Here is a 56652-nt window from a genome sequence, read left to right as displayed (position 1 = left end):
CCCGCTGGCGGCACCCTATGATGGTTCCTTCTTCGATGCGCTGGCGTTGGGACCGCAGAGCTTTCTCGTTTACGGCCTGCAGGGCAACATCCTGCGCACCGATGATGCCGGCCAGACCTGGACCGCCATCGACAGCGGCACCACGGCGGGCCTGATGGGTGGCGCCGTGCTGGCCGATGGTTCGGTCGTGCTGGTGGGCGCCCAGGGCACTGTGCTGACCAGCAAGGATGGCGGCCGCACCTTCTCCGGCATCCAGCGCCCCGACCGTGTCGGTCTGGCGGATGTCATTCAGGCCGCCGGTGGCCAGGTCATCCTGCTTGGGGAAGCGGGCCCGCTCACGGCCAATCCCTGATCCCGCCCGACCCGATCCCTTGATGCCCAAGGCGAAGCGATATGTCCCAATCCCCGTCCTTCCTGTTCCGGCTTGAAAAATGGACCTTCCGGTACCGGCTTCTGGTACTGGTCGTGTTCGCGATCCTGACCGCCTTCATGGGCTGGCAGGGCGCCAAGCTGCGCGTCGATGCCGGGTTCGAGAAGACCCTGCCGCTCGATCATCCCTATATGCAGACCTTCACCAAGCACATGAAGGAATTCGGGGGCGCCAACCGCGTGCTGGTGGCCCTGTCGGTGAAGGAAGGGGATATCTACACGCCGGAATTCATGGCCCGGCTGAAACAGGTCACGGACGAGGTGTTTTTCGTTCCCGGCGTTGACCGGGCCAGCGTGACCAGCATCTTCACGCCCAATGTCCGTTTCATCGAGATCGTGGAGGACGGGTTCGCGGGCGGCAACGTCATTCCCGCCGAGTTCCAGCCGACGCCGGAATGGCTGCCCATCGTGCGTGAGAATGTCCTGAAATCGGGACAGGTCGGGCGTCTGGTGGCGGAGGATTTCACGGCGGCCCTGGTCAGTGTGCAGTTGGTGGAAACCGACCCGCGCACAGGCGAGAAGCTGGATTACATGGCGGTCGCCAAGCAACTGGAGGATATCCGCCAGAAGTACGAGGATGACCGGATCCAGGTCCATATCATCGGCTTTGCCAAGGCCATGGGCGACATCGCAGATGGCGCCGCGAGCGTGGTGATGTTCTTCGGCATCGCCTTCGTCATCACGGCCGTTCTGGTTTACGGCTATGGCAAAAGCTGGATGCTGACCTTTGCCATGCTGGGCATCTCGCTCTGCACCGTGATCTGGCAGTTCGGGCTGCTGGTCATATTGGGATATGGCATCGACCCTCTGTCCATCCTGGTTCCCTTCCTGGTGTTCGCCATCGCCATTTCGCACGGCGTGCAGAATGTCGGCACCATCTCGCAGGAAATGGGCAAGGGGGCGGACGCCTATACGGCGGCGCGGACCAGCTTCGAACGGCTTCTGGTGCCCGGCGCCTCGGCCCTGTTCACCGATGCCCTGGCCTTCCTGACCATCGCGATCATCCAGATCCGCATGATCCAGGAACTGGCCGTCGCGGCGTCGGTGGGCATGATCATCATCATCATCACCCATCTGTGGGTGCTGCCCGTGGTTCTGTCCTATCTGCCGCTGGGGACGAAGTATCAGTCGCGTGTGGCGGGGCAGGTGGACCGGTTCGACCGTGTCTGGGGCTGGCTCGCCGCCTTCGCGCGGCCCAAGGGCGCTTCGATCATGGTGCTGATCGGCCTGGCCATTTTCGGCTTCTCCGCTTGGGAACAGCGGCATATGACGGTGGGCGATACCGAGGCGGGCGTGCCCGAACTTTGGCCCGACAGCCGTTACAATCAGGATGCGCAACTGATCGTCGATCGATTCGCCATCGGTGTGGACGTCATCCAGGTCATCGCGGAAACCAAGGATGATGGTTGCATCGATTACGACATCATCAAGCAGATCGACGATTTCACCTGGGCCATCTCCAATGTGGAGGGGGTGCAGTCCGCCATGTCCATGGCCACGGCCATGAAGGTGGTGAATGCGGGCTGGAACGAGGGCAACCTGAATTGGCGCGTGCTGCCCCGCAATTCCCAGGTGCTGGTGCGGTCCGTGACGCCCATCGAGACATCCACCGGGCTGCTGAATTCCAACTGTTCCGTCATGCCCGTCATGATCTTCACCAAGGATCACATGGCCGGCACCATCCAGCGCATCGTTGATGCCGTCGAACAGTACAAGAAGGACAACCCGTCGGAGACGGTGGCGTTCAACCTGGCCACCGGCAATGTCGGCGTGATGGCCGCCACCAACCAGGCCGTGATGTCGGCGGAAAAGCCGATGCTGCTGCTGGTCTATGTCACTGTCATCACGTTCTGCCTGATCACTTTCCGGTCGGTCGTCGGCTCGCTGGCTGCGGTGCTGCCGCTGATCGTCGTGTCGATCCTGTGCAACGCGATGATGACATGGCTTGGTATCGGGCTGAAGATTTCCACCCTGCCGGCGGCAGCGCTGGGCGTTGGCATCGGCGTGGATTACGGGCTCTATATCTTCAATCGCCTGCAAAGCTATCTGAAGCACGGGCTGAATTTCGCGGAGGCCTATTACCGCACCTTGCAGGAGACCGGCAGTTCGGTGCTGTTCACGGGCCTGACGCTGGCCGTGGCCACGGCGACCTGGATTTTCTCCGACCTGAAGTTCCAGGCCGATATGGGCGTGCTGCTGACCTTCATCTTCCTGGCCAACATGATCGGCGCCATCGTGCTGCTGCCGGCCGTGGCGGCGCTGCTCTACAAGATTTTCCCGAAACTATATGAGGCGGAGGTGCGTCGCGCGTCCAAGCGGACCTACGCGGCGCACTGATCCTCGATCCTGGTCCCGGATCGTCGGCAGGTGGGGTGCCGACGGTTATCGGGTTGGGGGGATTGGCCCTGGCGATCCGGCACTGCCGTCGCCAGGGTTTTTTTTGAGCTTTGTCCGTTGCCCACCCTCCCCGAGCCCCCACCCTTCCCGAACCGTGATCAGCACCGCAGGGAAGGAAACGGCAGGGCGGGAACCGGCCATGAAAAAAGGGCCGCGACGGTTGCCCGCCGCGGCCCCTGGCTATCTGAGCCTGTCGCCTGTCCCTCAGAAGCCGATCTTGAGATGCGCCGACAGCGCATGGTCCCTGCGGTCGCCACCGGCCGCGAAGCGCCCGACATAGCCCAGCGAGACCGCGACATTGTCCGCCGTCTCATGGACCAGTCCGGCCCCGATGGCCAGATGCCCGCGCTTGCCGGCACCCGGATCGGTGCCGACCAGTTCACCATTGGCGAAGTGGCCCGTGATGGCCCGCGTGTCGCCCTTCATTTCATATTCGTAAGCCAGCCGGACCTGCGGGATGAAGCTGGTGCCCACGCCGCTGATCTGGCCGCCGATGCTGCCCACCAGGCTCTCGGCATCGAAATCATCCCAGCGCAGGGCCAGCGGGCCGCCGCCGGTCTCGCTGAACCCTTCCACCCGAGTCTTGGCGTAGCGCAGGCCGACAACGGGACCCATGGCGAAGCTGCCGGCCACGGGCGTATAGCCGACCGTGCCGGATACGGCATAGGTATTGCCCTTGAAGTCGCTGTGGGCGGTGGGATAGGGGCTGAACCGCGTGATGCGGTCGGACTTGTAATCATCGAAGCTGTAGGACAGGGCCGCATCGACCCACATCGCGTCCATGGCGGCCGTGACATAGGTGGTCAGGTTGACGGCCTTGGCGTCCAGGCTGGAATAATTGCCGTCCGTATCCAGGTTGATCTTGCCATAGCTGACGGCCACGCCGGCGATGACATGCTGGTCGACCTGATAGTCGATGCCCAGGCCGGCATTGAAGCCGTCATAATCATAGCCGAGCTGGCCGCGCACGGGCTTGCGGTCACCGGTCAGATAGCTGCCGAAGCTGAAAAGGCCGAACCGGCCATCCTGTCCGGCCTGCGCGCCGACGACATTGACGGAGGCCTGACCCGTGCGGGCACCGGCCATTCGGGCCGACAGCCCGTCATTGGCCAGATCCATCAGGCGCTGGGCGGCTTCCGTGCTGGTGGCCAGGGCGGCCGGTGCCTCGAACGCACTGGACAGGGTGCCGTCTGCGAACTGTGCCACCACATTATGGGCGGCCGTGGTCGGGTGCAGCGCGTCGAAGAAGACGGAGCCCGCGGCCCCCGCCGCCGTGGCGCAGGCACCCGTGGGCACCAGCGAGCCCCCCGGCCCCAGCGGGGCATAGCAGGGAACGGTGATATTGTTGAAGCCATAGGTGGACGGGTTGGCCAGCATGTCCTGGAACAGGGCCTTGGCATCGACCACGGTCACCGTGGCCCCCTGCTGGCGCAGGGCCCCGGCGGCGGCGCGGATGGCTTCGGCATGCAGGTCGGCCACCGTATTGGCGGCGGCCTTGTCGCTGGCCGACAGGCCGCTGGTCAGCGGGATGGAGCCCAGCGGCGGCAGGTTGACCAGCACGAACTGACGCGCGCCGGCGCTGTAGAGGCGGCCGGCCTGCGTCGTGATGGCGCCCGCCGTGGCGGCGATGGCGGCCTGCGCGGCGGCGGTCGGGTTCGATTGCGGCTGGGTCAGCACGGCGATGTAGTCATTGCCGCCGATCCAGATGCCAACCATGCTGTTGGCGGAAATGGTGCGCCCGCCGGCCAGATAGGCGCTCACCTGCGCCGTCAGGTCGATGGGGGTGTTGCGGGTGGCCCGCGCACCGCCATAGGCACGGCCGTCCAGGGTCCAGCCCCGCGTGGCGGAAAGCGTCTCGGCCCAGACGGGACCGTTGGAGAACCGGCCGTTCACATAAGGCGCGCCCGGCCGGCTGGCAGGGTCCAGGTTCTTCAGGTTGTCCGTGTCGCTCAGGCTGTCGCCGAAGACGATCATGGAATTGACATCGGCCAGTTGCGCCTGGGCAACGGTCGTGGCGCCGGCAAAGGCGGACAGGGACAGGATGGCGGCCACAGCGGTGCCGCCGAGAAGACGGTTGGTCATCAAATCATTCCTCCCACAGTCCGGGCTGCGTTCATGTGCGCCCGTTTCTGCACGCACCAACGGTATCCAAAGCCCACGGACAGTGAAAGGGGGTGACGTTAGGGAAGCAGGGCCCGCGCGCGCATTATTCCGGTGATTGCGGCCTTCTTGACACAACCCGAACGGCGACAGGCGGCATTCGCATGTGAATGCCGCCTTTCCGGGCTGACTCTGGAGAGGTAATACCCAGTTGCGGTGAGTGGAGCTCATCGCAACCCGGTTGGCGCCCCGGTTGGCGCGCTGAGCGCCCGCGCGCCCATGCGCGTGAGCCAGCGTGAGCCAAGTGGCCGGATGGCGGCGCCCGATGCATGAGGGCCGCATTGATCAGGACCACAGGGTCTTGATCAATGCAGATACGTATAACCCTCCATGCGCAAGGGAAGGCCGGAAGGAGGGAGATCAGACGTTGAAGCGGAAATGGAAGATGTCGCCGTCCTGCACGAGATATTCCTTGCCTTCCATGCGCATCTTGCCGGCTTCCTTGCACCCGACCTCGCCCCCCAGCGTGACATAGCTGTTGTAGTCGATGGTCTCGGCCTTGATGAAGCCGCGCTCGAAATCGGTATGGATGACGCCGGCGGCTTCCGGTGCCTTGGCGCCCTTGCGCACGGTCCAGGCGCGTGCCTCCTTCGGGCCGACCGTGAAGAAGGTCAGCAGGCCCAGCAGGGAATAGCCGGCGCGGATCAGCCGGTTCAGTCCCGGCTCCTCCAGACCCAGGGACTGGAGGTAATCCAGCTTGTCTTCGGCCGAAAGCTGGGACAGTTCGGCTTCGATCGCGGCGGAGATGACGACGCTGCCCGCGCCCTGGCCGGCGGCCATCGCGGCCACCCGCTCGGAAAGCGCATTGCCCGTGCCGGCCTTCTCTTCCTCCACGTTGCAGACATAAAGGACGGGCTTGCCGGTCAGCAGCGCCATCTGCTTGAAGGCGTCGCGCTCCTCGTTGGCCACCTCGACGGTGCGGGCGGGCTTGCCGTCGCGCAGGACGGCCAGCACGCGCTCCATCAGGTCGGACAGGGCCTTGGCCTCCTTGTCCCCGCCCTTGGCCTTCTTCTGGAGCGGCGGCAGGCGCTTCTCCAGGCTTTCCATGTCGGCCAGCATGAGCTCCGTCTCCACCGTCTCGGCGTCCCGGACGGGGTCGATGGAGCCTTCGACATGGGTGATGTCCCCATCCTCGAAGCAGCGCAGCACATGGACGATGGCATCGACCTCGCGGATATTGGCCAGAAACTGGTTGCCCAGCCCCTCGCCCTTGGACGCTCCACGCACCAGGCCGGCAATGTCCACGAACTCAAGCTGGGTGGGGATGATCTTCTGCGACTTGGCGATCTCCGCCAGCTTGTCCAGCCGCGGATCGGGCACGCCGACCCGGCCGACATTCGGCTCGATGGTGCAGAAGGGATAGTTCGCGGCCTCGGCCGCCGCCGTGCTGGTCAGCGCGTTGAACAGGGTGGACTTGCCGACATTGGGCAGGCCGACGATACCGCAATTGAATCCCATGGGATGATGCTTCGCTGGAAGGTTCCGATCTGGTCCCGGTTATGGGCGATCCCGGCCCGGAATGCAAATGACGGGGGCGCATTGCATCCCGTCACCGGCCGTCACCGGCCGGTATGGCATCCCGTCACCGGCCGTCACCGGCCGGTATGGCATCCCGTCCCAAGCCGGCACTGGCCGGGAACGCCATGTGCCGGCCCGCCCGCCGCCACGCTTCCGCCATTTTGCCGGGCCAAATGATCAGCGGGGCGCGGGTTCGCCCTTGCCTAGGTCCCCCGGGGTTTGGCACTAGAGAGCCATCTCGAGGACGGATCCTACAGCGGGTTGGAACATGAAGCGGCACCTGGGAACGATTTGCCTGATGCTGATACTGGCCGGATGTCAGACGAAGCCGCCGCCGGCCCCCCCGGCGCCCGTGGTGGAGGCGCCGGCCCCGCCGCCCAAGCCGACCAGCATCGTGATGGAGGACAGCGATCTTGCCGGCTTCCAGGGCGCGCTGCGTGAATTGGGCGGCAAGCCCGTTGATGTTCCCGTGGGCTGGGCCAACCCGCTGACGGGCAAGCGCGGTTCCGTGAAGGTGCTGCGCGACGGTTATGACGGACAGAACCGCCCGTGCCGGGAGTTCCATTCCGTCGTCATCCTGGAGGAGATGTACCAGCACGCCACCGGCTTCTTCTGCCGGCAGCCCGACGGGGTCTGGGAGGTGGTGCAGGCGCGGGACTATCCTCTGTATCGCCACGGCTCCTGACGGGGCACAGCCGACGGAGGCCCCATGCGCCGCCCCTACCTGATCGCCGCCGCCCTGTTCGCCACCACGGCCCTGGCCGCCGTCCTGTGGCTGGGCGCTCGGGACACGGGGCCGGGGACGGATGATCCGGCCGGCATCCTGCTGCCGGAGAAAGCGGTCGGGCCCCTGGTCGACCTGCCGCTGCCCTCCGGCTCGGGCACTGTCCTGCCCATGGGGGATCCCGATCAGGCCTTTTCCGCCGACGGGCTGAAATCCATCCGCGATTTTGCGACGGCCAGCAACAGCAAGGCATTGCTGGTCTGGCACGCCGGCGCCCTGCAGCTTGAGATCTATGCCCCCGGCGTCCAGGCTGGCGACATGCTGGACGGTACGGGCCTGGTGCCGGGCCTTATGACGCTGCTGACCGGCCTTGCCCAGCGCGACGGCGTGGTGCCGGGGCTGGAAACCGGCATCGCCGCCTGGCTGCCGGAATGGGCCGGTGACGACCGCGGCCGCGTGACCCTGCGCCAGTTGCTGGAAGGCACCAGCGGCCTGGACGCGCCGGAGGCGCCGCCGGGCCCCGATGCCATCGCCTGGACCCTGTCGGCCCGCCTGGTGGCGGAACCGGGAAGCCGGTTCGAACCGCACGGCGTGGAAATGCAGGTGCTGGGCATCGTGCTGGCCCGCGCGGCCGGCGTGCCCGTGGCCGATTATCTGTCGGAGCGGCTGTGGCGGCCCCTTGGGGCACGGCCGGGCCTGCTGGCGGCAGGTTCGGGGGACGGGGCGGCCTATCTGCAATGCTGCGTGCGGGCCACGGCGCGGGACTGGCTGCGCCCCGGCCTGCTGTTGCTGGAAGGCGGGATGGCGGGGAATACGGCCCTGGTGCCGGCCCCCTGGCTGGACCAGATGCAACGGCCCATCCCCCATTCGCGCCATGACGGGCTGCGCACCCGGATGGCCTGGCCGTTCGAGGCGAAGAATGGCAACGGTGCCAGGAAACCCTTCACCGATGGTGACACGATCTTCTGGTCGGGGGAGGACGGGGCCCGGCTTTATGTGTCCAGGGGGCGGGAACTGGTGATCCTGCGGCTGGGGCCGGCTGCGGCGGACTGGGACGAATCGGCCCTGCCCAACCTGGTGTCAAAGGCCCTCATCACCCCGCCGGCGGAGTTCCGGTCGGTGAACGGGCTCAGCGTCCGCCGGGCAAGGGACCTGAACGGCAAGATCGACATGCCCCCCATCGTCAAGCCGCCTGCCGTTCCGAAGGTCACGGTGGAACCCCTGGCACCCCTGGAGGGGGAGGCCGCCGCATCTCCGCCACCTTGAGGCGAGGCGGGACGTCGGTCGACGTCCGGCCCTGATGTCCCGATCACTTCGATTTGAAGGCGCGCAGTTGCTTGTTGAATTCAGCGGCGAGGCGCTCCATCCGGCTGGAAGCGTCGTTGTAGCGGCGTGTCCAGTCGCCACCCGACCGGCCACGGCCTTCGAATTCCAGGCAGGAAAGGAATTCCTGCGTTTCCGCGACATAGGCCTTCACGGCCTGCTGTGCCGCGACCATCTCCGCTTCCTGCGCCGTGGCGCCGTCCGGCAGCACCGGCGGGTCGTTCAGCACGCATTCCGCCTGCGCGGCTCCCGCCAGGACCAGGAGCGCCACAGCCGACACAGGCACCATGAGTTTGTTCATCATCTAAGCCCCTATCTTTTCGTTGCCGCCTGATTGCAAGCAAGTTTCCGACTTCGTTTTTGGCTTTTGCAGCGGACGATGACAATCCGCCGGCGCCCCTCCCCGGGCTTACTTCTCACTATTCTATAAACATTCCCTTAACCATCCGCGGGCATTCCCCAGTTGAAAGGGTTGACGCCCCCGTTCGGTCGGATCAGCTTCTGATCGCTTGCGACTTCGGTCGTAGATACGCCTACAATTTCGTTACAAGCTCGGTTATACCTATGCGAAAGTATGCCGGCTGGGCAAGGGGCAATCCCCACCGGACGGGCCGGGTGGGCGTTTTAATAAAATGCAATACAAACGGACGTTTGCCTGGAAGCGGTAAGTTTTGAGAGGTCTTTCGCCGGGTTCCGCAATGCACAATGGGAATGAATTGGTTTTCGCCCATGCGGTAGCCCGGACGAAGTATCTGGTTATGCTTGCGGAGTTAAGGACAGGAGAGGTTCAGCCAGATGAGCAACATCAATCGGACTATGCGACCGGCCGGGGCCGGGGCTCCCGCCAAGGGGGCGGCCGGGGGGCGTGGCACGCTTTTCGGCAACTGGTCCATCAGCCGCAAGATTGCCTTTTCCATTGCCGTGCCGGTCATCATCGGCCTCGGGGCGGTGATCGGGCTCAGCGCCGCGTCGATGAGCAGCGCCATGCTGGAACTGTCGAAGCGCTCGGAAAGCCAGGTGACCGAGATGCTGGCCGCCCAGATGTCGGCTGCCGTCCGGTTCAAGAATGCCGATGCCATCGCCGATGCCTATGCCGATCTGGCCAATGCCCCCGGCACCAGCCTGTCGGCTGTGAAGGTCGTGGACGCCGATGGCGACGTGCTGATCGAGTATCCGACCAAGGACAAGCCGCTGCCGGACGGCGTGCCCGGGTTCGATTTCTCCTCGGCCAAACTGCCCAACGCGGTGCCGGAACTGAAGGTTCTGGACATGGGGAATTTCCTGGTGGCGCAGGCCCCCGTGCGGGCCGGTGCCAACCGTGACCAGGTGGGCACCCTGACCGTGGCCTGGAGCCGGTCCAATGTGCAGTCGGCGATCTCGTCGGCCGCCATGGGCAATTCGATCATCGCCATCATCGTGCTGGCCGTGTTGATCGGCATCCTGGTCCTGATGCTGCACAAGATCGTGGGCAGCCCGCTGAAGGAGATGCAGGGCGCGATGTCGAAGCTGGCCGGCGGCGACCTGAGCGTTCAGGTCCCCGGCATCCATCGCGGTGACGAGATCGGCGCCATGGCGCAGTCGGTGCAGGTCTTCAAGGACAATGCCCTTGAGGTGGACAACCTGCGCCGCCGCCAGGAGGAGGCCGAGCGTCAGGCCGCTGTGGAGAAGAAGGCCGCCATGGAGAAGCTGGCGTCCGACTTCGAAAGCTCCGTCAAGGGTGTCGTGGCCGAACTGTCGGGCGCTTCCAGCCAAGTGCAGTCCACGGCCGAGGGCCTGTCCGCCTCGGCGGAGGAAAGCCGCGCCCAGACCAGTGCCGTCGCCGCCGCCACGCAGCAGGCCAGCGCCAATGTGCAGTCGGTGGCCAGCGCCACGGAGGAACTGGCCGGTTCGCTGGCCGAGATTTCCAACCAGGTCAACACCTCCGCCCGCATCGCCCGCGATGCCGCCAAGACAGCCGAGAAGACCAACGGCACCGTCCAGTCGCTGGCCCAGCGCGCCCAGTCCATCGGCGACGTGGTGAAGCTGATCTCCGACATTGCCAGCCAGACCAACCTGCTGGCCCTGAACGCGACCATCGAGGCGGCCCGCGCCGGTGAAGCCGGCAAGGGCTTCGCGGTCGTGGCTTCGGAGGTCAAGAGCCTGGCCAACCAGACGGCCAAGGCCACCGAGGAGATCGCCAGCCAGATCACCACGATGCAGGACGCCACCAAGGAGGCGGTCGACGCCATCGTCACCATCAGCCGCACCATCGCGGAGATCAACGACATCTCCGAGATGGTCGCCGGCGCGGTGGAGGAACAGGACGCCGCCACCAAGGAGATCGCCCGCAACGTGCAGCAGGCCTCCATGGGCACGATGGAAGTGACCCGCAACATCGAAAGCCTGGAACAGGTGGCGCACCAGACCGGTTCGTCGGCCACGGACATGCTGGCCGCGGCCCGGAACATGGCCCGGCAGTCCGGCATGCTGGGTCAGACCGTGGATCGGTTCCTGGCCCAGGTGCGCAGCGCCTGATCCATCCGCATCATTGCTGAACCTTTCCGAACAGGCCCCTATCCACCCGGATGGGGGCCTTTTCGTTGCGGTGGCAGCCGGTCGATGCTGCTATGATCATGGTTAATGCCAGATCCCGGTGAGTGGAACTCATCGCAAGCTGGTACGGCGGCGACTGCCGTCACACGCCACTTGGCGGGCGCCGGCGCCCGCGGATGTGGTCGCGGGCGCTTGAGGTGCCGAAAACCTTGACCATCGGTCAGGATTTTGGCCGCTGTATAATGCCTTGCGACGGTCACGTCGGCGAAGGCCAGGTGTACGTCGGCAAAGGAGCGGAGATGCGCTTCATCGGTCTGGTGGCGATGTCGGTCCTGACCTTGGCGGTGGCCTGCCACCGCGGCTCCGCCCAGGCCCCGGGCGATCCTGTCAGCCTGTCGGACCAGCGGCCCCGGATCGAGGGGCTGTTGCGGGATCTGGCGGCCGTGCTGCTGGCCGACCCCATCCTGCTGGACGGGGTACGCAGCGCCAGTGCCGGCAATGATGATTGGCCGCCGGCCCTGATCGCCGAGCGCGACAACCAGTGGCGCCTGCAGGCCAAAAGGGGTGTGGGCCCCCTTCTGGATCAGGTGCTGGGCGGGCCGCTCTCACGGCAACTGGTTCTGCTGCGGTTGCCGCTGGCCGGTCTGCTGGCCGACCTGGCCTTGATGGATGATCGCGGCCTGCTGATCGCCGCCACCCGGCTGACCAGCGATTATGACCAGTCCGATGAGCCGAAATTCATGGAAACCCTGCCGGCCGGGCCGGGGGCGATACTGGTGGAACCCCCCGCTTACGACGAATCGGCCGATGATTACGTCATCGCGGCCAGCATCACGCTGACCGACCCGTGGACGGGCCGGCCCATCGGGGTGCTGACCGCCAATATCGCCCTGGACACGCTGGACCGCTGACGCTGCCCCTGCCGGACCCGGATCAGGCCTTTTCCGTGCCGCCATTGCCGGCCGACCAGGCCTCCGGCGCGTGCAGGAACTTTTCCACCTCCGACAGGGTGTGACTGTCGAAGTAATTGCCCTCGCGGGCCACGCGCAGCACATCCCACCAGGTGGCCAGGGCGTGCAGCTTCACGCCCATGTCGGCCATGGTCTGTTCGGACTGCGGGAAGATGCCGTAATGGAACACGACCCAGATATGCTCCACGATGGCGCCGGCATCGCGCAGCGCCTTGACAAAATTGATCTTCGATCCGCCCTCGCTGGCCAGATCCTCCACCAGAAGCACACGCTGGCCCTCCAGCAGCTGCCCTTCGATCTGGGCGTTGCGGCCAAAGCCCTTGGGCTTCTTGCGCACATAGAGCATGGGCAGGTCCATGGCGTCGGAGATGAAGGCGGCATAGGGGATGCCGGCCGTCTCGCCGCCCGCCACGGCGTCGAACGCCTCGAACCCCGCCTCGCGGCAAAGCTGATCCTTGGCCGCATTGATCAGGAAGCGCCGGGCGCGCGGAAAGCTGATCAGCTTGCGGCAATCGATATAGACGGGGCTGGCGCGGCCGGACGTGAAGATGAACGGCTTTTCCGCGTTGAACAGGACCGACTTGGTCTCGATCAGGATGCGGGCTGTCTGGGTGGCGGCGGTGGCGGCGTCGATCATGGCATGTTCCTGCGGACGGGTGGGGGCGGGTTGAACCGGGGCCGGGAGATCTTGACCCCGGTATCCGCGCCGACGGGCACGGCTATTAGACGAGGCGCCAGTCCAGACGCTCGCCCGAACGGAAGGGCAGCACGGCGTTGCGGCCGTCGACATCCAGGATGTCGGGCACGGTCAGGCCGCTTCTCTCCAGCGTGATGGTGTCTGCGTTGGGGGCCAGCCCATAGAAGGCGGGGCCGTTCAGGCTGGCGAAAGCCTCCAGCCGGTCCAGCGACCCTTCCTCGTCGAAGACCTGGGCATAGAGTTCGATGGCGGTGGCGGCGGTATAGATGCCGGCACAGCCGCAGGCCGTTTCCTTGGCGCCGACCGGGTGCGGCGCGCTGTCGGTGCCCAGGAAGAACCAGGGTTCCCCCGAGGTCGCCGCCTCGCGCAGGGCGAGCCGGTGGGTTTCCCGCTTGGCAATGGGCAGGCAGTAGAGATGCGGGCGGATGCCGCCCGCGAAGATGCTGGACCGGTTGATCATCAGGTGATGCGCCGTGATGGTGGCAGCCAGCCGGCCGGCTGGTCCGTGCCTGCGCACCACCGCCACACCTTCGGCCGTGGTGATATGTTCCAGTACGATCTTCAGGTCGGGGTGCCGGTCCATGATCCGGGGCAGGACACTATCGATGAACACCGCCTCGCGGTCGAAAATGTCGATCTTCTGGTCCGTCACCTCGCCATGCACCAGCAACGGCAGGCCGACCCTGGCCATGCGGTCCAGTGCCGGCGCCACCTTGTCCAGGTCGGTGACCCCATGGGCGGAATTGGTGGTGGCATGGGCCGGATACATCTTCACGGCGGTGAATATCCCGGCCTTGTGCCCGGCTTCCAGGTCATCGGGATCGGTGCCGTCGGTCAGGTACGCCGTCATCAGCGGCCGGAAGCCGCTGCCGGCCGGCAGGGCATCCATGATCTCCGCCCGATAGGCATCGGCCTGGGCGGCGGTGACGACGGGGGGCACCAGGTTGGGCATGACGATGGCACGGCCAAGCTGTGCTGCGGAATGCGGCAGCACGGCGCGCAGCATGGCGCCGGTGCGCAGATGCAGGTGCCAATCGTCCGGGCGATGGATGGTCAGGCGCTGCGGGCCTGGCTGTGCGGGCGCGGTCATGTCGTTCGATCCCCTGGCAGTTGCCGGATTGTCTAGGGCCAAAGCCCCTGCCACTCAAGCGTTGCGGTGGAAGGCCGGGCCTGCGCCGGGGACGGGCGGCCCCGCAAGAGGGGTGGTGATGCGCGGCTGGGTTGTTGACCGCCGGCCGGGAACTTCATAGGCTTGCAATCCGTCGGCCGGGCTTCGGACCTGTCCGGCCATCTGCGGGCCCCGCCATTTCCCACCACCCTTCATGGCAGGTGTCGTTGATGCGTGTCCCCGGCCGCCCATGGCGGTTCCTTCCGGCCGTCCTGCTGGCGGCGATCCTGTTGCAGCCGGCCACCGTTGCCGGGGCGCCGGATGGGGCCGGCCCGCAGCCTGTGACCGAAGGGCCTGCCGTCGAAATCGTGTGCGGCCCCTTGCCCTTCGTGTCGGACGGGCCGGCATGCGAGCGGGGGATCGGGGCCGAACTGGCCCGTGCGGCCTGCGGGGATGCCGGCCTTCAGTGCCGGTTCCAGCAATATCCCTGGCCGCGCGCCCAGAAGGAAGTGGAGATGGCGGCGGCCGATATCCTGATCGGCCCCTATTACACGCCGGAACGGTCGACCTGGCTGGTGTTCAGCCAGGAATATTTCTATGTCGATCAGATGTGGCTGTTCCGGTCGGTGCCGCCGGGCGACGCCCCCCTGCCATCACAGGAACCACGGCTGATCGGCGTCCCGCTGGGCTGGGCTGTGGGGGGCGACCTGGAACGCCGGCCGGGCACGGTGCTGGAGATCGTGCGGACCGTTGACCTGGCGTTGAACCTGCTTCTGATGGGGCGGCTGGATGCGGTGGCGGCCCATGCCCGGGCCGTGGCCCGGTTCCAGGCCGAGCGCCCGGGCAGCCGCCTGCTGCCGGCGGGTCAGCCGCTCTCCGCCCAGCGTTCCTACATGGGCTTTTCCCGCCCCTTCGCCGCGTCGCTGGAACGGCGGATGTTCGAAGCGGCCTATGAACGGGTGCTGGCCGGTCCCGCCTATGCGGATATCCTGGCCCGCAACAAGCCGTTGCCCGACATGCGGACCGAGGTGGCGGCGCGCGGGCACCGTTTCCGCCCCTGATGCGGCCGGCACCGTCCTGGCCTGCACAATTGCCCCCGCACGCCGGGGCCGGCGGGCGTTACCATGCCGGCGCGGCGCCACCACCGCCATCCTGCGGACGGGCGCGCCCTGAACCAAGGGGAAGGGGTCCTGCATGTCCGGCAAGGAACATCACTACGCCGTCACCGTCACCTGGACCGGCAATCAGGGGACGGGGACCAGCGGCTATCGCGCCTATAGCCGTGCCCACCGGATCGAGGCGGGGGCCAAGCCCGCCATCCAGGGTTCTTCCGATCCTGGCTTCCGCGGCGACGCGGCCTGCTGGAACCCGGAGGATCTGCTGGTCGCCTCGCTGTCGGCCTGTCACAAGCTCTGGTATCTGGGCCTGTGTGCGGGGGCCGGTATCGTCGTCACGGCCTATGAGGATCGGGCGGAAGGCTGGATGAGCGAACTGCCGGGCGGGGAGGGGCAGTTCACGCGCGTCCTGCTGCGCCCGCGCGTGACCCTGGCGCCCGGCAGCGATGTGGAAAAGGCCCGCCACCTGCACCATACCGCGCATGAGAAATGCTTCATCGCGCGGTCGGTGAATTTCCCCGTGGAAGCCCTGCCGGAATTCCATACGGGCTGACAGGGCTTATGCCAACTAGCGATGAGTAGAACTCATCGCTAGTTGGTGCGGCGGCGACCGCCGCCGCACCGCTCGTGCGGCGGAGCCAAGCCAACGAATGTTGGCGCCGGCGCATGCCCACGAATGTGGGCGCCGGCGATTGAGGGTGGTGATCAGAACCTATAGGTTCTGATCACCACAAAATAGTATTATACCAATCTCCCTAATGATTGACCGTTGCCCATTGCCTTGAAGCGATTTGTCGAATTTTCCCTGTTTGTGCGATGAGGCTGTTCCATGCGTTGCAGCAGGCATCAACGATATCGTTGTAATCATTGAATATTCTGTTTCCGAGGAAATTCTGGCGCAGGTACTGCCAGATATTTTCGACGGGATTGAGTTCGGGGCAATAGGGTGGCAGATGAAGGATGCTGATAGTATCGGGGACCTTCAGTCTTCCGCCTGTCTGGTGCCATCCGGCCCCGTCGAGAATGAGAACGGCGTGGCTTCCCGGCTGGACCTGAGTGGCGATTTCAGCCAGATGCTTGTTCATTGCTTCTGCGTTGGCACGGGGCAGGACCAGGGCGGCACCGACATCGCGTGCCGGGCAGACAGCGCCGAAGATATAGGCCCAGCTATAGCGGGTGTCCTTCAACTGGCGGGGCCGGCTGCCCTTGTCGGCCCAGGCGTAGGTGAGCGTTCCCTGTTGCCCGACGCGGGCCTCGTCCTGCCACCACAATTCCAGAGGCTTGCCGCTTGCGTGCTCCGGGATCACCGCGGCGACCAGCGCGGTGAAGTTTTTTTATGCGTCTCAAGGGCTTGCGTGTCCTGACCCGGGTGACGCGGTCGGGCTGAGATGTGGCTGAAGCCCAGGCGGTGCAGGATCTTGCCCACCCCTCCTTCGGCGATTGCCACGTGAAAGCGATCAGAAATCCGTATCGCCAGATCACTCAAACGCCAGCGAACGATGCCATCCTTCTCCGGGTCGGGGCCCTGGCGCACCCAACTGGCAAGCTCTTCCAGTTGTTCTGCGGACAAAATCCCAGGCCGGCCCTTTGATCGACGATCCGCCAGGCCGGCTATCCCCTCCGCGTTATAGCGGTGCACCCAATCCCGTAACGTCTGGCGATCCATGCCGGCAGCCGCAGCCGCTTCCTCCCGCGTCTTGCCTTCCGCAATCAGGGCAAGCGCCAAAAGGCGGCGGGCCACATTCGCATCCCGGCTCCCCACCGCCTCCCGACGTAGCGTCGCCGCATCCGAACCTTCACGGATAATCTTGATTGCCCCTGACATCGCCACCCCCAACGCTCAAAATGCGCGATAAGGGAATCACAGCCACGCTGTCAGGGGAATCTCCCATATCACAACGAGAGTCACTTCATCGGCGGGTTGGTATTACTTCTTCAACCCGATCTCCCGCAGGCGCTGATCCAGGAACGCACCCGCCGTCAGGTCGGCCGACAGGCGGACATCGGGCCGCGGGTGCAGGAACATGGGCATGGAATAGCGCGACACATTATGCTCGGGCGGCGGGTTCACGACGCGGTGGGGCGTGGCCGGGATGTAGTTGTTGGACGCCAGTTTCAGCATGTCGCCGCCATTCACGGCGATCATCCCGGCATCGCATGGCACGTCATGCCAGTTGCCCGCCGTGTCCTGCGCCTGCAGCCCCGGTTCGCTGCCCGTGACCAGCAGGGTGATCAGGTTGATATCCTCGTGCGCGGCGGCGCGCACGGCCCCCGGCTCATACCCCTCGCCGATGGGCGGATAGTGCAGGATGCGGAAAAGCGTGCTGGTGGAGCCCTGCATCATGCCGGGCAGCGGCTCGAAGAAGGCGTCACGCACCGCGGCCGGCACATTGGCCTGTATCCAGCCCAGCAGGGTGTCGCCCAGGGTCCGCAGGTCGGCATACATGCGGTCCGTCGCCCCCTTCACTGGCGGCGGCAGCCGGCGGTTCGGATAGACATGGTAGAATTCCTTCAGGTCCTTGACGGCGCTGTCCTTGGCGTTTTCCGATTTGAAGGGGAAATAGCCGTCCTGGATTTCCGGATCGAACCGGTAGTCGAACTTGTCGTCACCGGCGAAGAAGCCGGCCCAGACCTTGTACAGTTCCCCGATCAGGGCGGTGTCGATCGGATGGTTGCGCAGCACGGCGAAGCCCGTCTCATGCATGGAACGGGTGAACTGCCCGGCGGCGTCGGGGGCCTGGAAATCCACGGTGGCGATGTTGAACATGGGGGATGTGCCCTGGTGTTGGCGGTTCTTGGTGCATGGTTGCCCCCCTATCATCACGCAGCCCCGCCGGGCGTCAATAGCGTGCGGCCATCCCGGCCGGGTTATCTCCCGGTGCGATAACCTGCCACCGATGCCAGGGGAGCCTTGCCATCCATCCGCCTTCCAGGCCAAAATGTTGCGAATGATTTGCGATTGGCGGCGGGCGGGATGAACGAGCCGAAGGAAAAAAGCCGCTGGCGGCCCCTTTACATGGCGCTTGGCTATGTCTGCGTGGCGCTGGCCATGGCTGGCGCGGTGCTGCCGGTATTGCCGACGACGCCCTTCCTGCTGGTGGCCTTGTGGGCCTATTTCCGGTCCCATCCGGAAAAGGCGCAAAAGCTGCTGGATCATCCGCGCTTCGGCCCGCCGTTGCGCGACTGGCGCGAACAGGGCGCCATCCCGACCCGGGCCAAGATCGCGGCCGTGGCCGTCATGTCCCTGTCCTGGCTGATCGTGTTCCTGACGGCGACCAACCCCTGGGTGCCGGTCGTGGTGGGCGGCATCCTGTGTTGCACGGCGACCTTCGTCGCCACGCGCCCCGCCCCGAAAAGGAAAAAGGGGCAACCCGTCGCCGGGCCGCCCCTTTCCTGAACGCCGCCGGGTATCAGCCCGCCAGCAGCCCGCGCAACTGTCGTCCGGCCACGGCCAGCATGGCGATGTCCAGATGCGCCACCGTGCGCAGTTCGGCCAGCAGCGACTGGATGCGGTCCAGCGGCCCCTGCCGCTGGCCGGCCCAGCTTTCAAACCGGTCGCCCTGGTCCTGCGGCTGGGCCAGCACACGGGCCGTCAGCCGGGCCTGCAGGTTGAACAGATCGTCCAGTGCGGCGGCGACCGCCTGGCGTTGCCAGTGGTTCTCCGTCTTCACCTCCGCCGTGCGCTCGCGCAGATATTCCAGGCCCAGGCGGTCGCCCAGATCGAAATAAAGGCTGGCGACATCGGCGGCATCGCTGCCCACCTCCACCGCGATTTCCGCGATATCGGTCGCGGCCGCCAGCAGGGGCAGGGCCGCGACGCGGCGCGTAAGGTCGCCCGGCACGCCGTCCTTGGACCAGTTGCCCGCCGTTTCCGCCAGCCATTTCAGGGCCGTCGGCGACAGCACGTCGGGCAGGTGCCCCGTCAGTTCGCCGACCACGGGGGACAGGCGCTCGCATTCCGCGGCGATGTCCAGCGGATAGGCGCCGTGGGCCAGCACCCAGGGCACGGCCCGGCGCATCAGCCGGCCCGTGAACAGCATCATGGCGGTCTGCGCCGATGCCGGCACCTTGGTGTCCAGCCCCTCCACGGCTTCCCACAATCCGCGCAGGCCGAAGGCGTCGCGGACGATCAGATAGGCGCGGGCGACATCGCCCTCGCTGCGGCCCGTCTGTTCCACCATTTCCCAGGTGAAGGTGGGGCCGACGCGGTTCACCATGCCATTGGTGACGGAGCTGCAGATGATTTCCCGCCGCAACTGGTGGCGGCAGATGGCGTCGCCGAACCTTTCGCGCAGCGCGTCGGGGAAATAACGCATCAGGTCGCGTTCCAGCACCGGGTCGTCGGGCAGGTCGGAGGCCAGCAGCCGATCGTACAGGTCGATCTTGGCATAGGCCAGCAGCACGGCCATTTCCGGCCGGGTCAGACCGCGCCGGGCATTGGCGCGGGCGGCCACCTCCTCGTCATCGGGCAGGAACTCGATCGCGCGGGACAGTTTGCCGCCCTTCTCCATCCACCGCGCGAAGCGGGCCTGGTCCTCCAGCGTCTCCACGGCCACGGCCTGGGCGATGGTCAGGGCCTGGGTCTGCTTGTAATTGTCGGCCAGGACCAGGGCGGCCACATCGTCCGTCATGCCCGCCAGCAGCACGTCGCGCTGTTCGCGCGTCATGCCACCCTTGTCCATCACGTCGCGCAGCAGGATCTTGATGTTCACCTCGTGGTCGGAGGTGTCGACGCCGGCCGAATTGTCGATGGCATCGGTGTTGATCGCGATGCCGGTCAGCGCCGCCTCGATGCGGCCGCGCTGGGTGAAGCCCAGGTTGGCCCCTTCGCCCACGACCTGGACGCGCAGCTCGCGGCCATTGATGCGGATGGGGTCATTGGCCTTGTCGCCGGCGTCGGCGTTGGTCTCCTCGCTGCATTTGACATAGGTGCCGATGCCGCCCAGCCACAGCAGCTCCGCCTTGGCTTTCAGCACGGCACGCATCAGTTCGGCCGGGGTCACGCGCTCGGCCTGGATGTCCAGGGCGGCCCGGATCTCCGCCGACAGCGGCAGCGACTTGGCATTGCGGTCGAAAATGCTGCCGCCCGGCGACAATTTCGTCGTGTCGTAATCGGCCCAGGAGGAACGCGGCAGGTCGAACAGCCGCTTGCGCTCCGCCCAGCCGGTCGCGGCATCGGGGGTGGGATCGATGAAGATGTGGCGATGGTCGAAGGCGGCGACCAGGCGGATATGGCGGGACAGCAGCATGCCGTTGCCGAACACGTCGCCCGACATGTCGCCCACGCCGACCACTGTGAATTCCTCGTTCTGGATGTCCTTGCCCCGTTCGCGGAAATGCCGCTTCACCGCCTCCCAGGCGCCGCGGGCCGTGATGCCCATGCCCTTGTGGTCATAGCCGGCCGACCCGCCCGAGGCGAAGGCATCGTCCAGCCAGAAGCCATATTCGCGGGATACGGAATTGGCGATGTCGGAGAAGGTGGCCGTACCCTTGTCGGCGGCGACCACCAGATAAGGATCGTCGCTGTCCAGCCGCACCACGTCATGCGGCGGCACGACCGCGCCGTTGCGCAGGTTGTCGGTGATGTCCAGCAGGCCGCGCATCATGGTCTTGTAGCATTCGACCACTTCGGCCATCAGCACGTCGCGCCCGGCGCTGGCCGGCGGCGGGTTCTTCACGACGAAGCCGCCCTTGCTGCCCACGGGCACGATGACCGCGTTCTTGACGATCTGTGCCTTGATCAGGCCCAGGATCTCGGTACGGAAATCCTCCCGCCGGTCGGACCAGCGGATGCCGCCGCGCGCCACCTTGCCGCCGCGCAGGTGGATCGCTTCCACCCGCGGGCTGTAGACCCAGATTTCCCGCCAGGGGCGGGGAAGCGGCAGGTCATCGATGGAACCGCTGTCCAGCTTGAAGCTGATATAGGATTTCGGTTTGCCGTCGCCGGCCTTCTGGAAGAAATTGGTGCGCAGCGTGGCGCGGATGATGTTCAGCATCCGGCGCAGGATGCGATCCTCGTCCAGGTTCGACACATCGTCCAGCGCGTGGTCGATCTCCAGGATCAGGCCCTTGCGCCGGGTGTCCACCTCGTCACGGCCCAGCCGGGTCAGCAGTGCCGGATCATGGCTCATGCGGAACAGGTCCAGCAACAGCCGGGCGATGCCGGCATGGGCCGCCAGCGTGTTTTCGATATATTCCTGGCTGAAGTCGAACTTGGCCTGTTTCAAATACTTGGCATAGGCGCGCAGGGCCGTGACCTCCCGCCAGTCCATGCCGGCCAGCAGCACCAGGCGGTTGAAACCGTCGGATTGCGCCTGGCCCGTCCAGACGCGCAGGAACGCCTCCTCGAACGCGGCCTTCACACGGTCCAGTTCGACGGCACTGCCGTCGGCTGTGCGCATGTCGAAATCCTGCATGAAGATGTTGGGCGTGTCGCCGGCCAGCTCCACCTCGAACGGCCCGCCCTCGGCCAGGATGCGCAGGCCCAGATGCTCCAGCATGGGCAGCACCTTGGACAGTTCCACGGGCGTGCCTGCCTGATAGACCTTGAAGAACAACTGATCGGCGTCGGCTTCCACCGGCCGGTACAGGTTCATCGCGATGCCGCCCCTGGACAGGATCTGCTCCACCCGCGCGATGTCCACCACGGCGTCATCGGGGGTATAGGCTTCCTGGTAGGAGGCGGGCAGGCTGCCGGCATATTTGCGGGCCAGCGCCAGGCCGGTGGCCTCGCCCCTTTCCTCCACCAGCGCCTGGGTCAGCCGGTCGCGCCAGCCGCGGGCCGTTTCGATCAACTGGTTTTCAAGCTCGACCACATCCACGTCGGGCAGCTTGCCGGGTGTGGTCTGGATGATCAGGTGGACCCGTGCCAGCACGCTTTCCGCCAGGGCGACATTCACCTGGGTGCTGGTGCCGTCATAGGCCCTTTCGATCAGAGCCTGCAGGCGCCGGCGCAGATCGGTATCGTAACGTTCGCGGGGAACATAGATCAATGCGGAAACGAAACGTTCAAACGGGTCCTTGCGCACGAACAGGGCGATGCGCTGGCGTTCCTGGAGATGCAGGACGCCATTGGCGATGTCGCTCAATTCGTCATCACCGATCTGGAACAGTTCCTCCCGCGGGTAGGTCTCCAGGATATGGACCAGCGCCTTGCCGTCATGGCCCCTCGGATCGAAGCCGGAACGGGCCAGCACGCGGTTCACCTTCTGGCGCAGGAACGGGATGTCGCGGGCCGAACGGTTATAGGCGGTGCTGGTGAACAGGCCGACGAACAGGCGCTCGCCGATCTCCTCCCCGCTGGTGTTGAACAGCTTGACCATGATGGCGTCCAGCGGCGCGCGGCGATGGACCGTGCTGTCCTTGTTGGACTTGGTCACCATCATGAAGCGCGGCTGGCGCACGAAGGCCCGGACCTCCGGCGGCAGGGCGGAGAAATGGCGCAGCCCGTCGAAGACGCTGACATCGTCGTCGCGCAGCAGGCCCAGCCCCTCACCGCCCAGGATGTCCAGCGTCTCCTCATCCTTGTCGCGGCCCAGCCGGTATTCGCGCACGCCCAGGAAGATGAAATGGTCCTCGTCCATCCAGCGCAGGAAGGACAGGCCCTCCTTCACTTCTTCGGAGGAAAGGGGCAGGGGGGATTGCTCGCTTGCGGCCAGCGTGTCGGCCAGGCGCGCGCGCATGGCCTGGAAATCGGCCACGGCGGCGCGCACATCGGCCAGCACGGTGGCGACCCCGGCCCGGATGGCCTCGATCTCGGCCGGATCGGTGCGTTGGTCCACCTCGATATGCATCACCGATTCCAGCAATGCCGCGGCGGGTGCGTCCTCGGCGGTGTAGATGGCTGTCAGGCGGCCATTGGCATCGCGGGTGGCGCGTATGACAGGGTGGACGACCAGATGTACGGTCAGGCCGCGGCGGTTCATTTCCGCCGACACGCTGTCGACCAGGAAGGGCATGTCGTCGTTGACGATCTCCACCACCGTGTGGTGGGCATGCCAGCCATCGCTGTCCATGCGCGGGTTCACGACCCGCACCAGCGCTTCGCCGGGCCGCCGGATGCAGGCGAACTGCATGATGGCAATCGCCGCACCGTACAGTTCATCGGCCGTGGACCGCAGCATGTCGTCGGGCGACACGTTGCGGTAGAAAGCCCTGACAAACGCCTCGGCCAGACCGGCCTTTTCCTTCGACAGGCGGGAACGCAACCTCGCGACCACCTGCTCCAACAGCTCGGACTTACGCTGTTCGAGCTTGAACGCCATGACTGATCTCCCACTATGGCACCGTATCTTGTCGGAGCCCATGGATCGGCCCCGGCACGGTTTGCCGGGGCACCTTGCGCCATTTATGTGTCCGCAGAAAGGCCTTGGCGGTGATGTTCGGAGAACCGAAACGCAAATGCCGCCGATGGGCTGGTATACGGCATTCCATTGCTTTACAAGCGACTGCGGCTTTGTTTTCGAATCCGCTGCCAAGCGCGGCACCGCAGGAGAGGGGGAAAGGCACCCGTGCCCATGGCCGACTCGACCGTCCTGGGTCTGACCGCCGTCATCGTCGCGGTGACGGACGAGGTGCCGCGTGTGCTGGTGGTGCGGCGCATGACGCACAATCTGGCCACCCCCGAACAGCGCGATGCCACCGAAGGGCTGGACGCGCTGCCCTTCGGCCCGTTCGCGGCCGAGCGCGACCGCACGCTGGAACAGGGCCTGCGCCGCTGGGTGGAGGCACAGACCGGCCTGCCGCTACGCTATGTCGAGCAGCTCTATACCTTCGGGGACAAGTACCGTGACCCGCGCGAGCTGGAAGGGGGGCCGCGTGTAGTTTCCGTGGGCTATATGGCGCTGGCGCGCGAGGCGCCGCTGTCGGGCAGCGGGGCCGCGGAATGGCACGACTGGTACGATTACTTCCCCTGGGAGGATTGGCGCGATGGCAAGCCGGACATCCTGACCCGGACCATTGCGCCCGCCCTGTCGCGCTGGATCGCCGCCGCGCCGGACACCGCCATCGCCGCGGCCCGGGCCGAGCGTGTCTCCACCACCTTCGCGGAGGAGGAATTGTGGGACACCGAGCGCGTGCTGGAGCGCTACGAGCTTCTATACAGCGCCGGGCTGGTGGAGGAGGCGCGGCGCGACCGTGCCATCCGCCAGCGCCTGGGGCTGGTCCTGGACAATGGCCATCTGGATGAACCCGGTCTGGCCGCCCGCATGGGGTCGCCCATGGCGCAGGACAACCGGCGCATCCTGGCGGTGGCGCTGGGCCGCCTGCGGGGCAAGCTGAAATACCGGCCGCTGGTCTTCGATCTGCTGCCGCCGCAATTCACCCTGTTCCGCCTGCAGCGCACCGTGGAGGCCCTGTCGGGCGTGCAGTTGCACAAGCAGAATTTCCGCCGACTGGTGCTGGCCGGCGGGCTGGTGGAGGCTACCGGCACGCAGGAGGCCCGAACGGGCGGGCGGCCGGCCGAGCTGCACCGGTTCCGCCGCGACGTGCTGCGGGAACGGGTGGCGGCCGGCATCGGCCTGCCGCAGGTCCGCATGGTGGATTGAGGCCGGTGGGGATGATCGAAACCGACCGTCTGATCCTTCGCCCCTGGCGGGACGGGGACCTGGAGGCCCTGGCCGCCATCAATGCCGATCCCGCCGTCAGTCGCTGGCTGGGTGGGCCCATCACACGCGACATGACGGCTGCTGCCATCGCGCGGCAGCAGGAGTATCAGCAGCGGCTGGGCTTCTGCTATTGGGCGGCGTGCCTGCGGGACGGGGGCGGTCTGGTCGGCATGATCGGGTTGCAGCCCACACGGTTCGACGCGCATTTCACCCCCGCCATCGATATCGGCTGGCGTCTGGGCGCGGCATGGCAGGGGCGCGGCCTGGCGACGGAGGGGGCCCGCGCGGCGCTTGATTTCGGCCGGCGGCAGGCAGGCCTGTCCGATATCGTGGCCATCACCGCTGTCGGCAACCATGCCAGCCGGGCCGTGATGGAGCGGATCGGTCTGATCCGTGACGCTGATGGCGATTTCGACCATCCGTCGCTGGCGACGGACCATCCGCTGTGCCGGCACGTGCTGTATCGGTCGCCGGCCGCCTAAGCAGGTTCCTCCAGATCGGGCCACACATGGCCTGGCCTGGCCTGGAGGAACCTGCCGACTCCATGGTTTGCAGATTTTCCGAGCCCGCCCATCTGTGGGCGGCGTTCGGAAAATCTGCTTATACCAACTTGCGATGAGTAGAACTCATCGCAAGTTGGTCCGGCGGCGACGGCCGCCGCGCCGCTCGTGCGGTGCAGCCAAGCCAACGAATGTTGGCGCCGGCAATTGAGGGCGGTGACCAGAACCAATAGGTTCTGGTCACCGCAAAATAGTATTAGAGCCGTATTGCCGGTGATCGGCACCCGGGCCGAAAAAAACGGCGCCGGTGGCAGGAAACCTGCCAGCCGACGCCGCCACCCGGGTCGGGCCCCACCACGGACCCAATTCCACACCATGCTGCCCGCCTGTCGCCAGCCGGTGGAGAGCCCAATATCTCCGCCGCATGTGCGGGTAACCGGATTGCGAATCGCGTGCCAAGTGTGGTGCCGGTTGCCCGGCCTTCAGGATCAGGCACTTGGACGGCCGGACCGGGATGGTGGCGGCATGAACCTTGCCCAAAAGGGCGGCACTGGCGCGTAAATGGGCGGACCCTGCAAAAAAAGGAGGGCGGCCGGGGATGACCCCGACCGCCCACAAGGTCGACCGCCGTGAAATGACCGGACAACGGCGGTCGTAGAGGACCCTGATGGCCGGTACGGCCCCGCTGGGGCGCGGTACCGGGCGTGTGAAAAGTCATCCCGCCGGACGCAGGGCCGCGGCCTGGCGGGCCAGTTCGGTGATCGCCGCCCAGTTGCCATCCTTCACCAGCCTGGCCGGCGTCACCCAGGACCCGCCCACGCACATGACATTGGGCAGGGCCAGGAAATCGGGGGCTGTGGAGGCGGTGATGCCACCGGTCGGGCAGAAGCGGATCTTCGACAGGGGCGAGGCCACGGCCTTCAGCATGTCGATGCCGCCCACCACCGTGGCGGGGAACAGTTTCTGGTGATGGATGCCGCGCGACAGCAGATACATCATCTCTGCCGGGGTGGCGACGCCGGGCAGATAGGGGATGGTGCTGTCCAGCACCGCATCCACCAGGTCGGGATAGGCGCCGGGGCTGACGATGAACCTGGCGCCCGCGTCGGCCACATCCTTCACCTGCGCCTTGTCGATCACGGTGCCGGCCCCGACGACCGCGCCCGGCACCTTGGCCATGATGGCCATGGCATCCAGGGCCGCGGGCGAGCGCAGCGTCACCTCCAGCACGGGAAGGCCGCCGGCCACCAGGGCCTTGGCCAGCGGCTCGGCATCCTCCAGCCGGTCGATGATGATGACCGGGATCACCGGGGCAAGGCTGGCAATGTGGTCGATATCCATGCGCATCGGGGTCAGGTCCGGTCAGGCGGTGGTTGCGGGTGCGGCGAAGCAGGAGGCTCCCTGCTCCGCGCCGGTGGCAGCGGCGCGGAAGGCGCCGAACAGGTTGCGGCCCATGCCCCATTCATTGCCCGACAGGTCGGGCATGGTCACGGTGCGGGCGGCGAATTCGGCGGCATCGACCAGCACGTTCAATTCCCCGGTTTCGGCGTCCAGACGGATGATGTCGCCGTCGCGCACCTTGGCCAGCGGGCCGCCGCCCAGGCATTCGGGGGTGATGTGGATGGCGGCCGGCACCTTGCCGCTGGCCCCCGACATGCGGCCGTCGGTGACCAGGGCCACCTTGAACCCCTTGTCCTGCAGCACGCCCAGGCCGGGGGTCAGCTTGTGCAGTTCCGGCATGCCATTGGCGCGCGGCCCCTGGAACCGAACCACGGCCACCACATCACGGTTCAGCGCGCCGGCCTTGAAGGCGGCCTGCAGGTCGTCCTGGCTGTCGAACACGGCGGCAGGCGCCTCGATCATCCGGTGTTCGGGCTTCACGGCCGACACCTTGATGACGCCGCGGCCCAGATTGCCGGACAGAAGCCGCATGCCGCCCGTGCTGTCGAACGGGTCGGCGACGGGGCGCAGCACCTTGGTGTCGGCGCTCTGCCGGACGCCCAGGCGCCAGGTGGCGACCCCGTGATTGTCCAGGAAGGCGTCCTGGCGATAGGCATCCAGCCCATCACCGGCCACCGTCTTCACATCGCCATGCAGCAGGCCGTTGTCCAGCAGTTCGGAGATGACGAACTGCATGCCGCCGGCCGCGTGGAAATGGTTCACATCGGCCACGCCGTTGGGATAGACGCGGGCCAGCAGCGGGACGGCGGACGACAGGTCGCTGAAATCCTGCCAGTCGATCAGGATGCCGGCAGCGGCGGCCATGGCGACCAGATGCATGGCATGGTTGGTGGACCCGCCCGTCGCCATCAGGCCGATGACGGCGTTGACGATGGCCTTCTCGTCGATCACGTCGCAGATGGGGGTATATTCGTCACCCAGCGCCGTGATCCTCGCCGCCCGTTCGGCGGCGGCCACCGTCAGCGCGTCGCGCAGCGGCGTGTTGGGGTTGATGAAGCTGGAGCCGGGCAGGTGCAGGCCCATGATCTCCATCATCATCTGGTTGGAATTGGCGGTGCCGTAGAAAGTGCAGGTGCCCGGCCCGTGATAGCTCTGCGACTCCGCTTCCAGCAGGGCGTCGCGCCCCAGCTTGCCTTCGGCATAGAGCTGGCGGACCTTGGCCTTTTCCGGGTTGGACAGGCCGGACGTCATGGGGCCGGCCGGCACGAAGACCGCCGGCAGATGGCCGAAGGACAGCGCGCCGATGAACAGGCCCGGCACGATCTTGTCGCACACACCCAGATACAGGCCCGCATCGAACATGTTGTGCGACAGCGCGATAGCGGTCGACATGGCGATGACATCGCGGGAGAACAGGGACAGTTCCATGCCGGGCTGCCCCTGGGTGACGCCGTCGCACATGGCGGGCACGCCGCCCGCGAACTGCGCCACGGCCCCCACCTTGCGCACGGCGTCCTTGATCAGGGCCGGATAGCGCTCCAGCGGCTGATGCGCCGACAGCATGTCGTTGTAGGACGACACGATGGCGATGTTCGGCTCCATCCCGGATTTCAGCTTGGCCTTGTCATCGGGCGCACAGGCGGCGAAGCCATGGGCCAGGTTGCCACAGGCCAGCGTGCCGCGGCGCGGACCCTTGCCGGCGGCGGCGCGGGTTTGCTCCAGATATCTGGATCGGGTAGCGACGCTGCGCCCGACGATCCTGTCCGTGACGCGGCGGATGGCGTCCTGTGTCATCTCGAACTTCCTCCTTCAGGGGCGCCCGGTCATGGACGGGGGTTACGGCGCCCACCAGATGGAAACGGGAACCTGTTCCTGGTGCAGGACGGCGCGGACGGGGGCCGCCTCCATGGGGCCGGGTTGCAGCGCCATTTCCAGGACCTCCTTCTTGCGGGGCCCCGTTATCAGCAGGATCACCTGCTGTGTGCGCAGCAATTCCGGCCGGGTCAGGGTGATGCGGGCCGGCACGCCCCCGACCGGGGCCACGGCCGCCACCGCCAGGCCCAGCGACCCGGTCAACGCCTCTTCCAGGCCGGCGGCACCGGGGAAGAAGCTGGCCGTGTGGCTGTCCTCCCCCATGCCCAGCAGCACAAGGTCGTAGGGGCGTGGCATGGTGGCCAGCCGGCTGCTGGTGCGGGGCAGGCCGTCGGCCGGCGTGGTACCGACGCTTTTCAGCCCGACGACGGTTGCCCCCCCGGCCACGGCCGTGGCCAGGGTGCGGCGGACCATCGCCTCGTTGCTGGCCGGATCGTCCAGATCGACCCAGCGCTCATCCGACAGGGTCAGATAGACCTTGTCCCAAGGCAGGTCGATGCGATCCAGCCGCACGAACAGGTCGGCCGGCGTGGAGCCGCCGGACAGGACCAGCGAGGCCCAGCCATGATCGGCGACGGCTGCCACGATCGTCGCGGCGACATGGTCGGCCAGCGCCGCCACCAATACCGGCTTGTCGGCGAATGCCTTGAACTCATTGATATTCGGCATCGTTCCACCGCCGATCGTCGCGGGCCAGCAGCAGGGCGGCCGACAGCGGCCCCCAGCTTCCGGCCGGATAGGGTTCGGTCGCCTGGTCGGCATCCTTCCAGCCCTTCAGGATCGTGTCGATCCAGGCCCAGGCGGCATCCACCTCGTCCCGGCGCATGAACAGGGACGGGTTGCCCCGCACCGTATCCATCAGCAGCCGTTCATAGGCATCGGGATAACGATCCTTGAACGTTTCGGCATAGGAAAGGTTCAACGGCACGGAACGCAGGCGCAACCCGCCGGGGCCCGGCACCTTGGTCATGATGGACAGGTTCACGCCCTCGTCGGGCTGCAGGCGGATGACCAGCCGGTTGGCGGTCAGTTCGCCGGCACCACGATCGAACACCGAATGGGGTACGGCCTTGAACTGCACGACGATTTCCGAATAGCGGGTCGCCATGCGCTTGCCGGTGCGCAGATAGAACGGCACCCCGCCCCACCGCCAATTGTCGATTTCCGCCTTGATGGCGACGAAGGTTTCAGTGTTCGAGCTGCTGCCCAGTTCGTCGGGATATCCGGGGACGGACTTGCCCTCGATCGCGCCGGGCCGGTACTGGCCGCGCACGGTCTTGGCCTTCACATCCTGCACCGTGATGGGGCGCAGGGCGCGGAGCACCTTGATCTTCTCGTTGCGGATCATGTCCTCCGTCAGCGACGAAGGCGGCTCCATGGCCACCAGGCACAGCAACTGGAGGAAATGGTTCTGCACCATGTCGCGCAGTGCGCCGGCCTTGTCGTAATACTCGGCCCGCCCCTCCACGCCCACCTTCTCGGCCACGGTGATCTGCACATGGTCGATATAGCCGGCATTCCACAACGGCTCGAACAGGGCGTTGCCGAAACGCAGGACCATCAGGTTCTGCACCGACTCCTTGCCCAGGTAATGGTCGATGCGGAAGATCTGCTCTTCCTTGAAGATGGCGCCGACCTCGTCATTTACGGCGTTGGCCGATGCCCGGTCCTTGCCGATCGGCTTTTCCAGCACGACGCGCGTCTTCGGACAGATCAGGCCGGCTTGGCGGATGTTGCGGCAGATGGCGCCGAACAGCGCCGGGGAGGTGGCCAGATAGAAGACGCGGGCCTTCTCGCCCCCGTCCTTCAACGCCTCGGCCAGTTGCGGCCAGTGGCCGTCCGGCTTGGTCGCATCCAGCGCCACATAGGCGATGCGGCCCAGGAACCGGTCCAGCACGGCGGGGTCGATATCGTCGGCCGGCACGAACTGTTCCAGCGCCGCGGCAATCTGCTGGCGGAACTGCGCGGTGCCCTGGTCGGTGCGCGACACGCCCACGATGCGGCTGTCGTCCGTCAACTGATGGTCGCGCTCCCGATAGTAGAGCGCGGGCATCAGCTTGCGCAGGGCGAGATCGCCCGTACCGCCGAACACCACGTAATCGAAGGGGTTCACCTGCATCACATCAGCCATGGCACCCGGCCCGCCCGTTTCTTCGTCTTTCCAGCCGTTCTCCGGCCGCGACCGCGCGGAACCCCGCGCGGCCCTCTGCCTGTGAATGTAGCAGAATTACAGTCCGGGGCAAGCGGGCATTACGTGCAAGTATAGCGATTCCGGCTAAGGTGCGCATGTTTCGTCCCGCCACGCTGCGCTGCGGCGTAACTTTACTACGTTCCATGCCCTCTGAAAGGCATTTTGCACGCGCAATGATCAAAGCGGGGGAAACAACCGTGCCCCGCCATTACCGCCGATATGCCGGCCTTGCCAAATCCCGATGGATTTCGTGTAATTCCCTTACATCGCCGCATCGCCCGCGGCCCTTTCGGATTTGAAGGTTTGGGGAGCGCGACCGTGCTTGAACGTATCCGCGGCATGCAGGCCGGTCTCCGGCGGTCGGAACAGAAGATCGCCGAAGTGGTGCTGAAGCGCCCGCATTCGGTGGTCAACGCCTCTGTGGCGGAGGTGGCGCGCGAGGCGCAGGTCAGCCAGCCCACCGTCGTGCGCTTCTGCCGGTCCATCGGCTGTGCCGGTTTCCAGGATTTCAAGCTGCGCCTGGCCCAGGACCTGGCCACGGGCACCCCTTATGTGCATGAGGAGGTGCGGCCCGATGATCCCGTGGTTGATGTGGCGGCCAAGGTGCTGAACCGGTCCATCGCGTCCCTGACCCGTGTGCGCAACCACACCAATCCCGAGGCGCTGGAACAGGCGGTCAGCATCCTGACCGCGGCGCAGCGCATGGAATTCTACGGCTTCGGCGCATCGGGCGTGGTGGCCATGGATGCGCAGAACAAGTTCTTCCGGCTGGGCATCCCCTGCGTCGCCTATACCGACTTCCATGTGCAGGCCATGTCGGCCACCCTGTTGGGGCCGAACGCGGCGGCCCTGGTCATCTCCCATACCGGCCGCACGCGGGAATTGCTGCGGTCGGTCGATCTGGCGCTGGACAGCGGGGCCAAGGTCGTGGCCCTGACCAGCGGCGGGTCCCCGCTGGCGGAGAAGGCCACCGTGTCGCTGCTGGTGGATGTGGTGGAGGATACCAGCATGTACACGCCCATGGTCAGCCGTCTGGCGCATCTGGCCATGCTGGACGTGCTGCAGGTGGCTGTCGCCCTGCGCAAGGGCGTGAACCTGGCGGAAAGCCTTGCCCGGTCCAAGCGGCCGATCCGCGAGCGCCGGCTGACCCAGCGGGGCTGACGGGCGGGACGGGAGCGGGTGGCGGCGGTTGTCGATCCCATCTCCCTTGCCCCGGAAATATGGTAAACAGACCGACCCCTTCCCTGTCCAGGCCCGCCAATGTCCCTTGCCCTTTCCGCCGCCGAGATCGCCGCCATCACCGGTGCCAGCCATGGTGACATCTTCGCGGTGCTGGGACCGCACCGGTTCCATGACGGGTCGGACCGGGTCGCGCTGCGGGTGTTGCGCCCCGACGCGGACCGCGTGACCGTGATCGGCCCCGACGGGGCCGTCCGGCTGGAACTGGCCCGCATCGACCCGGCTGGCCTGTTCGACGGCACGCTGACGCTGGAACAGGCGACCGGCTATCGGCTGCGGTTGCACCGTGGCGACGCCGTGTGGGAGATCGACGACCCCTACCGGTTCCCGCCCCTGCTGGGGGAAATGGACCAGCACCTGCTGGGGGAGGGGCGGCATTGGCGCGCCTATGAGAAGCTGGGCGCGCATCTGGATGTGATCGATGGTGTGTCCGGCGTGCGCTTCGCCGTCTGGGCGCCCAATGCGCGGCGCGTTTCGGTGGTGGGGGATTTCAACGGCTGGGATGGCCGCATCCATCCGATGCGCCTGCGCCTGGGCGCCGGCATCTGGGAACTGTTCGTTCCCGGCGTGGCGGAGGGGGCGCATTACAAATATGAATTGCTGGACGCGGCGGGCCATCTGCTGCCGCTGAAGGCGGACCCCTATGCGCAGGCTGCCGAATTCCGGCCCGCCACCGCGTCCATCGTGACGCGGATCGACCGGCATGAATGGCGGGACGGGCAATGGCTGTCGGCCCGGGCCGCCCGCAATGCCCGCAATGCTCCGCTTTCGATCTACGAGGTGCATCCCGGTTCGTGGCGGCGCCCGGATGGCGGTTCCTATCTGAACTGGCGCGACCTGGCGGCGCTGCTGGTGCCCTATGTGCGCGACATGGGCTTCACCCATATCGAGGTGATGCCCGTGCATGAGCATCCGTTTGACGGGTCGTGGGGATATCAGGCCCTCGGCCTGTTCGCGCCCACCGCGCGGTTCGGCACGCCGGCCGATTTCCAGGCCTTCGTGGATGCCTGCCATCAGGCGGATATCGGTCTGATCATCGATTGGGTGCCGGGCCATTTCCCCACCGACGCCCATGGGCTCTACCGGTTCGACGGTTCCCACCTTTACGAGCATGCCGACCCGCGCCAGGGCTATCACCCGGACTGGAACACGGCCATCTACAATTTCGGCCGGAACGAGGTGACGAATTTCCTGACCGCCAACGCCCTGTTCTGGTTGCGTCATTATCACGTGGACGGGCTGCGGGTGGATGCCGTGGCATCCATGCTGTACCTGGATTACAGCCGCAAGGAAGGGGAATGGGTGCCCAACCGCCATGGCGGGCGGGAAAACCTGGAAGCCATCGATTTCATGCGCGCCATGAACGCCCTGGTCTATGGCACCGATGAGGGGCAGGGCGGCGGGGCCATCACCATTGCGGAAGAATCGACCGCCTGGCCCGGCGTATCGCAGCCCGCCCATGCCGGCGGCCTGGGTTTCGGGTATAAATGGAACATGGGCTGGATGCATGACACGCTGAAATACATGCAGCGCGACCCCATCCACCGCCGCCACCATCATCACGACCTGACCTTCGGCCTGCTCTACGCCTTTTCGGAGAATTTCATCCTGCCGCTCAGCCATGACGAGGTTGTGCATGGCAAGGGTTCGCTGCTGGCCCGCATGCCCGGCGACGACTGGCAGCGATTCGCCAACCTGCGCGCCTATTTCAGCTTCATGTGGACCCATCCGGGCAAGAAGCTGCTGTTCATGGGCGGGGAGTTCGCGCAGGCCCGAGAATGGAACCATGACAGCCAGTTGGACTGGCATCTGCTGGACGATCCGTTCGGCGGCCACTGGCATCGCGGCGTGCGCGACCTTGTCCGCGACCTGAACCGGATCTACCGGGACATCCCCGCCCTGCACGAGCGCGATTGCGAGGCGGAGGGGTTCCGTTGGATCAAGGGCGGGGCCGCGGATGAAAGCCTGCTGGCCTACAGCCGGCATGGCATGGCCGGGGATGCCGTGGCCGTCACGGTCTTGAACTTCACGCCTGTCCCGCGCGAACGCTACCGCGTCGGCCTGCCCCGTCCGGGGCGCTGGCAGGAGGTGCTGAACAGCGATGCCGCGGCCTATGGCGGCAGCGGCATCGGCAATGGCGGCAGCGTGATGGCACAGTCCCTGCCCTGGGACGGCCAGCCCTGCTCCGCTGAAATTACCGTGCCGCCGCTGGCCGCATTGGTCTTCGTGCCGGGCTGACCGGCTGGCGGCGTGGCTTTCCAGGCGAAGGAAAGCCGTACAACTACCTGATCACGGGCACCCGTGCTTCGGACTGCCAGAAGGACCAGCGCAGGCCGGCGCCAACGCTGACATTGGTCTTCTCGCGGAACAGGGGGCTGTCCTCGTTCGCGCTGCCACCGTAATAGCCGACCTGGGCCGCGCCGAACACCAGCAGCCGTTCGGTGACCGGATAGGCCAGGCCCAGCGTCGTCTTGGTGCCGATATAGCCGTTCTGTGCGCGGTAGGCGGGGCGATCCGGCGTCGCATAGACCGGGTCCACCTGATAGAAATAATCATTCACGCCGTCGAAGCCAAAAATGGGACCGATGGAGGCATAGCCCCGCATCTTCGTGCCGCCCAGCGACCGCTCGAACCAGCTCAATTCGGGGTTCAGGGTGATCCCCTCGTAATCGAAGCCGATGAAGCGCGTGGCGATGACGGCGCGCAGTTCGACGCCCAGGTCGATCTGCCGGCTGGCATCCCCAGGCAGGAAGTGCCAGGTCAGCTTCGGTCCCGCCTCGATCAGCAGGTCCAGGTCCGGCATGCCGCTGCGGGCCTTGTTGTCCTTGCTGTCGACATCGAAGGACCCGTCCAGCCCGATATCCAGTTCCAGCCGCCCCCCCGCCATTTCCTGGCGGGCGCGGATGAAGCCATCATCGCCGATGCGCAGATGGTCGCCGCGATAGATCAGGAAGGGAATGGGCAGGGCCTTGAACTGGCCCTCCGATGCGGCCGGGTAGTGGGCGATGTAACCGCCGGCCGCCAGCAGGCTGGCTTCCCACAGGGGGGCCGTGTCGTTCGTCGTCTCCATCCCGAATAGGGCGGATTGGGCGGCGGCACTGCCGGACAGGGCCAGCAGGGCGGTGCTCAGGGCGAGAAGGCGGCGCATCATCGGGGCACGGACGGACCGGTTTGTTGCAGGGGCGGCATAGCTCTATCGCATTGCCGTCCCCGCCGCCACTACCCCGAACGGATCAGCGCTTGCCGCGCGTCATGAAGGACTGGAACGCCGCCATGGCCTCCGGCGACCGCAGGCAGGCACCGAAAATGCCGGCCTCCTTGCGCATCGTGTCCAGGATCAGCGCCTGATCGGGCCGCATCAGCGCCTTGGTCTGGCGCAGCGCGCCGGCCGGCTTGGCTGCCAGGGCCGCGGCCTTGGCCCGAGCGTGCGCAGACAGATCGGCCGTGGGCACGATGCCGGACAGGATGCCGGTGGCCAGCGCCTCCTCCGCGCCGATCGGCTCGCCCAGCATCAGCATGCGGGCCGCCTGGGCATGCCCCATCGTGCGTGGCATGAGCAGCGAACTGGCCGCCTCCGGCACCAGCCCCAGATCGACGAAGGGCACATGCAGCCGCGCATCCGGGGCGGCATAGACGAGATCGCAATGCAGCAGCATCGTGGTGCCGATGCCCACCGCCATGCCTTCCACCGCAGCCACCAGGGCCAGCGGCGTCGTCGCCAGTTGGGCCAGGAAACGGAAGACGGGCGCATCCTCGCTGGATGGCGGGTTGGCCAGGAAGTCGCCGATATCGTTGCCGCCCGTGAAGAAGCCGCCCGCACCTTCGAACAGGATGACGCGCATGCCGGCATCCGGCGCAGTGCGCACGGCCTCGGCCATGGTGGCATACATGGCGGCCGTCAACGCATTGCGCTTGTCGGCGCGGTTCAGCGTGATGGTGCGGACCGCATCGGCGTCGCTCACCAATACATGGTCGGTCATGGCGTTATCCCTCCGGGCTCGGCTTTGGTTGGCATCAGGACGCCCGAAGCCGCCAGCCACGTCAAGACGAAACGCACGACCGTGCGGAAAGGGGCCGGCAGCGCAATTTCCCAGCGGCCGCCAGCCGGTCCGGATGGCGGTTTCGTTCTACCGGTCGTCGTGAAGTCGATGCTCCGGGGCGGTGCGGGCAAGCCCGGCCGGCCGTTACTTCTTGCGGAAAGCATCCAGTGCCACGACCGTGCCCGTGGGCTTGGGCTGATCGGACTGGTCATCGTCGGCAGGGGGCTCGTCGGTGGCGACAGGGGGTTCCGCCTCCGTCTCCTCTTCCACCAGAACGTCGGGTGCGTCGTCCGGCTGGAACTGCAGGACGAAGTTCACCGACGGATCGGCGAAGGTGATGATGGTGGACAGCGGAATCACCAGACGGCGCAGCACCCCGCCGAAGCTCAACGTCACGCCGAACCGGTCATTCTCCACCATCAGGTCGTAGAACTGATACTGCAGGACGATGGTCATCTCCGTCGGGTACTTGGCGCGGAGATAGTCCGGCAGTTCCACCCCTTCGGCATCGGTGCGGAAGGTGACGTAGAAATGATGCTCACCCGGCAACTGCCCGCCACGGCTCAGCACCTCGCGCAGGGCCTGTCTGACCACGCCACGCTTGGCGGCTTCGACCATGCGGTCATAGCGGAGCATTTCCTGCGACATCTGTAACCTGAACCCCTGGTAACGAACGCGACGGCAGATTGCCGTCCCCCACGGAACCAGACAAGCCTATTACGGGCGGATAATCAAGCCTCGGGCGCAAAAGGCGGGTATGGCCTGCACAGCCATGCGGTAAAGCACGGGCACGACGGGGGCATGCGCATGTGCAGACACACATGCATATGTGCAGATGCATCTGCAAAGATGGAAGGTGGGGGGATTCTGTTGCCCAGCTCCCCCCGGGCTGCGACTTAAGCAAACTGACTAACGCCCTTTAGGGGGAATTAGGCAGCCATGCGAAGGTCAGACGCCGAGTTATCGTTGGCATCTATGAGGTTTGACCCGATAACGGCGGTATCATGCCGAGAGAAGACTGTGCCTTTATTACGCGCGTCGATCCTGTTTCGCCCCCATGAACCGGCGGCCCTTGGCCCGATCAGGGGCCGGCCGACGGTGAATGGTGGAGGCGCCGGGTACCGCCCCCGGGTCCGCAACGTCTATTCCACACCGCGTTTATCTCCATAGTCGGGCGAACCCGACAAGACCTATATAGTCGGTCCGCCCGCCGGATTAAAGGGGGATCTTGAGCCCGGCCGGGTTCTCGCCCGGCGCCTTCAGGGCCGCATCGATCAGAACGACAGGTCCTGATCGATGCAGATGGGTACGCCGTCAGATCCGCAGCATGATCTTGCCGATATGGGTGGAGCTTTCCATCAGCCTGTGGGCGTCGGCGGCCTGTTCCAGTGCGAAGGTGGCGGCGATGACGGGGCGGACCTTGCCGGCCGTGACCAGGGGCCAGACATGGGTCCGCACGGCCGTGGCCAGTGCCACCTTCTGCACCGTCGTCCGGGCGCGCAGGGTGGAGCCGGTCAGGGTCAGGCGTTTCAGCATGATGGGGGTCAGGTTCAGCGCCACCTTGGGGCCGCGCAGGAAGGCGATGGTGACATGGCGGCCATCCATGGCCAGGCAATCGATATTGCGGGGCAGATAGTCGCCGCCCACCATGTCCAGCACCACGTCGACGCCGCGCCCCTGCGTCGCGTCCTTCACCAGGGCGACGAAATCCTGGCTGCGATAGTCGATGGCATGATCCGCGCCCAGCGTCGTGCAGGCGGCCACCTTCTCCGGCCCGCCGGCCGTGGCGAAGACGGTGGCACCCATCGCCTTGGCAAGCTGGATGGCGATGGTGCCGATCCCGCTGGTTCCGCCATGGACCAGCACGCTCTCGCCCGACACCAGCCCCGCCCGTTCGAACAGGTTGGTCCAGACGGTGAAGACCGTTTCGGGCAGGGCGGCGGCCTGCACCATGTCCAGCCCGTCGGGCAGGGGCAGGCACTGCCCGGCCGGCGCCGTGGCATATTCGGCATAGCCGCCGCCGCCCAGCAGGGCGCAGACCGTGTCGCCGATCTGCCAGCCCGTCGTTTCCGGCCCCACCGCCGCGATGGTGCCCGCCACCTCCAGCCCCGGCAGGTCGCTGGCGCCCGGCGGCGGCGGATACTGGCCCAGGCGCTGGATCACATCAGGGCGGTTGACCCCGGCGAACGCCACCTTGATCAGCACCTCGCCGGCGGCCGGCACGGGCAGGGGGCGGGTGGCGGGGACCAGCACTTCCGGTCCGCCGGGCTCCCGGATTTCCACGGCGCGCATGGTCTGGGGCAGGGTCATGGGGTTCTCCTGGCTTTGGCGGATGATTGCGATCCATGGTCTGATACCGCACAATGGCAGCAAGGCAAAGGCACCGGGACAGGGGGAACGACGATGGCTTTCGACCTGGATGAACTGCTTCCCGCCAGGAAGCCGTCCAAACCCGTCGACTTGGCGGGCCTGTCCATCGGTGACCTGAACGACTATATCGCCGCCCTGGAAGCGGAGATCGTGCGTGTCCGCACCGCGATCAAGGACAAGCAGGATGTCCAGACCGCGGCGCAGGCCTTCTTCAAGCGATAGGGCCGGGGTCTGGCGCGGCGGTCTTTCTGAATGCGGCCAGCACATGCACGCGCAGCGCGCTGGACAGGTTGCCCGTGCGCGTTGCGTCCACCCGTTCGATCAGCAGGTTCACGGCGATGCCCTCCGCGGCGGCCAGTTCCTTCAAGGCCTCCCAGAACGGTTCCTCCAGCGTCACGCTGGTCGGATGGCCGGCGATCATCACGGAGCGTTTGCGCACTTCGGTCACGGCGTCGCTCCCTTCGGGCCCGGTCAGGTCAGGTGCGGGCGGGCCAGGTAATCCTCAGCCTGCATTTCCATCATGCGGCTGACGGTGCGCTGGAACTCGAACGCATGTGTCCCCTCGGCATAAATGCGCTCGGGGGCCACCTCGGCCGCGATGATGGTGTTGACCTTGTGCTCATACAGCGCATCGATCAGGGTCATGAAGCGCTTGGCCTCGTTGCGCTGCGCTTCCGCCAGGCGCGGCACCATGTCGATCAGCACCGTGTGGAAATGTGTGGCGATGGCCAGGTAATCGCCGGCTCCCAGCGGGCGGGCGCATAATTCGTCGAAGGTGAACCAGGCCGCGCCCTTGGCACTGCGCGGCACTTCCACGGTGCGGCCCTGAACTGTCAGATGCGTGGCCTGCGGGTCCTGCCCGTCGGTCAGGTCGGCAAAGGTACGCCGCATGGCCTCTGTCGTGCCGGCCGTCAACGGATAATGGTAGACCTTGGCGCCCATCAGCCGCGCCAGCCGGTAATCCCGTTCGGATGCCAGGTGCAGCACGTCCAGCTTTTCCTTCAGCAGGGCGATGAAGGGCAGGAAAAGCTGGCGGTTCAGGCCGTCCTTGTAAAGATCCTCCGGCGGCCAGTTGCTGGTGGCCACGACCACGACGCCCAGGTCGAACAGGGCCGTGAAAAGGCGGCCCAGGATCATGGCGTTGGTGATGTCGGTGACGTGAAATTCGTCAAAGCACAGCAGCCAGCCGCGCGCCGCGATCTCGCGGGCCACCTCCACCACCTCGTCCCCGGCCTTGGCGCGGCCCTCCTGGCGGATGGCGTGCATCCGCTCATGCACGTTCAGCATGAAGGCATGGAAATGCACGCGGACCTTCTCCGCCACAGGCGCCGTTTCAAAGAACAGATCCATCAGCATGGACTTGCCCCGGCCGACATCGCCATAGATGTACAGGCCCTGCGGCGCCGGGTCCGGCCGGCGGGTCAGCCCGAAGCGCGCGCGCCAGCCCGTCTGCCCCGTGGAAGGACGGTATCCCTTCAGGGCGCGCCACAGGCTTTCCAGCTTTTCGGCGGCCAGTTCCTGGGCCGGATCGGCTTTCAGCGTGCCGGTGCCCCGGCGGGCGCGATAGACGGAGAGGGGGCCGTCGGTCATGGCGCTTTCACGAATAAGGTCAAGGGCTTCCGCACAAGGTGGTAACGGCCGGGACCGGGATGGACAAGTGCAGCGGCATTGACCCAGCCTTGCCGGGCCGGCGGGCGCATCGCCAATGCCTTATGCCAAGTCCCGGTGATCGCAACCGATCACCGGCATCTCAATCGCCGGCGCCCACATCCGTGGGCGTGCGCCGGCGCCCACATCCGTGGGCTTGGGCGTGCGTCGGCGCCCACATCCGTGGGCTTGGGCGACGCCGCATGTGCGGCGCGGCGGCGGCGACCGGTTCGGCAGCGGAATGGTTCATGCGAGATTTGCCAAATTGGTCGTTACATTTTTAACGAAATTATGTGCATTCATGCGCGTCATGAAATTGCGCATCCGTGTTCTTCCGGCCGCCCTTGCGGTCTTGCTGGTGTTGCCCGTCCTGTCGGCGGGCGCGGGGGCATCTGCTGTGCCCGGCTGCCATCTGCGGTTCGCCCTGGCCGATTTGCCGCCGTTCCAGTCGCTGAAGGATGGGAGGCCGGCCGGCATCGATGTCGAACTGGTGGCCGAAGTGGCGCGGCGCATGGATTGCCGCGTGGAATGGGAACAGGCTCCGCGCCAGCGGGCCATGGTGCTGTTGCAGGAAGGCAAAGTGGATGCCGTGGCCGGTGTCGCGCGGACGGCGGAGAGGGAGGCCATCGGCCTCTATTCCGCACCGCTGCGCCATGGCCGCAACGTGCTGGTCGTCCGCCGGGGCGAGGCGGCGCGCTTTCCCCTGGCCAGCCTGCGGGATCTGGCCGGCACGTCCTTCCGCCTGGGTATCGTACAGGGCAGCCGCTACAGCCAGGAGTTCGAGGATCTGGTCAATGACGGCGCGCTGGCCGGCAATCTGGTCGCCGTCCAGAACGGGGAAAGCGCCATGGCCATGCTGATGCGCGACCGGATCGACGGCTTCCTGGACGGTTACCGCGTCGCCATGGACCGGGCCGGCCGCCTGGACCTGGTGGACAAGGTGGAGGCGCATCCCATGCCCGTCAGCGGACCGGAGGCCTATGTCGTCTTCAGTGTCGCCGCGAAGCTGGACCCGTCCATTCCGGCCCGGTTCGATGCCGCGCTGGCCGCGATGCGGGCCGATGGCACCGTGGCACGCATCGTCGGTACAGGTGATAGCTGATCCGGGTTGAAAGGTGCCGGCGGATGGGGGATCGTGGCGCCATGCTGCCTGTTGTCCCTGTTCAGCCCCCATCTCCGCCATGACCGACCGGCCCGATCCGGAACGGCCGGTCATCGCCTATGAACGGGCCAAGGCATTGGCGGCCAGCCCCGATGCGGCCACGCGGGCCGATCTGGCTTTGCAGCCCGGCACGCCGCCGGAACTGCTCTATTATCTGGCCGATGATGATGATCCGCTGGTCCGGCGGGCCGTCGCCTATCGCGCGGAAACACCGGTACAGGCGGCGCCGCGGCTGGCGCGGGACAGTGACACCGACGTTCGGGTGCTGCTGTCGCGCAAGCTGGCCCGGGTCCTGCCCCACCTGACGGGACCCGAACATGCTGCCATCCGCGATCTGGCCCAGCATGCGCTGACCATGCTGGCCGCCGATCAGGTGGTGCGGGTGCGTGCGGCCCTGGCCGGCGCCCTGCGCGATGTGGCCGTTGCCCCGCCGGCCCTGGTGGGGCAACTGGCCCGCGACGTGGCCCGCGATGTGGCGGAGCCCATCCTGCGCGGCTGCGTGAACCTGCCGGATGAAGAGTTGCTGGCCATCATCGCGGCCCAGCCCGTTCCCTGGGTGCTGGAGGCCATCGCCCGCCGCGATCATGTGTCGTCCCCTGTGGCCGACGCCGTGGCGGCATCCGGCGATCCCGTGGCCACGGCCAGCCTTCTGGCCAATCCCGGTGCAGCCATCGGCGACGGGACCATGACGCGGCTGGTGGCAAAGCCGCTCGCCGTGTTCGACAGCGGCCGGGCGGCGGCCAAGCCGCTGTTGCCGCCATCCCTGCTGGGCAAGCTGGCGGGGATCGTGGAGGACAGCATCCGCGGCGAACTGGCCGGCCAGGGGTTCGACAAGCTGGACCGGCAGGAGGTGGTGGAGGTGACCCGCCGCCGGCTGGACTGGGCGCGTGATTATGTGAAGCGGGAGGCGCCCGACGCCAAGGCGGCCCGCCTGAAGGCCGAAGGCAAGCTGGATGAGAATGCCGTCTGGGATGCCCTGTCCTGGGGCGACAAGCCCTTCGTGCGCGAGGCGCTGGCCCTGCGCGCCGATCTGCCGCCGGACCTGGTGCAGCGGATCATCGATACGCAGAGCGCCCGCGCCATCACGGCGCTGGCCTGGCGGGCGGGTCTGTCCATGCGCTGCGCCCGGCTTTTGCAACTGAAATCCGGCCTGCCGCCGACCAAGCTGCTGAACGCCCGCCACGGCATCGATTATCCGATGACAGAAGCCGAGATGCGCTGGCAACTGGGGCTTTTCGGCGTGGAGTGATGCCGGGCGGTCGCATGGGGATCAGGCCCGGCCAGCATGGTGCCCATGCCCTTGCGCCATCGGCCAAAATGTTTGACCGATGGCAGGGCGGCGACCGCCGTCGCGCGGTCCGTGCCGCGTGGCCAAAGCCCAGGCATCGGGGCGGCGCCCGGCGCATGGTTGCATTGATCAGCACCATAGGTTCTGATCAATGCAGATACCTATCAGTAGGCATATTCCTGATAGGCGGGATCGACCGATCCGGCCCAGGGGCCGTGATATTTCTCCAGCATCTCCGTCGCCAGCGACCGGCCCGATTGCGCGATGGCGACCAGCGGTTCCAGGAAATGCGTCTCGTCGTCGCCCATGCCGGCCAGACGCGCCCGGTTGCGCAGCCCCTCGCGTGCGATGGCCACGACGCGGCGTGCCACATCCTGCACCGTCCCGCCCTGGAAGGGGGTGGCCAGACCCAGCCGCGGCACGTCGCGGCGCAGCGTGGCGCGGTCCTCCCGCGTCCAGCCCTTCACGATGTCCCAGGCGGCATCCAGCGCCGTGGTGTCATACAGCAGGCCCACCCACAAAGCCGGCAGGGCGCACAGCCGGCCCCAGGGGCCGGCATCGGCGCCCCGCATCTCCAGATATTTCTTCAGCCGCACTTCCGGGAACATGGTCGTCATATGGTCCGACCAGTCGGTCATCAACGGCTTTTCCCCCGGCAGGATCGACAGCCGCCCATCCAGGTAATCGCGGAACGACAGGCCGGAGGCGTCCAGATAGCGTCCGTCGCGATAGACGAAATACATCGGCACATCGAGCGCATAGTCGACATAACGCTCGAACCCGAATCCATCCTCGAACACGAAGGGCAGGTCGCCCGTGCGGTCGGCATCCGTGTCGGTCCAGATATGGGAACGATAGCTCTGATAGCCGTTGGGCTTGCCCTCCATGAAGGGGCTGGCCGCGAACAGGGCCGTGGCGATGGGCTGCAGGGCCAGCGACACGCGGAACTTCTTCACCATGTCGGCTTCCGACGCGAAGTCCAGATTGACCTGGACCGTGCAGGTCCGGGTCATCATGTCCAGCCCCAGGGAACCGACCTTGGGCATGTATTCGCGCATGATCTTGTATCGGCCCTTGGGCATCCAGGGGATGTCGGCGCGCGGCCATTTCGGGTTGAAGCCCATGCCCAGCATGCCGAAGCCCAGATCCTGGCCGATGGCGCGCACCTGCGCCAGATGCGACCCCACCTCCCCGCAGGTCTGGTGAATGGTGGTCAACGGCGCGCCCGACAGCTCGAACTGCCCGCCGGGCTCCAGGCTGATATTGGCCATGCCCTGGGTCAGGGCGATGATGTTGTCGCCCTCGCGCACGGGCTCCCAGCCGAAGCGGCGGTGGAATTCCCCCAGGATTTCCCCGATGCCGCCGGGACCCGCATAGGGAACGGGCGCATGGTCGGGACCCCTGAACACGAACTTCTCATGTTCCGTGCCGATGCGCCAGTCGACGGCCGGCTTCATGCCCTGTTCCAGATACGCCACCAGTTGGCGGCGGTCGGTGATCGGCTCGCCGCGCGAAGTCGGGGGTGCGGACATTTCGGTAGGTTCCTTGGGGAAGCGTCGGGCGCGTTGACGGGACGGCGGGGCGATGGCGATCAGGCACGATGGGGCGGGCGCATATCGGCCTGCCGACATCGCCAGTCGCCTGCCACCGCCTGCCACACGGACAGGACGGCGAAGGCGGCGGTGTCGGCGCGCAGCACGCGCGGTCCCAGCCCCACACCCACCACAAAGGGCAGGCGGCGCAGGGCGTCAAGTTCTTGCTGGTCGAATCCCCCCTCCGGACCCACCAGGAATGCGACGGCCTGTCCCGCGGCCGCTGTGACGGCGGTCACCAGCGGCTGTGCCGCCCCGCTTTCGGCGGCGACGAGCAGGGGGATGGAAGGGTCCCAGCAGGCCAGCAGCCGGTGCAGGTCGATCCCGTCATCAATGTCGGGGATGTCCAGCCGCTCGCATTGTTCTGCCGCTTCCACGGCATTGGCGCGCATCCGGTCCAGGTTGACGCGGGAAACATCACCGCGCCGCGTGAAGACGGGGGTCAGGCGGCCCGCCCCCAGTTCTACGGCCTTTTCCACCACATATTCGCTGCGCCCGCCCTTCAGCGGCGCGAAAAGCAGCCGGGGCGGGGGTGGGGCGCCGGTGTCGGGCGCACGGGTCTGCCGGTCGGCCCGCAATGTGCCGGCCGATTTGCCCAGCGCCCCGATACCGGCCAGATATTCCCCGTCGCGGCCATTGAAGGCCAGCACGGCATCGCCCGGCCCCAGCCGCAGCACGGCGCGCAGATAGTGGGCGCGGCCGGCATCCAGCGCCACCGCCGCCCCTGCGGACAGGGGCTGGTCGATATAGAGCCGGGTGCGGGGCAGGGCGTCGGACATGGGGCGCTGTCGGTTCCGGGAATGTCAGAGGTCCAACAGATAGCCGGCCCCGGCCCCGCGGCCAAGCGGCCAGCGTCAACCGCAGGGCAGGCCCACGCCCCGCGCATTATCCACTGATTTCATGGAAATAGTCCGGGGGAGCGCACCGCTGTCCCCCGGAGCCCCCAACGGCGGTTCAGCCCAACTGCCGGCGCAGATGGTTCAGGACATCCGTCCGGGTCAGCAGGCCCAGGAAGGTCGGCCCGTCCTGGATGATGGCCACCATGTTGCGATCGAACAGGGCCTTCAGATCGGCCATGGTCGCCGTGACGGGAAGGGTCTCCAGCCGGTTGACCATGGCGGTATAGACCTTGTCGCGGAAGCGGGCCGGGTCCTTCTCGACATGCAACAGCAGGTCGCTTTCATCCAGGATGCCGATCACCCGGTCGCCTTCCATGACGGGTAATTGCGACACGTCGGAAATCCGCATGCGCTTGTAGGCCGTCAGCAGCGTATCCTCCGGCCCGACGGTCACCACCTGTCCCTTGTCGTGGCGCCGGGTCATCAGGTCGCGCAGGTCGTTGTGCCGGTCGCGCGGCAGGAAGCCGTGATCTTCCATCCAGGCGTCGTTGAACATCTTCGACAGGTACTTGTTGCCCGTGTCGCAGACCAGGGTGACGACGCGCTTGGGCTGCGTCTGGGCGCGGCAATATTTCAGCGCGGCGGCGAAAAGGGTGCCGCTGGACGATCCGGCCAGGATGCCTTCCAGGCGCAGCAGGTCGCGCGCGGCGTTCAGGCTTTCCGTGTCGGAAACATAGAAGGCGGCCCTGGCATATTGCAGGTCGCAGACCGGCGGCACGAAATCCTCGCCCACGCCTTCCACGACCCAGGAGCCGGGTTCCTCGTGCGTGCCCTTGTTCACCAGATCGGCGATGATGGACCCGACGGGGTCGGCGATGACCATCTGCGTCTTGGGGCTGGCCTTGGCGAAGAAGGCGCCCAGCCCCGTGAAGGTGCCGCCCGACCCGATGCCCGCCACCACCGCGTCGATGTCGCCATCCATCTGGCGCAGCATCTCCGGACCCGTCCATTCCTCATGCGTGCGCGGGTTGGCGGGGTTGGCGAACTGGTTGACATAGAAGCTGCCGGGGATTTCCGTCGACAGACGTTCCGCGATGTCCTGGTAATAGGCGGGATGGCCCTTGCCCACATCCGACCGGGTGATGTGGATTTCAGCACCCAGGGCACGCAGATTATTGATCTTTTCCGTCGCCATCTTGTCGGGGATGACCAGGATCAGGCGATAGCCTTTCGCGGCGCAGACCAGGGCCAGGCCCAGGCCGGTATTGCCGGCCGTCGCCTCGATGACGGTGCCGCCGGGGGACAGGTGGCCGGCCGCCTCCGCCGCCTCGATCATGCGCAGCGCGATACGGTCCTTGATGGACCCGCCGGGATTCTGGTTCTCCAGCTTCAGATACAACTCGCACGGGCCGGTATCGAAGCGAGTGATGCGGACGATCGGGGTATTGCCGATCATGGACAGGATGGCAGGCGCCGAAGCGGGCGTCGCGGACATGGGTTCCCCCCTGGGGCAAATGGTTTTGACCAACAGGGAAACGCATCAACGGCCCGACCGCAAGGGCCGGGCGAACAAAGAAATCAAGCTGCGGCCCGTCCGGGTGCCGTGAAAGATTCCGGCGGGATCGGGCGCCCATCGGCATCGATCAATCCCGCGGCGAACAGCGCTTCCACATTCTCCGCCAGATTCTCCGCACAGGCCGGGCGCTCCCAGCCTTCCAGCCAGTTCTGTTCCAGGAAGGCCAGGATGGCCGGCTGGGCCAGTTCCGCCTCCCACAGGATGCCCAGCAGGGAGGCCAGTGCCTCCTCGCGGATCTGCTCTTCCTTCCCGACGGCAATGGCCTGATCCGCCTCTGCCACCCGGCCTGATTCCGGGCCGGCACCCAGGCCGAAATCGACCAGCCGGCGCCGTTCGGGCGGGGCGATCAGCCAATGCGCCACCTCGTGGATCAGAACATAGGCTTCCGACCGGGTGCGGATGCAGGTGCCATCATAGGAGAAGGCATCCTGCGGCGCTTCATCGATCACCCCGATGCCGAAGGCGCGCGCCAGATCGACCGCGGCGTCGCGGTGGGCCTGGGTGTCCACGCCCAGGGCGATCAGGTCGCGTGTGGCCGCGATGCGGGCCAGCACCCGCGCCGTGCGGCTGCGGGGGGCAAGCCGGCCGGCCAGCACCGCCAGCGCCTCGGGCAGGGTCTCGTGGGGGATGGTCGTAAGCTGCATGGGACCAGGAAGATATCCGGCCGCGCCGCAGGGGGAAGTGCCAATGACGCGCGGCCGGCTATCGCGGGGCGCAGAGGTGGCCGCCGCATCATTGCGCCAGCAAAGCAAGGATATAGGCCTTCGCCGCCTCCGCATCCCGGGCGCGCAGGGCCCCGCGCCGCCACAGGTCGCACAGGCCATGCACCTCCCCCCAGGCACGCATCACCCGGTCGCGCAGCGCAAGGGAGAAGCCGGGCGGGTCCCCGGCATGGCGGAAGGCATCGGCCGCCAGGGCCGTCACCTTGGCCACCGACGGGGCCAGTGCCGGGTGTGACAGGTAATTCTGTCCCGCAATGCCATACATCAGGGCATACAGCGCCGGCTGTGCCAGTGCGAAATCCACATAGGCACGGTACAGCGGGCCGGGTCGGGGCTGGCCGTCCCCGGTATCGAATCCGGCCCGGATCACGGTGGCAAGGGCGTCGAAACCCTGGGCCGCGACGGCCAGGGTCAGTTCATGCTTGTCGGCGAAATGGCGGTAAAGCGCCCGGTGGTTGACGCCGATGGCGGCCGCCACGGCCCGGAAGGAAAGGGCGTCCGGCCCATCCGCGACCACCATCGCCAGGGCGGCCGCCAGGGCGGCGGCACGCACATCACCATGGTGGAAATTGTCGCGGCGGGGTGCTTCCCCGGTCACGGGCGCTTGGGGCTGACGTACCATTCAACCACCATCTTCGACACGGGCTGCCCGGCCGCGTCGGTAATCTCCACCTCCACGGGGAAGCGCACCTTCCCCTCCGCCGCCAGTTCCGCCCGCAGGTCGGCACCCGCCCGGCCCGTGCGGGCCACGGCGCGCAGGTCGCCCCTGGCCAGGGTCAGATACTGGATCGTGGCCTGTGCCGCCACGGGGCGGATATTCATCAGCACGGGTGCCATGGCCCCGGCCATGGCGCCGCCGCTGGCCGTTTCGGCCAGGGTGAAGATCACGCCGGCATGCGGCGTGCCCAGATGGTTCTTCACCTCTGCCCGGTCCGTCACCCGCGCCTCCGCGGTGCCATCGCCCAGGCTGACCAGATCGATGCCGCAATGGCGCACAAAGGGCAGGGAGCCCGCCATCTGCTGGCGGATCATGTCATGGACCATCTTGGGCCTCACCTTGAACAACAGGGGAAGGATGATTTTCAGCATCAGCAAAGTCTCCGATGGAGACATTGCCCCGAAACGAACCGCCGGTCAAGGGTCCCGGCCGGCGGTATCGCCCTATATTCGTGCATGGGGGGAGATCAGCGGGGCGCCCCGCCTCCCGCCGTCAGCATTCGCGCTGGGGTTGGGGGGGCGGCAGGTTTCCCGCCCTCTCAGCGCCGATGGAACAGCATGACGCGGAAGGCGGGCTCGTCCGGCCCCTTGGCCATCTGTATGCCCAGTTCCTCTCCCAGGAAGGCGGTACGGTCGAATTCGGGGAAGAAGGTGTCGCCCGCCGGGCTGGCCGCGATCTCCGTCAGGAAGACACGGTCGGCCAGCGGCAATGCCGCGGCATAGATCTGCGCGCCGCCGATCACCATCACCTCGTCGCCGTCCGCTTCCTCTGCCAGACGCTTGCCCGTTGTGATGGCGGTTTCCAGGTCATGGACGATGATGGCGCCTTCCGCCCGGAAATCCCGGTTGCCGGTGACCACGATGTGCGGCCGGCCGGGCAGGGGCCTGCCTCCGAAACTGTCCCAGGTCTTGCGGCCCATGATCATGGGCTTGCCCATGGTCACCTGCTTGAAGAAGCGAAGATCGTTGGGCAGCTTCCAGGGCATGCGGCCTTCATGGCCGATGACCCCGTTGCGGGCGACGGCGGCGATCACGGAAAGGAACAAGGCAGGTCTCCAGGCGGTCGATGGGTGACAATAGCCGCCCGGCCCGCTAATACCAACCATCACAGCAAGCTGGTCCCAAGCGGAGCCGACGGTCGATGCGCCATCCCGAGCAGCAATATCTGGACCTGATGGGTGACATCCTGGCCCGCGGCGACCGCCGCGTGGACCGGACGGGCGTGGGGACCCTGTCGCTGTTCGGGTCGATGATGCGGTTCGACCTGTCGGACGGCACCGTGCCCATCCTGACCACCAAGCGCGTCTATTGGAAGATGGCGGTCAAGGAAATGCTGTGGTTCCTGACCGGCGGCACCAATATCCAGCCGCTGCTGAAGGAAAAGGTCACGATCTGGACCGACTGGCCGCTGGCCGCCTACCGCCGTGAGACGGGGGAGGATATCAGCCAGGCCGCGTTCGAGCAGCGCATCGTCGAGGATGATGCCTTCGCCGCCCGCTGGGGTGAACTGGGGCCTGTCTATGGCAAGCAATGGCGCCGTTGGCTGGGACCCGACGGGCGAGAGCATGACCAGATCGCCGCCCTGGTGCAGGGATTGCGGGAGAATCCGTCCAGCCGGCGCCTGCTGTTCCATGCCTGGAACGTGCCGGAACTGGGCGGCATGGCCCTGCCGCCCTGCCACATGGTCTATCAGTACCATGTGACCAGCGACGGCCGCCTGAACGGGTTGATGTACCAGCGCAGTTGCGACGTGCTGCTGGGCCTGCCCTTCAACCTGACCGGGGCGGTCGCCCTGCAGGCCATGCTGGCGCAGCAGGCCGGGCTGCGGCTGGGCGAGTTCGTGTGGATGGGCGGCGATGTTCATCTGTACCTGAACCATCTGGATGCCGCGCGGGAACAATTGACCCGCAACCCCCGGCCCCTGCCGCGCCTGATGCTGGCCCGCCGGGCGGACAGCATCGATGGTTACCGGATCGGGGATTTCGCGGTGGAAGGGTACGATCCGCACCCCCCCATCAAGGCCGACGTGGCGGTGTGAATGCCGGCCGACGCGACATCCCCGAAAAACCGCCCTTGCCGCGTCCCGGCATTTCAAATCAACCGCCGGGCTGAAAAATCCCGTGGCTTGTCCCGTGGCGGAACGCTATAGGAGAAGGGTAGTTGACTTGTCCGTCCGGTTGGCTGCGCGGGGCCCCGCCCGCGCGCGACGGGCGGTTTTTGCGTTAGCGGATCGTTTTGAAACGGATCGTTTTGACCGGCCAGCGCCGGTAAAGCGTTTGAGGAGGAAGCATGGCACTGCCCCTGATGCCGAAGGCCACCGCCGTCTGGCTGGTCGAGAACACCAGTCTCAGCTTCGAGCAGATCGCGGAATTCTGCGGCATGCACGAGCTTGAGGTGCAGGCCATCGCCGATGGCGAGGTGGCGGTGGGCATGGTCGGCCGCGACCCGGTCGCCGGCGGCGAACTGACCGCGGCGGAGATCGCCCGCGTCGAGGCCAATCCCAACCTGAAGCTGAAACTGCGCGTGCAGGACCTGCCGCAGCCGGTCGCCCGCGCCAAGGGCCCGCGCTACACGCCGGTCACCAAGCGCGGCGACAAGCCCGATGCCATCGCCTATCTGCTGAAGGCCCATCCGGAATTGTCGGACGCGCAGATCTGCAAGCTGATCGGCACCACCAAGCCGACCATCGCCGCCGTGCGCGACAAGACCCATTGGAACTCGGCCAACATCAAGGCGCGCAACCCGGTGCTGCTGGGCCTGGGCAGCCAGCGGGAACTGGATGCCGCCCTGGAAAAGGCCCGCCGCGGCCGTCCGGAGCCGGAGACGGCTGACATGGACGCCATCGACGAGGATATGGAGCCTGCGGCCCTGTCCGGGGACGAGGACGAAGCTCAGGATTGAGCCGCGGCGTCCGCCGCCCCACGCTGGCCACGCGGCGTCCGCCGCTACACGTTGGCCACGCGGCGTCCGCCGCTCCATGCCGGCCACGCGGCGCGGGGTGCCAATGGACCCCGCCGATCATCGGAAATTGGCCGGCTTGCCACGCGCAGCCGGCCTTTTTCTTTTCAGGGCCGGGCACGATATGCTGAAGGGAGCCGATGCCGCGCCCCGGACCATTCCGGGGCGGTGCGGATCGCGGGGAAAAAGGGGGTATTCATGACGCAGTGGTTTTTCCATGATGGCGACCAGCGGGTCGGCCCGCTGGACGGGCAGGCGGCGCTGGATTTTGTGCGCGTGCATCCGGATGCCTTCTGCTGGCGCAACGGCATGGCCGAATGGCTGCCCGTGCGCGCCGTGGGCGAATTGTCGTCACAGCCCAACCCCTGGGCCGGTGCGCCCGGCATGCCGCCGCCGCCCGGCGCCCGCAGCCGGGCCCGCGCCGACGATATCGATTTCAAGATCCACGGGCAGGAGATGCAGTTCGTGGAGGTGGAACTGGACCCCGGCGAAAGCGCCATCGCCGAGGCGGGGGCCATGGTCTACAAGGATGCCAGCGTCCAGATGAACACCATCTTCGGCGACGGCAACAATACCGGCGGCTTCCTGGACAAGCTGATCGGCGCCGGCAAGCGGGTGATCACGGGCGAAAGCCTGTTCACGACCGTCTTCACCCATACCGGCCGCGGCAAGGCGCATGTCGCTTTTTCCGCCCCCTATCCGGGCACCATCCTGCCGCTGAACCTGGCCGATCTGGGCGGTACGCTGATCTGCCAGAAGGACAGTTTCCTGGCGGCGGCCAAGGGCGTGTCGATCGGCATCCATTTCCAGCGCCGCATCCTGACGGGCCTGTTCGGCGGCGAAGGCTTCATCATGCAGAAGCTGACGGGTGACGGCTGGGTCTTCGCCCATGTCGGCGGTTCCATCATGGAACGCGAACTGGCGCCCGGCGAGGTGCTGCACATCGATACGGGCTGCGTTGCCGCCTTCACGCCCGACGTGGATTTCGACCTGGTGCAGGTCGGCGGCGTGAAATCAGTGCTGTTCGGTGGAGAGGGGCTGTTCTTCGCCACGCTGCGCGGACCGGGCCGGGTCTGGATACAGTCGCTGCCCTTCTCCCGCCTGGCCGGCCGCATGCTGTCGGCCGCCATGCCGGGCGCCAGCAAGGGCGAAGGCAGTATGCTGGGGCCGCTGGGCGATATCGTCATGGGCAACAAGCGATAGCAGGCACACGAAATCCGGGAGGGGGTGGCGATGCCGCCCCCTCCGGAAGCCCGACCTATCCCGGATGCACCATATCGGCGGGCCGCACCCAGGCGCGGAACTGCTCCTCGCTTAGCAGATTCAGCGCCAGCCCGGCTTCCAGCAGGGTTGTGCCTTCCTGGTGCGCCTTCTTGGCGATCCTGGCGGCATTGTCATAGCCGATATGGGGGTTCAGTGCCGTGACCAGCATCAGGCTTTCCTCCATCAGCCGGCGGATGCGATCCTCGTTGGCGGTGATGCCGGCCACGCAGTTCTCTGCAAAGCTGCGGCTGGCGTCGGCGATCAGACGGATGGACTGCAGAAGATTGTAGATCAGCACGGGCTTGAAGACATTCAGTTCGAAATGGCCCGTCGCACCGGCATGGGTGATGGTAACATGGTTACCCATCACCTGGGTGCAGACCATGGTCATGGCCTCCGACTGGGTCGGGTTGACCTTGCCCGGCATGATGGAACTGCCGGGTTCGTTCTCCGGCAGGCTGATCTCTCCGATGCCGCTGCGCGGGCCGCTGCCCAGCAGGCGTATGTCGTTGGCGATCTTCATCAGCGAAACGGCCACCGTGTTCAGCGCGCCCGACGCTTCCACGATGCTGTCATGGGCGGCCAGTGCCTCGAACTTGTTGGGGGCGGCGACGAAGGGCAGGTCGGTGATGGCGGCGACCTCCGCCGCGAAGGCCTGATCGAAGCCGGGGGCGCTGTTCAGGCCCGTCCCAACGGCCGTGCCGCCCTGCGCCAGGCGCAGCAGGGCCGGCATCACGGCCTTCGCCCGCCCGATTCCATAGGCCACCTGCTGGGCATAGCCGCCGAATTCCTGCCCCAGCGTCATGGGGGTGGCATCCTGCAGGTGCGTGCGCCCGATCTTCACGATGGGGGCGAATTCATCGGCCTTGGCGGACAGGGCGGCGTGCAACTGTTCCAGGGCCGGCACAAGATCATGATGGATGCGCTCCGCCGCTGCGATATGCATGGCCGACGGAAAGCTGTCGTTGGAGCTTTGGCCGCGATTGACATGGTCGTTGGGATGGATGGGCTTCTTGGACCCGATCTCCCCGCCCAGCATCTCGATGGCGCGGTTGGCGATGACCTCGTTGGCGTTCATGTTGGTCTGGGTGCCCGATCCGGTCTGCCAGACGACCAGGGGGAAATGGTCGATCAGCGTGCCGTCGATCACTTCGTCGGCGGCACCGACGATGGCGCTGCCCAGGCGCGCATCCAGCGTTCCCAGCGCCACATTGGCCTTGGCGGCGGCCTTCTTCACGATGCCAAGGCCCCGGATCAGGGCCGGCGGCATCCTTTCCCCGCCGATCTTGAAATTCAGCAGCGACCGCTGGGTCTGCGCGCCCCAATACCGATCGGCCGGCACCTCGATGGGGCCGAAACTGTCGGTCTCGATGCGGACATTGGCGGCCATCACCCGTTCCCCCGTTTCCAGTCTGGACGCCGACGGTAACAGATGCGGATATCCCTGTCCCCCCCGCTGCGCACCGGCCGGCTCAGCGGAACTGCGTGCGCCATTCGCGGCAAAGCCGTTCCGCCTCGTCCGATCCGGACAGGATCTCCACGATGCGCAGGCTGTTGAACATGGTCCGCTGGCCGTCGGCACCCAACGTGCCGTCGCGGTTGCGCGGGGCCGCGCGCAGGCTGGCCTGGGTCGTGCTGACCACCTGCTGGCGCGTTTCGCTGATCTTGGCGCTGACCTCCCGCTGGATCCCGAGCGCGCCCGCCAGTTTGGATGAACGGCGCAGCGCCATGGCGAACTGTTCGGCCTTCTTCATGGTGGCATCGTCGGGCAGGCCGCCATCCCGGCCGAACAGGGCGGCGTGCAGGCCCTGGTCGACATCCGCGCAGATATTCTTCAGCACGAATTGCCCCACCTCGGCGCGGGCGTTCTTCATCTTGTTGGTGATGTCCTTGTCGCGCAGGCTCTGCACCGTGTCGTTGACGGAATTGAGGCCGTCGGTCAGCCGCTCCGCCGCCGCGGCCAGGCTGGCCGGATCGCCGGAGACCAGTGGGTTTTCCCGGTCGAACTCGGCCGTCTGGCGCAGCAGGTTGCCGACGACATAGCCTGACATCTCCCGCGTCAGGTTCTCCTTCTCCGCCACCGTGCCGCCCAGGCGCACCTCCCCCAGCATGCGCAACAGCTCGCCGGGGCGTTGCATGCGCGAGGCCAGCACCAGCAGCAGCGGCTGGGTCAGCGCTGCATCCTCCCGTCCCAGTTCCATCAGATTGGCCCGGATGATGTCCAGGTGCGACTCGGCCAGATCCAGGATGGGGCGCGCCGGCAGGGCGGCCTTCAGCTTTTCGATCCGTTCCGCCACGACCAGCACCTGCCGGATCGTTTCCAACTGGCGCTGCACGTCGTCGTCGCGGCCGAACAGGCCGATCTTGTATTTCAGGTTGGTCTGGCATTCGGCGGTGATGGCCGCCAGGGCCGTCACGCCGGCTTCCCAAAGAGGCGCGCAGATGGACGCGACGGCCACCCCGTCTCGCAGATCCGCGGCAGCGGCTTCGCGCTGCGCGCTTTGCAGCAACGCGGCCGGGATGCGGTCCTTGACGGCCTGCCAGCAGGGGCCCAGCGTGGTCCGGCAGATGCGGTTCAGGCGCCGGCTATATTGCCCTGCATCATCCAGCAGATCCTCCACAGGCAGAAAGAACAGCCGTGACAGGGCCGGCCGCCGGGGCGGGCGCAGCGTCACCAGACGCGGCCGCATGGCCTCGAAGGCACCGGACACCTCCGGCTTGTCGCCCACCTGCTCCAGCAGCCGGTAAATCTGCAGGAGCTTGCGGTCGGGCAGGCGCGAAGCATCGGCGGCCAGCACCGCCCAGTCACTGCCCCTGACCGGGGTGGCGGGTGTCTCGGGGGCGGGGGTCTTGCTGTCGTTCATGCCATCCTCCCTCAGCCCATCGCCGCTTTCAACGATTCAAGCCGCATGACGGCATCCATATCCAGGACCCCCGTCCGCCAATCCTGGTTGACCCGCACCCAGCGGCGCTGGAGCCGCGCGATGGCGTCCAGGTCCAACTGCTCGGTTGCATGGCTCACCTCCTCCTTCGGGATCAGGGGCAGCAGCCGGGATATGTCGCTGATCGCCGTCTGGCGGGCGGCGGGCGGCCCGTCCTTCACCGCCTCCCACATGGCGATCAGGAAATCCCATCCGTCCAGCAGCCACGAGATGCGCCCGACATATTCCCTGATGGCGGTCAGCAGTTTCGGCGCGTCATTCACGATCTGGCGCGCATCGCGGCAGGCATTGTCCAGCTTGGCGATGCGCTGGCGGGCCAGGGTCAGCGTGTGGTTGGCGACCGTGGCGACATAGGCGCCCAGCATGGCCACGTCGGACGGGTCGGTATCGGCGAAATGCTGCGTGCTTTGTGCGAAGCCGCCCAGCCGCTCCGCCAGGCCGCGCAGCCGGCCGGCCTTGGGGGCCTGCGGCAGGCCGACGGGGGCCACCGCCTCGCCCAACTGGTCGACGCGGGCCGTCATGTCGTCGGGCTGGATATCGACCATGGCGGCGACGCGGGCCAGGGCCTGGCGGGCCACGCGCTTGCTGTCATCCGTCGTCATGCCGGGGCGCAGCAGGTCTGCGGCACTGATCCCCACCAGCTTCAGCAATTCGGTCACCAGGATGAACTGGGTCAGCACCAGATATTGCCCATCCTGGTCACGCAATTGCGCGGCCCGGGTGGCCGCGTCCGGCCCGCAGATGCCCGATGCCTGGACGGTCAGCGCGCAGGCACGGATCTGTTCGGGGGAATGCAGTTCGAGCTTCTCGATCTCCTCGAACAGCAGCCGGTCATGCAGGGTCAGCGTCATGACGCTGGGCAGCCCCTTCCAGGGCAGCACATAGGTGCCTTTGCCGGCCGTGAAGTTGGGCAGCAGGAACTCGAACCGGTCCATGTCGTCGCGGCGCAGGCGGGCCTGGCTCAGCAGCGGTGTGGTGAAGGGGACCGTCACGCCCCGCTCCTCGAAGGTGGCCGGCGCGAAATCCTCCAGCATGGCCCGCATCTTGCGGTTGACGTCACTCTGATCCGTCATGTTCCGGCCGACCCTGTCTCGCCTCTCCGGGCCGTCTGTCGCGGCCTGTTCCCGATATATGTCGCATTTTAGGTAGTTGGACACAATTCCGCAGTGCGGCAGCGGATGCTTTCAAGCATGCGGGATCGCAGCACAGGCCTGCGGTCCACGGCGGCTTGACCGGCACTCCGGCGGGTGCCTACATTTGCTGTTGAGAGGCGGTCCGACGGGCTGACCGCGCCCCTTAACAAAACCCGCCGAGGGAAATATGGCTGAAATCATCAATGTCACCGACGCCAGCTTTGAAACCGATGTCCTGAAGGGCAGCGGTCCGATTCTGCTGGATTTCTGGGCCGAATGGTGCGGCCCCTGCAAGATGCTGGCCCCCAGCCTGGCCGAACTGGCCCAGGAACTGGACGGCAAGCTGTCCATCGCCAAGCTGAACATCGATGACAATCCCAATGCCCCCAGCCGTTTCGGCGTGCGCGGCATCCCCACCTTGATGATCTTCAAGGATGGTCAGGTGACGGCGACCAAGATCGGCGCCCTGCCCAAGTCGCAGTTGAAGTCCTGGATCGAACAGAACCTGTGACCTTCCGGGCCTTCGGGCCGGATCAGGACAGGATCAGGGAAGGGGCCGGCCCGCCGATGGGACCGGCCCTTTTCCGTTGGGGCCCGCCGGCGTGCCGCTCGTGCGGCGCA

At 66.6% G+C, this 56652-nt stretch carries 48 protein-coding genes and 1 other RNA gene (1 of these 49 only partly in view); 20 read left to right on the top strand and 29 right to left on the bottom strand.

Going from position 1 to position 56652, the window contains the following annotated elements; genetic code table 11:
* Both ACM9LZ_RS16545 and ACM9LZ_RS16540 read left to right on the top strand, forming a co-directional pair.
* Positions 1-352: the 3' portion of a WD40/YVTN/BNR-like repeat-containing protein gene (locus tag ACM9LZ_RS16545; RefSeq protein WP_416620629.1), read on the top strand. Its footprint begins 617 nt before the window's first position; the window shows 352 of its 969 coding nt (coding positions 618-969); its start codon lies off the left edge, out of view; the stop codon is at positions 350-352.
* Between the two features lie 41 nt (positions 353-393).
* A complete protein-coding gene (locus tag ACM9LZ_RS16540; RefSeq protein WP_416620601.1) occupies positions 394-2766 on the top strand; it encodes an efflux RND transporter permease subunit in 2373 nt (790 codons plus the stop codon).
* A gap of 264 nt (positions 2767-3030) precedes the next feature.
* Here the strand turns inward: ACM9LZ_RS16540 and ACM9LZ_RS16535 are convergent, their stop codons facing one another.
* Both ACM9LZ_RS16535 and ychF read right to left on the bottom strand, forming a co-directional pair.
* Positions 3031-4908, bottom strand: a complete 1878-nt coding sequence (locus ACM9LZ_RS16535; RefSeq protein WP_416620600.1) for an autotransporter domain-containing protein — start codon at positions 4906-4908, stop codon at positions 3031-3033.
* 438 nt (positions 4909-5346) lie between these two features.
* On the bottom strand, positions 5347-6444 hold the full coding sequence (gene ychF, locus ACM9LZ_RS16530; protein WP_416620599.1) for a redox-regulated ATPase YchF: 1098 nt from the start codon (positions 6442-6444) through the stop codon (positions 5347-5349).
* A 358-nt stretch (positions 6445-6802) separates the two neighbouring features.
* On the opposite strand from ychF, the gene ACM9LZ_RS16525 reads away from it, so the two are divergent.
* Together ACM9LZ_RS16525 and ACM9LZ_RS16520 are read left to right on the top strand one after the other, a co-directional pair.
* Positions 6803-7189, top strand: coding sequence for an RT0821/Lpp0805 family surface protein (locus ACM9LZ_RS16525; protein ID WP_416620598.1), 387 nt, complete (start codon positions 6803-6805; stop codon positions 7187-7189).
* Between the two features lie 24 nt (positions 7190-7213).
* A complete protein-coding gene (locus ACM9LZ_RS16520) occupies positions 7214-8494 on the top strand; it encodes a serine hydrolase domain-containing protein (protein ID WP_416620597.1) in 1281 nt (426 codons plus the stop codon).
* A 43-nt stretch (positions 8495-8537) separates the two neighbouring features.
* Here the strand turns inward: ACM9LZ_RS16520 and ACM9LZ_RS16515 are convergent, their stop codons facing one another.
* Positions 8538-8855 (bottom strand): hypothetical protein, encoded by a 318-nt coding sequence (locus ACM9LZ_RS16515; RefSeq protein WP_416620596.1) that lies wholly within the window; start codon positions 8853-8855, stop codon positions 8538-8540.
* 491 nt (positions 8856-9346) lie between these two features.
* Between ACM9LZ_RS16515 and ACM9LZ_RS16510 the strand changes: the two genes are divergently transcribed.
* Together ACM9LZ_RS16510 and ACM9LZ_RS16505 are read left to right on the top strand one after the other, a co-directional pair.
* The gene (locus ACM9LZ_RS16510) at positions 9347-11065 is read left to right on the top strand and encodes a methyl-accepting chemotaxis protein (RefSeq protein ID WP_416620595.1); all 1719 of its coding nucleotides are present in this window, start codon (positions 9347-9349) and stop codon (positions 11063-11065) included.
* 317 nt (positions 11066-11382) lie between these two features.
* A complete protein-coding gene (locus ACM9LZ_RS16505) occupies positions 11383-11994 on the top strand; it encodes a hypothetical protein (RefSeq protein WP_416620594.1) in 612 nt (203 codons plus the stop codon).
* Positions 11995-12016: 22 nt separating this feature from the next.
* Here ACM9LZ_RS16505 and ACM9LZ_RS16500 read toward each other — a convergent pair whose 3' ends face one another.
* Positions 12017-12691, bottom strand: a complete 675-nt coding sequence (locus ACM9LZ_RS16500) for an orotate phosphoribosyltransferase (protein WP_416620593.1) — start codon at positions 12689-12691, stop codon at positions 12017-12019.
* An 85-nt stretch (positions 12692-12776) separates the two neighbouring features.
* Positions 12777-13841, bottom strand: coding sequence for a dihydroorotase (pyrC, locus tag ACM9LZ_RS16495; RefSeq protein ID WP_416620592.1), 1065 nt, complete (start codon positions 13839-13841; stop codon positions 12777-12779).
* Positions 13842-14089: 248 nt separating this feature from the next.
* Here pyrC and ACM9LZ_RS16490 point away from each other — a divergent pair, with 248 nt between their 5' ends.
* Together ACM9LZ_RS16490 and ACM9LZ_RS16485 are read left to right on the top strand one after the other, a co-directional pair.
* The gene (locus ACM9LZ_RS16490; protein WP_416620591.1) at positions 14090-14920 is read left to right on the top strand and encodes a substrate-binding periplasmic protein; all 831 of its coding nucleotides are present in this window, start codon (positions 14090-14092) and stop codon (positions 14918-14920) included.
* 133 nt (positions 14921-15053) lie between these two features.
* The gene (locus tag ACM9LZ_RS16485; RefSeq protein WP_416620590.1) at positions 15054-15527 is read left to right on the top strand and encodes an OsmC family protein; all 474 of its coding nucleotides are present in this window, start codon (positions 15054-15056) and stop codon (positions 15525-15527) included.
* Positions 15528-15729: 202 nt separating this feature from the next.
* On the opposite strand, the gene ACM9LZ_RS16480 is transcribed toward ACM9LZ_RS16485, so the two are convergent.
* Positions 15730-16799, bottom strand: a protein-coding gene (locus ACM9LZ_RS16480; RefSeq protein WP_416620589.1) for an IS630 family transposase whose coding sequence is annotated in 2 segments (ribosomal slippage) — positions 15730-16310 and positions 16310-16799 — 1071 coding nt in all. Because the reading frame shifts where the segments join, the coding sequence is not laid out codon by codon here.
* Positions 16800-16901: 102 nt separating this feature from the next.
* Entirely contained in the window at positions 16902-17741 is an 840-nt protein-coding gene (locus tag ACM9LZ_RS16475; protein ID WP_416620588.1) for an isopenicillin N synthase family dioxygenase, read from the bottom strand.
* 207 nt (positions 17742-17948) lie between these two features.
* On the opposite strand from ACM9LZ_RS16475, the gene ACM9LZ_RS16470 reads away from it, so the two are divergent.
* Positions 17949-18371, top strand: coding sequence for a YbaN family protein (locus ACM9LZ_RS16470; protein ID WP_416620587.1), 423 nt, complete (start codon positions 17949-17951; stop codon positions 18369-18371).
* A 13-nt stretch (positions 18372-18384) separates the two neighbouring features.
* On the opposite strand, the gene ACM9LZ_RS16465 is transcribed toward ACM9LZ_RS16470, so the two are convergent.
* Positions 18385-23238 carry an NAD-glutamate dehydrogenase gene (locus ACM9LZ_RS16465; RefSeq protein WP_416620586.1) on the bottom strand — a complete coding sequence of 1618 codons (4854 nt, stop codon included), beginning with the start codon at positions 23236-23238 and terminating at the stop codon, positions 18385-18387.
* A gap of 252 nt (positions 23239-23490) precedes the next feature.
* Between ACM9LZ_RS16465 and ACM9LZ_RS16460 the strand changes: the two genes are divergently transcribed.
* Together ACM9LZ_RS16460 and ACM9LZ_RS16455 are read left to right on the top strand one after the other, a co-directional pair.
* Positions 23491-24519 (top strand): NUDIX hydrolase, encoded by a 1029-nt coding sequence (locus ACM9LZ_RS16460; RefSeq protein ID WP_416620585.1) that lies wholly within the window; start codon positions 23491-23493, stop codon positions 24517-24519.
* Between the two features lie 11 nt (positions 24520-24530).
* Positions 24531-25061 carry a GNAT family N-acetyltransferase gene (locus ACM9LZ_RS16455; protein ID WP_416620584.1) on the top strand — a complete coding sequence of 177 codons (531 nt, stop codon included), beginning with the start codon at positions 24531-24533 and terminating at the stop codon, positions 25059-25061.
* 732 nt (positions 25062-25793) lie between these two features.
* Here the strand turns inward: ACM9LZ_RS16455 and eda are convergent.
* The 4 genes from eda to zwf are packed head-to-tail and all read right to left on the bottom strand — an operon-like array spanning position 25794 to position 30483.
* Positions 25794-26426: a bifunctional 4-hydroxy-2-oxoglutarate aldolase/2-dehydro-3-deoxy-phosphogluconate aldolase gene (gene eda / locus ACM9LZ_RS16450; protein ID WP_416620583.1), complete on the bottom strand. Its 633-nt coding sequence runs from the start codon at positions 26424-26426 to the stop codon at positions 25794-25796.
* A gap of 15 nt (positions 26427-26441) precedes the next feature.
* The gene (gene edd / locus ACM9LZ_RS16445; RefSeq protein ID WP_416620582.1) at positions 26442-28274 is read right to left on the bottom strand and encodes a phosphogluconate dehydratase; all 1833 of its coding nucleotides are present in this window, start codon (positions 28272-28274) and stop codon (positions 26442-26444) included.
* Positions 28275-28316: 42 nt separating this feature from the next.
* A complete protein-coding gene (pgl, locus tag ACM9LZ_RS16440; protein WP_416620581.1) occupies positions 28317-29021 on the bottom strand; it encodes a 6-phosphogluconolactonase in 705 nt (234 codons plus the stop codon).
* Positions 29005-30483, bottom strand: a complete 1479-nt coding sequence (zwf, locus tag ACM9LZ_RS16435; RefSeq protein WP_416620580.1) for a glucose-6-phosphate dehydrogenase — start codon at positions 30481-30483, stop codon at positions 29005-29007. The genes pgl and zwf overlap by 17 nt, the downstream gene beginning before the upstream one ends.
* 378 nt (positions 30484-30861) lie before the next feature.
* On the opposite strand from zwf, the gene hexR reads away from it, so the two are divergent.
* The gene (gene hexR / locus ACM9LZ_RS16430) at positions 30862-31704 is read left to right on the top strand and encodes a transcriptional regulator HexR (protein ID WP_416620579.1); all 843 of its coding nucleotides are present in this window, start codon (positions 30862-30864) and stop codon (positions 31702-31704) included.
* 99 nt (positions 31705-31803) lie between these two features.
* Positions 31804-34020, top strand: a complete 2217-nt coding sequence (gene glgB, locus ACM9LZ_RS16425) for a 1,4-alpha-glucan branching protein GlgB (protein ID WP_416620578.1) — start codon at positions 31804-31806, stop codon at positions 34018-34020.
* A 43-nt stretch (positions 34021-34063) separates the two neighbouring features.
* Here glgB and ACM9LZ_RS16420 read toward each other — a convergent pair whose 3' ends face one another.
* The 5 genes from ACM9LZ_RS16420 to ACM9LZ_RS16400 form a co-directional block, all read right to left on the bottom strand.
* Entirely contained in the window at positions 34064-34933 is an 870-nt protein-coding gene (locus tag ACM9LZ_RS16420; RefSeq protein ID WP_416620577.1) for a MipA/OmpV family protein, read from the bottom strand.
* Between the two features lie 82 nt (positions 34934-35015).
* Complete coding sequence (locus ACM9LZ_RS16415) at positions 35016-35762, bottom strand: enoyl-CoA hydratase-related protein (RefSeq protein ID WP_416620576.1); 747 nt, start codon at positions 35760-35762, stop codon at positions 35016-35018.
* Between the two features lie 204 nt (positions 35763-35966).
* Positions 35967-36470, bottom strand: a complete 504-nt coding sequence (locus ACM9LZ_RS16410; protein ID WP_416620575.1) for an SspB family protein — start codon at positions 36468-36470, stop codon at positions 35967-35969.
* 207 nt (positions 36471-36677) lie between these two features.
* Positions 36678-37046: a transfer-messenger RNA gene (gene ssrA / locus ACM9LZ_RS16405) on the bottom strand.
* Positions 37047-37136: 90 nt separating this feature from the next.
* Positions 37137-38132 (bottom strand): NAD(P)H-quinone oxidoreductase, encoded by a 996-nt coding sequence (locus tag ACM9LZ_RS16400; protein ID WP_416620574.1) that lies wholly within the window; start codon positions 38130-38132, stop codon positions 37137-37139.
* A gap of 93 nt (positions 38133-38225) precedes the next feature.
* On the opposite strand from ACM9LZ_RS16400, the gene ACM9LZ_RS16395 reads away from it, so the two are divergent.
* A complete protein-coding gene (locus tag ACM9LZ_RS16395; RefSeq protein ID WP_416620573.1) occupies positions 38226-38414 on the top strand; it encodes a DUF1192 domain-containing protein in 189 nt (62 codons plus the stop codon).
* Here ACM9LZ_RS16395 and ACM9LZ_RS16390 read toward each other — a convergent pair.
* Positions 38404-38631 carry a ribbon-helix-helix domain-containing protein gene (locus ACM9LZ_RS16390; protein WP_416620628.1) on the bottom strand — a complete coding sequence of 76 codons (228 nt, stop codon included), beginning with the start codon at positions 38629-38631 and terminating at the stop codon, positions 38404-38406. The genes ACM9LZ_RS16395 and ACM9LZ_RS16390 overlap by 11 nt on opposite strands.
* Before the next feature lie 32 nt (positions 38632-38663).
* Positions 38664-39782, bottom strand: a complete 1119-nt coding sequence (zapE, locus tag ACM9LZ_RS16385; RefSeq protein WP_416620572.1) for a cell division protein ZapE — start codon at positions 39780-39782, stop codon at positions 38664-38666.
* A 358-nt stretch (positions 39783-40140) separates the two neighbouring features.
* Here zapE and ACM9LZ_RS16380 point away from each other — a divergent pair, with 358 nt between their 5' ends.
* Together ACM9LZ_RS16380 and ACM9LZ_RS16375 are read left to right on the top strand one after the other, a co-directional pair.
* A complete protein-coding gene (locus tag ACM9LZ_RS16380; protein WP_416620571.1) occupies positions 40141-40941 on the top strand; it encodes a substrate-binding periplasmic protein in 801 nt (266 codons plus the stop codon).
* 79 nt (positions 40942-41020) lie between these two features.
* On the top strand, positions 41021-42250 hold the full coding sequence (locus ACM9LZ_RS16375; protein WP_416620570.1) for a DUF2336 domain-containing protein: 1230 nt from the start codon (positions 41021-41023) through the stop codon (positions 42248-42250).
* Between the two features lie 203 nt (positions 42251-42453).
* On the opposite strand, the gene ACM9LZ_RS16370 is transcribed toward ACM9LZ_RS16375, so the two are convergent.
* The 7 genes from ACM9LZ_RS16370 to ACM9LZ_RS16340 all read right to left on the bottom strand — a co-directional run bounded on the left by ACM9LZ_RS16370 (position 42454) and on the right by ACM9LZ_RS16340 (position 48781).
* Complete coding sequence (locus ACM9LZ_RS16370; RefSeq protein WP_416620569.1) at positions 42454-43821, bottom strand: glutamate--cysteine ligase; 1368 nt, start codon at positions 43819-43821, stop codon at positions 42454-42456.
* A gap of 59 nt (positions 43822-43880) precedes the next feature.
* Positions 43881-44660, bottom strand: coding sequence for a 16S rRNA (uracil(1498)-N(3))-methyltransferase (locus ACM9LZ_RS16365; RefSeq protein WP_416620568.1), 780 nt, complete (start codon positions 44658-44660; stop codon positions 43881-43883).
* Between the two features lie 175 nt (positions 44661-44835).
* On the bottom strand, positions 44836-46215 hold the full coding sequence (locus tag ACM9LZ_RS16360) for a pyridoxal-phosphate dependent enzyme (protein ID WP_416620567.1): 1380 nt from the start codon (positions 46213-46215) through the stop codon (positions 44836-44838).
* Between the two features lie 83 nt (positions 46216-46298).
* Entirely contained in the window at positions 46299-46940 is a 642-nt protein-coding gene (locus ACM9LZ_RS16355) for an elongation factor P hydroxylase (RefSeq protein ID WP_416620566.1), read from the bottom strand.
* Between the two features lie 88 nt (positions 46941-47028).
* The gene (locus ACM9LZ_RS16350; RefSeq protein WP_416620565.1) at positions 47029-47640 is read right to left on the bottom strand and encodes a TetR/AcrR family transcriptional regulator; all 612 of its coding nucleotides are present in this window, start codon (positions 47638-47640) and stop codon (positions 47029-47031) included.
* Positions 47613-48107 carry a PaaI family thioesterase gene (locus ACM9LZ_RS16345; protein ID WP_416620564.1) on the bottom strand — a complete coding sequence of 165 codons (495 nt, stop codon included), beginning with the start codon at positions 48105-48107 and terminating at the stop codon, positions 47613-47615. Before ACM9LZ_RS16345 ends, ACM9LZ_RS16350 begins: the two co-directional genes overlap by 28 nt.
* 167 nt (positions 48108-48274) lie before the next feature.
* Positions 48275-48781 (bottom strand): dihydrofolate reductase, encoded by a 507-nt coding sequence (locus tag ACM9LZ_RS16340; RefSeq protein ID WP_416620563.1) that lies wholly within the window; start codon positions 48779-48781, stop codon positions 48275-48277.
* A 95-nt stretch (positions 48782-48876) separates the two neighbouring features.
* On the opposite strand from ACM9LZ_RS16340, the gene thyA reads away from it, so the two are divergent.
* From thyA to ACM9LZ_RS16325, 3 genes are all read left to right on the top strand, one after another.
* Positions 48877-49773, top strand: coding sequence for a thymidylate synthase (thyA, locus tag ACM9LZ_RS16335; RefSeq protein ID WP_416620562.1), 897 nt, complete (start codon positions 48877-48879; stop codon positions 49771-49773).
* Between the two features lie 251 nt (positions 49774-50024).
* Complete coding sequence (locus ACM9LZ_RS16330; RefSeq protein WP_416620561.1) at positions 50025-50636, top strand: DUF1013 domain-containing protein; 612 nt, start codon at positions 50025-50027, stop codon at positions 50634-50636.
* Between the two features lie 255 nt (positions 50637-50891).
* On the top strand, positions 50892-51896 hold the full coding sequence (locus ACM9LZ_RS16325) for a TIGR00266 family protein (RefSeq protein WP_416620560.1): 1005 nt from the start codon (positions 50892-50894) through the stop codon (positions 51894-51896).
* A gap of 55 nt (positions 51897-51951) precedes the next feature.
* Here the strand turns inward: ACM9LZ_RS16325 and fumC are convergent, their stop codons facing one another.
* The 3 genes from fumC to ACM9LZ_RS16310 all read right to left on the bottom strand — a co-directional run bounded on the left by fumC (position 51952) and on the right by ACM9LZ_RS16310 (position 55971).
* Positions 51952-53346, bottom strand: a complete 1395-nt coding sequence (gene fumC / locus ACM9LZ_RS16320) for a class II fumarate hydratase (protein ID WP_416620559.1) — start codon at positions 53344-53346, stop codon at positions 51952-51954.
* An 82-nt stretch (positions 53347-53428) separates the two neighbouring features.
* Positions 53429-54820 carry a hypothetical protein gene (locus tag ACM9LZ_RS16315; protein ID WP_416620558.1) on the bottom strand — a complete coding sequence of 464 codons (1392 nt, stop codon included), beginning with the start codon at positions 54818-54820 and terminating at the stop codon, positions 53429-53431.
* A gap of 11 nt (positions 54821-54831) precedes the next feature.
* Positions 54832-55971 (bottom strand): hypothetical protein, encoded by a 1140-nt coding sequence (locus tag ACM9LZ_RS16310; RefSeq protein WP_416620557.1) that lies wholly within the window; start codon positions 55969-55971, stop codon positions 54832-54834.
* A gap of 247 nt (positions 55972-56218) precedes the next feature.
* Here ACM9LZ_RS16310 and trxA point away from each other — a divergent pair, with 247 nt between their 5' ends.
* Positions 56219-56542, top strand: coding sequence for a thioredoxin TrxA (gene trxA, locus ACM9LZ_RS16305; protein WP_416620556.1), 324 nt, complete (start codon positions 56219-56221; stop codon positions 56540-56542).
* Positions 56543-56652: the final 110 nt, after the last annotated feature.

It is taken from the genome of Niveispirillum fermenti (genome assembly GCF_048066175.1).
Classification (GTDB): domain Bacteria; phylum Pseudomonadota; class Alphaproteobacteria; order Azospirillales; family Azospirillaceae; genus Niveispirillum; species Niveispirillum fermenti.
The sequence above is the reverse complement of the archived record's forward strand: the minus strand, read 5'-3'. Positions and strand labels throughout refer to the sequence as shown.

Excerpts from the sequence above, each read along its gene's own strand:
- ACM9LZ_RS16540 (WP_416620601.1), top strand. The coding sequence starts at position 394 with ATGTCCCAATCCCCGTCCTTCCTGTTCCGGCTTGAAAAATGGACCTTC.
- ACM9LZ_RS16535 (WP_416620600.1), bottom strand. The coding sequence starts at position 4,908 with ATGACCAACCGTCTTCTCGGCGGCACCGCTGTGGCCGCCATCCTGTCC.
- ychF (WP_416620599.1), bottom strand. The coding sequence starts at position 6,444 with ATGGGATTCAATTGCGGTATCGTCGGCCTGCCCAATGTCGGCAAGTCC.
- ACM9LZ_RS16525 (WP_416620598.1), top strand. The coding sequence starts at position 6,803 with ATGCTGATACTGGCCGGATGTCAGACGAAGCCGCCGCCGGCCCCCCCG.
- ACM9LZ_RS16520 (WP_416620597.1), top strand. The coding sequence starts at position 7,214 with ATGCGCCGCCCCTACCTGATCGCCGCCGCCCTGTTCGCCACCACGGCC.
- ACM9LZ_RS16515 (WP_416620596.1), bottom strand. The coding sequence starts at position 8,855 with ATGATGAACAAACTCATGGTGCCTGTGTCGGCTGTGGCGCTCCTGGTC.
- ACM9LZ_RS16510 (WP_416620595.1), top strand. The coding sequence starts at position 9,347 with ATGAGCAACATCAATCGGACTATGCGACCGGCCGGGGCCGGGGCTCCC.
- ACM9LZ_RS16505 (WP_416620594.1), top strand. The coding sequence starts at position 11,383 with ATGCGCTTCATCGGTCTGGTGGCGATGTCGGTCCTGACCTTGGCGGTG.
- ACM9LZ_RS16500 (WP_416620593.1), bottom strand. The coding sequence starts at position 12,691 with ATGATCGACGCCGCCACCGCCGCCACCCAGACAGCCCGCATCCTGATC.
- pyrC (WP_416620592.1), bottom strand. The coding sequence starts at position 13,841 with ATGACCGCGCCCGCACAGCCAGGCCCGCAGCGCCTGACCATCCATCGC.
- ACM9LZ_RS16490 (WP_416620591.1), top strand. The coding sequence starts at position 14,090 with ATGCGTGTCCCCGGCCGCCCATGGCGGTTCCTTCCGGCCGTCCTGCTG.
- ACM9LZ_RS16485 (WP_416620590.1), top strand. The coding sequence starts at position 15,054 with ATGTCCGGCAAGGAACATCACTACGCCGTCACCGTCACCTGGACCGGC.
- ACM9LZ_RS16475 (WP_416620588.1), bottom strand. The coding sequence starts at position 17,741 with ATGTTCAACATCGCCACCGTGGATTTCCAGGCCCCCGACGCCGCCGGG.
- ACM9LZ_RS16470 (WP_416620587.1), top strand. The coding sequence starts at position 17,949 with ATGAACGAGCCGAAGGAAAAAAGCCGCTGGCGGCCCCTTTACATGGCG.
- ACM9LZ_RS16465 (WP_416620586.1), bottom strand. The coding sequence starts at position 23,238 with ATGGCGTTCAAGCTCGAACAGCGTAAGTCCGAGCTGTTGGAGCAGGTG.
- ACM9LZ_RS16460 (WP_416620585.1), top strand. The coding sequence starts at position 23,491 with ATGGCCGACTCGACCGTCCTGGGTCTGACCGCCGTCATCGTCGCGGTG.
- ACM9LZ_RS16455 (WP_416620584.1), top strand. The coding sequence starts at position 24,531 with ATGATCGAAACCGACCGTCTGATCCTTCGCCCCTGGCGGGACGGGGAC.
- eda (WP_416620583.1), bottom strand. The coding sequence starts at position 26,426 with ATGCGCATGGATATCGACCACATTGCCAGCCTTGCCCCGGTGATCCCG.
- edd (WP_416620582.1), bottom strand. The coding sequence starts at position 28,274 with ATGACACAGGACGCCATCCGCCGCGTCACGGACAGGATCGTCGGGCGC.
- pgl (WP_416620581.1), bottom strand. The coding sequence starts at position 29,021 with ATGCCGAATATCAATGAGTTCAAGGCATTCGCCGACAAGCCGGTATTG.
- zwf (WP_416620580.1), bottom strand. The coding sequence starts at position 30,483 with ATGGCTGATGTGATGCAGGTGAACCCCTTCGATTACGTGGTGTTCGGC.
- glgB (WP_416620578.1), top strand. The coding sequence starts at position 31,804 with ATGTCCCTTGCCCTTTCCGCCGCCGAGATCGCCGCCATCACCGGTGCC.
- ACM9LZ_RS16420 (WP_416620577.1), bottom strand. The coding sequence starts at position 34,933 with ATGATGCGCCGCCTTCTCGCCCTGAGCACCGCCCTGCTGGCCCTGTCC.
- ACM9LZ_RS16415 (WP_416620576.1), bottom strand. The coding sequence starts at position 35,762 with ATGACCGACCATGTATTGGTGAGCGACGCCGATGCGGTCCGCACCATC.
- ACM9LZ_RS16410 (WP_416620575.1), bottom strand. The coding sequence starts at position 36,470 with ATGTCGCAGGAAATGCTCCGCTATGACCGCATGGTCGAAGCCGCCAAG.
- ACM9LZ_RS16400 (WP_416620574.1), bottom strand. The coding sequence starts at position 38,132 with ATGACCCTGCCCCAGACCATGCGCGCCGTGGAAATCCGGGAGCCCGGC.
- ACM9LZ_RS16395 (WP_416620573.1), top strand. The coding sequence starts at position 38,226 with ATGGCTTTCGACCTGGATGAACTGCTTCCCGCCAGGAAGCCGTCCAAA.
- zapE (WP_416620572.1), bottom strand. The coding sequence starts at position 39,782 with ATGACCGACGGCCCCCTCTCCGTCTATCGCGCCCGCCGGGGCACCGGC.
- ACM9LZ_RS16380 (WP_416620571.1), top strand. The coding sequence starts at position 40,141 with ATGCGCGTCATGAAATTGCGCATCCGTGTTCTTCCGGCCGCCCTTGCG.
- ACM9LZ_RS16375 (WP_416620570.1), top strand. The coding sequence starts at position 41,021 with ATGACCGACCGGCCCGATCCGGAACGGCCGGTCATCGCCTATGAACGG.
- ACM9LZ_RS16370 (WP_416620569.1), bottom strand. The coding sequence starts at position 43,821 with ATGTCCGCACCCCCGACTTCGCGCGGCGAGCCGATCACCGACCGCCGC.
- ACM9LZ_RS16365 (WP_416620568.1), bottom strand. The coding sequence starts at position 44,660 with ATGTCCGACGCCCTGCCCCGCACCCGGCTCTATATCGACCAGCCCCTG.
- ACM9LZ_RS16360 (WP_416620567.1), bottom strand. The coding sequence starts at position 46,215 with ATGTCCGCGACGCCCGCTTCGGCGCCTGCCATCCTGTCCATGATCGGC.
- ACM9LZ_RS16355 (WP_416620566.1), bottom strand. The coding sequence starts at position 46,940 with ATGCAGCTTACGACCATCCCCCACGAGACCCTGCCCGAGGCGCTGGCG.
- ACM9LZ_RS16350 (WP_416620565.1), bottom strand. The coding sequence starts at position 47,640 with ATGGTACGTCAGCCCCAAGCGCCCGTGACCGGGGAAGCACCCCGCCGC.
- ACM9LZ_RS16345 (WP_416620564.1), bottom strand. The coding sequence starts at position 48,107 with ATGCTGAAAATCATCCTTCCCCTGTTGTTCAAGGTGAGGCCCAAGATG.
- thyA (WP_416620562.1), top strand. The coding sequence starts at position 48,877 with ATGCGCCATCCCGAGCAGCAATATCTGGACCTGATGGGTGACATCCTG.
- ACM9LZ_RS16330 (WP_416620561.1), top strand. The coding sequence starts at position 50,025 with ATGGCACTGCCCCTGATGCCGAAGGCCACCGCCGTCTGGCTGGTCGAG.
- ACM9LZ_RS16325 (WP_416620560.1), top strand. The coding sequence starts at position 50,892 with ATGACGCAGTGGTTTTTCCATGATGGCGACCAGCGGGTCGGCCCGCTG.
- fumC (WP_416620559.1), bottom strand. The coding sequence starts at position 53,346 with ATGGCCGCCAATGTCCGCATCGAGACCGACAGTTTCGGCCCCATCGAG.
- ACM9LZ_RS16315 (WP_416620558.1), bottom strand. The coding sequence starts at position 54,820 with ATGAACGACAGCAAGACCCCCGCCCCCGAGACACCCGCCACCCCGGTC.
- ACM9LZ_RS16310 (WP_416620557.1), bottom strand. The coding sequence starts at position 55,971 with ATGACGGATCAGAGTGACGTCAACCGCAAGATGCGGGCCATGCTGGAG.
- trxA (WP_416620556.1), top strand. The coding sequence starts at position 56,219 with ATGGCTGAAATCATCAATGTCACCGACGCCAGCTTTGAAACCGATGTC.